Consider the following 57,671-nt stretch of genomic DNA (forward strand, 5'->3'; position numbering starts at 1 on the left):
TCTGTTTAATTTTCAAAGACCAAGTTTTCTTTACTGCCTTTCGACAGCTTAGTTATTGTATCAACTTTAAGTTGTTTTGTCAACGACTTTTTTTTAGTTGAAATTGTTTTTTCTTCGCTCTCTCGAAGCGACAAGGAACATCTTATCATAACTACTTTTGAATAAAACTCCAATAAAGCTTATATTTTTTAATAAAATACTTATTGCTTCTATTTTCTCTTTATATCACCAAAATAAATATAGTGACACACAAGGATATGTATTCTTCAGCCCTTTCCACTATATAATTTTAGTTAAAGAGTTTTATTAAATATAAGTTTTCTCCCACTTCTAACCCTTTCTTTTTTTACAATTTCATCACAAATATATCATAGATTAAACAAGTCTTATCATTATAATAAGACTATAATAATTTTTAAAAAGGAGATTATATTAATGAAAAACAAGAAATTTAAATTTAGAAATTGGGTTCAGATATTTTTCTTCATACTTATTGCTTTTATTGCAATCAATCATACCCTTATTGAAAATGGAAGCGGTATATATTTACTCTCCAGCGCTTCACTTCATGCCATATGTCCATTAGGTGGCGTTGTAACTATTTATCAATACTTTAGTGATGGAACTTTTATAAAAAAAATTCATGAATCCTCATTCATTCTAATGATAATCGGATTTATTCTTGCCATGGGCTTTGGTCCTTTATTTTGCGGATGGATATGTCCCTTTGGAACTTTCCAAGAATGGATAGGGAAAATAGGAAAAAAACTTTTCAATAAAAAATATAACAACTTTATACCATATAAATACGATAAATATTTAAGATTTATAAGATATATACTTTTAGCTACTGTGCTTTATATGACTGCAATATCAGCTAAAATAGTTTTCTCGGATGTGGATCCATACTTTGCTCTATTTAATTTCTGGACAAGTGAAGTTTCAATAGCTAGTATAGTTATTCTACTAATAATAATAATTTCTTCAATGTTCATCGAAAGACCTTGGTGTAAATATGCTTGTCCTTATGGTGCTGTGCTTGGAATAACTAACCTATTTAGAATCTTTAAAATTAGAAAAAACAAGAATACATGTATATCCTGCAAAACTTGTGACAATGTTTGTCCAATGAATATTAAAGTATCGGAATATCAAGTTATACGTAACCATCAATGTATTTCATGTATGCAATGTACTTCTGAGTATGCTTGCCCTATAGGTGATACAGTAAATTTATCTACAAATGGAGGTAAATAAGTTATGAAGATAAAATCTCATGCTTTACCCTTAGTAATTATTGTTATATTATTTGGTGGAATAGGAGTAAGCAAGGGTCTTGGATTATGGAAAACAGAATCCACAAAAGTTCCTGCCACTATAACTTCCGGAAAAGCTGTTGGTAAATATAATCCTGCTGACATTAGAGGTTCCTATACATTTAAGGATATTAGTGTCTCTTTTAATATTCCTGTAGAGATACTTGGGCAAGCTTTTGCTATTAAATCTTCAAATTTATCCATTCTCAAGGTAAAAGACCTAGAAACAATTTATGGGAGTTTGAAAAATTCTGGCACAGAAATAGGTACATCCTCTGTAAGAATGTTCGTTGCTTATTATTTAAAACTTCCCTACGAGATTACTGAAGAATCCTACCTTCCTAAAGCTGCAGTAGATATTCTAAAATCAAAAGCAAAGCTCAGCGATGAAGATCTAAAATATTTAGATAGTCACTCTATAGATGTAAAATAAATAATATTAAATAATAAAAAAACACTAAGCAAATAAGAGGCTACTGAAAAAGCTTCGCTTTTTCAGTAGCCATCAAATTAATAGAATTATAACTAACTTTATATAAATTTGCCCTTTAAATCAAGAACTTATTTTTCTGCTCTCTGAACTCTAACTTTCTTTCCTTTTATCGTTACATTTTGAAGCTGTTCAAGCACAAACTTACCTTTTTTATCTAATATATCAACATAAGTAAAATTATCTTGTACATTTATGATTCCAATATCATCTGCTGTAATTCCTTCAATACTTATAATTGCACCAACAACATCTCCCGGTCTAATTTTTTTCTTTTTTCCTGCGTTTAAATGCAATTTCATTATCTCTTTATTTAATTCATTACTCTTATCTTTTTTAACCTTAGGTTTTATCTTTATTTTTTCCTTGAAAATTTTCTTTCCCTGTTCTACTTCTTCTTCTGTAGGAAGTTCTTCTTTAGGTATTTTATATCCTATATATTCTTCAATTCTACCTAAAGAATATAACTCTCTTTGACTCACAAAAGTAATAGCCTTTCCTTTATTCCCAGCACGTCCTGTTCTACCTATTCTATGAACATAGCTTTCCATTTCTTTTGATATATCGTAATTTATAACATGAGTTATATCTTCTATATGAATTCCCCTAGCCGCAACATCAGTAGCAATTAAAAATTGAGTTGCTCCTCTTTTAAATTGTGCCATAGTATCTAACCTATCCTTTTGTTCCATGCCTCCATGTATAGCTAAAGCAGAATATCCTTTTTCTTTCATTTTTCTAAATACATTATCTACTTCTTCTTTTGTAGCACAAAATATAATACAGCTATCTGGTCTCTCTATATAAATTACTTTATTAAGTAAGGAAAACTTTTTCTCCTCCTCAATTTCATAATAAACTTGTTGTATTTTTTCAATAGCAAGTTCTTCTGACTTAATCTCTATATTTATAGGACTCATCATATATTTATTACATATGTTTTCAATTTCTTCACTCATTGTTGCTGAAAATAGCATAGTAATTCTATCTCTTGGCAATTTTTTTATAATATCTTTAACTTGATCTATGAAACCCATATTTAGCATTTTATCTGCTTCATCAATAACTAAATATTTCAATTTTGAAAAATCTACATTTTCTCGCTCTATATGATCCATAGTTCTTCCTGGTGTACCAACTACTACATGTACTCTCTGTTTGAGTTCTATCTTTTGCTCTTCCATAGGTTGCTTCCCAAAAACCGCAATACTTCTTATTTTTTTAAATCTTCCTATATTAGAGATATCTTCTTTAACTTGAAGCGCTAATTCTCTCGTTGGTGTTAAAACTAACGCTATAGGTTTTCTTTCCTCTATCTCTGCTTTTTCACATATAGGAATTCCAAAGGCTGCTGTTTTCCCACTACCTGTTTTTGATTTTACTACAATATCTTTACCTTCAAAAACAAATGGAATAGCTTTTTCTTGTACCTCTGATGGATTTTCATAACCTAATTTTTCTAAAGCTTTTAATATTTCCTCACTCAATCCTAACTCTCTAAAACTTATTCTTTTCATAGTATATTACCCTCATTAGTTCCTTAAATATTTTTTATATTATATATATTCTGCTCTTATCACTCTAATATTATATTACTATATTCAACTCTATTTCTTCCTTTTCTCTTTGCCACATAAAGAGCTTTGTCAGTTTCTTCTACAAAATCTTTATATGTACTCAAAATAGAAGGTGTTATGGATGCAACTCCTATACTTATAGTTACATGACTAATAGGCTTTGCATTGATATTAGGGAGAACAATAGCAAATTCTTCACCACCATATCTAGTAATAAGATCATTTGGTAGCTTTACTGTTTCTTTTAATGTATTTGCAATAATCTTTAAACATTCCTTCCATCTACATCCTTTAATACAACTCCAACTCCTACATTTTTAAATATAGCTAATAATCTTTTATTAACAATTCTTAATTCTTCTTCGATTCTTTTACGCGAAGTAATATCTCTTGAAACACTTACAATCTCCTTTATGTTTCCACATTTATCTCTTACACTCTTTGATGATGTCTCTAACCATATATTATGTGCTTTTTAAGTCTCGATATATTAAATAAGCCTATCACAGAACATTCAATAGCACAAATAATTATGGCTACTGTTCCACAATATATTGCAGCTATAATAATAGCTAAGTGTCTTAAATCTATTATCATATTATTTTCTAGTGGAATAGAGTATATCATTAAAATTGTACCCGTAATGCCAGCAGCCAGACCCACATACATCTTGCTTCGCAGTGATATATCCCCATCTATAGGATTGTTTTTAACAATTTGTCCTCCTAAAAACAATGAAAATCTAATGATAAATAAGTTTATTAAAAGATTGTAGTACATCGGAGTATCCCCCTAGAATTTTTGGAAAATAATAATACTAGTTTAAATTATACTATACCTATCACTCTTACTCAATTTCAAAAAATAAATTAGTGTGATGGAATAGTCAATTATGCTAAAATAGACTGCTCATCACACTTCTGTATAATCTCATTTTTATTTTAAAATATATTCCGATAATACACTTAGTTTATTCTTTTACATGCTTAAACATCTATTTATTAAGAACTTAAGTCTTTTCTAATCAGTAAGTAGCTAGTCTTCTAATAAATCTTCTATTTCCTTAACACTTTCTAGCTTTAAAACTTTATCTGCTAGTCTTCTCATATCTTCAAGTCTCAATGAATTTATAAGCTTTCTTGCTGGAAGTATAGATATTGGGCTCATACTAAACTCATCAAGTCCCATTCCAAGTAGTATTGGTATCATTCTCTTATCTCCTGCTGACTCTCCACACATTCCTACCCACTTTCCTTCCTTATGAGCATTATCAATTACTAGCTTAATCATCCTTAGAACTGCTGGATTAAATTGATTATATAAGTGGTGTATTTTCTCATTCATTCTATCTACAGCACAGGTATATTGTATTAAATCGTTAGTACCTATACTAAAGAAGTCCACATGTTTTGCAAGTATATCTGAAATCATAGCTGCTGATGGAACTTCTATCATCATTCCTACTTGTATTTTCTTTGAATAAGTAACACCTTCTGAATTTAGTTCCTTTTTAACTTCTTCTAGTATCTCTTTTGCAGCTAAAAGTTCTTCTAAGCTAGATATCATAGGGAACATTATTTTTAAATTTCCATACATGCTAGCTCTTAACATGGCCCTTAGCTGAGTTTTAAATATGTCCACTCTATCTAAACAAAGTCTTATTGCTCTATAACCTAAGAATGGATTCATTTCTTTATCCATTTGTAGATATGGAAGTTCTTTGTCTCCACCTATATCTAGAGTTCTAATTACTATTGGCTTTGGTGCCATAGCTTCAAGAACCTTTTTATAAGCTTCAAATTGCTCTTCTTCACTTGGAAGGGTGCCTCTATTCATATATAGGAATTCAGTTCTATAAAGTCCTACACCTTCTGCATCATTTCTTAAGAGGCCGTTAATATCATTTGGTGTCCCTATATTTCCTGATAGCTCTACAATATGACCATCTATAGTTTTTGATTCTGTTCCTACTAATAGCTTTAATTCATTTCGTTTTTTCTCAGCTTCTTCTTTTAATTTAATATATTTATTTTTAGTTTCTTCCTCTGGATTTATAATAACTTCTCCACTTTCACCATCTAAAATTACAAAATCACCATTTTTAATTTTAGAAGTTATATCTTTTAATCCTACAACGGCTGGTATCTCTAAGCTTCTAGCCATTATCGCACTATGAGATGTTCTTCCTCCAATGTTACTTAAGAAAGCTAGAACCTTATCCTTTGCCATAGTAGCCGTGTCTGAGGGTGTTAAATCATGACATACTAATACAACTTCATTCTGTAGGTTAGATAAGTCAATGCTCTCTTCACCTAGTATATTTCTTATAATTCTATCTGTTACGTCCTTTATATCCCCTGCTCTTTCTCTCATATACTCATCGTCTATAGACTGAAATATATCAATAAAAGAGTTTCTAATTTCATATAAAGCATACTCAGAATTTACTTTTTCATTTTTTATTTTTTCTAAAGTTCTATCCACTAGCTCTGGATCTTCAAGTACCATTAAATGAGCCTCAAATATTTTTGCCTTTTCTTCTCCTAGCTCTTTTAATGCTATATTCTTAATCTCTGTAAGCTCTTTTCTTGATCTTTCTATGGCATCTTTAAACTTTTGTTCTTCTTGCAATATATTACTTATGTTTTTACTCTCTATCTTTAACTCCTTATGTTCTAATATCAATGCTTTTCCTAATGCAATTCCTGGTGAAGCATTTGTTCCTTTTATCATATTAAGTCCCTCCTTATTTTTTTATGCAGAAATCCTCGATCTTAAGATCGAGGATTTCTAATTAGTTTTCCCCAAAGTTACTCTCAAATAACTTTGTAAATTCTTCTATTACTTCTGCTTCGTCTCCTCCATTTGCTATTATAGTAACTTCACTTCCCTTAATAAGTCCTAAGCCCATAACTGATAATAATGACTTAGCATTAGCTTTTTTATCTTTATACTGAATTTCAACATGTGAACTAAACTTATTGGCAATTTTAACCATTAACCCTGCAGGTCTTGCGTGAACTCCGCTTTCATTTTTTACCAATAATATCTTTTCCATATAAATTCCTCCAATTAACTCTTTACACCAAGAGTCTTATATTATTATTTTCTATCTACTGTTTTTTTAAGCACATTTAATAATAATGCCGTTACAACCGCTCCAGCAAAAATTGAAACTAAGTACATTAGCCAGTTGTTAACTAATGGAAATACGAAAATTCCTCCATGAGGTGCTGGTGATGATGCCCCAAATATCATTGATAAAGCTCCTGCAATTGCTGAACCTGCAATTGCTGAAGGTAATACTGCTTTAGGATCTGCAGCTGCAAATGGTATAGCTCCTTCTGTTATAAATGACAATCCCATTACATAGTTGGCTTTACCAGCCTCTTGCTCTGACTTTGTAAACTTACTTTTAAAGAAAGTAGTTGCTAAAGCAATTCCAAGTGGTGGTACCATTCCGCCAGCCATTACTGCAGCCATTATATGTCCATTTCCTTCTGCGATTGAAGCAACCCCAAATACATAAGCTGCTTTATTTATAGGACCACCCATATCAATAGCCATCATTCCACCAAGAATCAATCCTAAAAATACTTTATTAGAACCACTTAAACTTGATAACCAAGCATTCATTGCATTATTTATAGCTGCTACTGGTGGATTGATACCAAACTTCATAACTATCCCTACAAGTAATACTCCAAATAGAGGAAACAATAGTACAGGTTTAATTCCTTCTAAAGATTGTGGTAAACCACTAAATAACTTTTTAAGTCCAAGTACTATATATCCTGCAATAAATCCAGCAACTAAAGCCCCTAAGAAACCTGACCCACCTGCTGATGCTAAAGCCCCTCCTACAAACCCTGGTGCAAGTCCTGGTCTATCAGCAATAGCTGAAGCTATAAATCCAGCAAGTACTGGGAGCATAAATCCAAAAGCCACTCCTCCAAGATCCATAAAGAACTTAGCTATTGGTGCACCTGATCCATAATTAGGCGCACCAGCATTGTTAAAATCTAATAGGAAAGCAAGAGCAATTAGTATCCCTCCACCAACAACAAAGGGAAGCATGTTAGAAACTCCATTCATTAAATACTTATAAACTCTTCTTCCACCTTTTTCTTCAATTCTTGCTTCTTCTTTTCCATTAGCTTTAAATACTTTTCCTTCTTTATTTAAAGCCTTATTTATAAGTTCTGATGGCTTTTTCATAGCTTCAGCAACTGGAACTTGAATAACAACTTTTCCATCAAAACGATTCATTTCAACTTCCTTATCAGCAGCAACTATAATTGCAGTAGCCTCTTTAATCTCTTCATCTGTAAGTCTATTTTTAACTCCAGTTGAACCATTAGTTTCAACCTTAATATCTATATTCATTTCCTTTCCTTTATTTTTAAGAGCTTCCGCTGCCATATAAGTATGGGCAATACCTGTTGGACAAGCAGTTACAGCAAGTACTTTTCCTTTTATTTCAATAGCTTCTTGCTTTTCTTCTCCTGAAACTTCCTTTTCCTTTTCGTCTATAAGATTTAATATTTCATCTTCAGTCCTAGCTTTTGAAATTTTCTCCCTAAAATCTGAATCCATAAGTAGTGTTGAAAGCTTTGATAAGGTTTCCAAATGCTCATTATGAGCACCTTCACTTGCAGCTATCATAAACACTAGATGTGCCGGCTCTCCATCTAGAGAATCATAGTCTATTCCTTTTATTGACCTTCCAAAAGCTATAGCAGGTATTTTAACTGCCTCAGTTTTTGCATGGGGTATTGCTATTCCTTCCCCAATCCCAGTTGTACTTTGTTCTTCTCTTTTTAATATAGCTTTTATATACTTTTCTTTATCATTCAACTTTCCAGACTTATGAAGCTTATCTGCAAGTTCATTAAGAACTTCCTCTTTATTTGATGATTTTAAATTTAAAATTATAGTATCTTTCTTGATTAAATCTGTTATATTCATATTAATCCCCCCATAATTTTATTTAAATTTGTAATAACTACCTGATTTAATAGCTTTTCAACATTTTCTTTTGTACATAAATCCAAAGAGAAAGCCGTAGAGCTTCCAGCTGCAACTCCCCATTTAAATGCCTCTAATACATCTAAACTTCTCGAATATTCTCCAAGGAATCCACTTATAAGAGAGTCTCCCGCTCCCACAGAATTTTTAACTACTCCTTTTGGTGCTTCTGCATAGTAAACTCCTGATTTACATATTAGGATTGCCCCTTCTCCTCCCATAGATATAATTACATTTTCTGCTCCTAAATCTATAAGCTTTCTTCCGTAACTTACTACATCTTCCTTATTTTTTATTTTAACTCCAAAAATTTCCTCTAGCTCATAAATATTAGGTTTAATCAAGAATGGTTCATTTTTTAGAGTTGATGTTAAAGCCTCTCCTGTTGTGTCTATAACAATTTTTATACCACTTTTACTACAGTTTTCCTGAATTTCAGAATAAATATTTCGTGGTAGTGAACTTTGTACATTTCCTGCAAGAACTAAAAAGTCTTTTGAAGTTAAATTAGATATCTTATCAAATAGTCCTTTCAACTCTTTTTTATCTATTCTGGGACCTTCCCCATTTACTTCTGTTTCTTCATTTGATTTAATCTTAACGTTTATCCTTGTATCTTCTTTTACATTAATAAAATCTGTATCAATACCTTCGTCCCTTAAATATTTTTCAATAAACTCTCCTGTAAATCCTCCTACAAACCCTAAGGCCATACTCTCTATTCCTAATCTGTTAAGAACCCTTGATACATTGATTCCCTTACCACCTGGATATTTATAATTAGCTTTTGCTCTATTAACCTTACCTTGTTCAAAGTCATCCACTTGAAGAAAATAATCAATGGATGGATTAAATGTTACCGTATATATCATATTTAAATCACAACCTTTATCTCTGTTTTTATTTCATATTTTTCGTAATCTTCAGCTTTATTATTTGTAATAATTTTAGCTGCATCTAAATCTGCAACCTTAACAAAAGTAATCTCTCCAAATTTACTCTCATCTGCTAAAATATATGTTTCCTTTGAAAGCTGGATTGCACTTTCTTTTAAAATAGCTTCTTCAGAGTCCGGTGTTGTAAATCCATATTCTAAATGGATACCATTAATACCAAGAAAGGCTTTATCAAATCTAAATCTTTTTAAATTCATTAGGGCATCTGAGCCTGCAACTACCTTTGTTTTCCCCTTAATTTTTCCACCAAGTATATATGCATCTATATTTTTTCGTACAAGTTCATCTACATGCTTAAGTCCATTAGTAACTACAATAATATCTTTTTTGTTAATGAAATTGATTATTTCAAATGTAGTAGTACCTCCATCTAAATAAATACAATCTCCTTCTTCTATTAACGTTGTTGCATATTTAGCTATTTTGGACTTTTCATTACTATTTTGTACTAGCTTTTCTTCATAATTTAGTTCATTATAGCTTCTTTTGAGTAAAGTAGCTCCTCCATGAACTCTTTTGAGTGCTTTTTTACCTTCTAATACAGAAAGGTCTCTTCTTATGGTTGATTCTGATGTTTTTGTCCATTCAACAAGGTCAGTCACCTTGATTACTCCATCCCTTTTTAAGATGGTCAATATTAATTCGTGCCTTTCTTCTGTTAGCATTACATCACCCTCTCCATACTTTTATTATACTGTATACATTTACACAAATCAATTATTTTCAATCAAAAAACTTCATTTGCAATCAACTTTTTTATGTCTTCTTAACTATTATTTACTAAAACTCTAAATCCACTCATAGAATTTACCTCAAAACAAAAATAGACATAAAAGATGAAGGCATCTTTTATGTCTATTTTATACTTCATATATATCTAAATCTTAATTAAATCCAACTATTCAATAGTACTTTTAAAATAATTTATAAATTGCTTAGCACTTCTTCCTGAACGACCATTTTGATTAAGTTCCCATTTCAAAGCTTCTTGATGAAGAGTATCAGCTGCAACCTCTAATCCATTATTGCTAGCAATACCTTTAACTATCTCTAGATACTCTCTTTGGTTTGGAGATGAATACATAATAGTAATTCCAAATCTATCTGATAATGACATTTTTTCATTTACTGTATCTGAAGCATGAATTTCCTCACCATAAATATCTTTATTATCACTCCATACTTCTTTTATTAGATGTCTTCTATTAGAAGTAGCATAAATTAAAACGTTACTTGGCTTCTCTTCTATTCCACCATCTAATACAGATTTCATTTGCTTATACTCAATCTCATCTTCTTCAAAAGAAAGATCATCTATAAAAATTATAAATCGCTTTCCCTTATCTCTTAATTTTTCTAAAATATCATTTAAATAAATAAGCTGTTCTTTCTTTACTTCAACTAATCTTAGTCCTCTTTTAGAGTATTCATTTATAAGTGCTTTTACAGAAGAAGATTTTCCAGTTCCCCTTGCACCTACAAGTAAAACATTATTTGCTTCAAATCCATTAATGAAAGCCTCTGTGTTTTTCATCAACAGCTCTTTTTGAGGTTTATATCCAATAATGCTATCCATACTTATAGAATCATAGTTTCTTACTCCTACAAGTCCCTTTTCATTATTCCATCTAAATGTAATATAGTTTGCACTTTCTCCAGCACCAACAGAATAATAGTATTTAATTATCTCACTAAGCATTTCCTTAACAGACTCTACTTCCATAATTCTTTTTTTATAATCTTCAAATTCAGTCATAGAGTCTTTATTTAATGTAGGAATATATTCTTCTATATCATTATCATCTAACCCTATTATCTTTTTTAAATAAGATATATCTAGATTTATTAATTCCTTTAAAATAACCATGTCCTTAATTGCAACATTGTATATGCTCTGCTCTATATTTACATTATATTTTTCACAAACTAAGCTAAAAACATTTTCATCCTTTAATATAGAATATAATACATAAGACTCTATTAAATTTCCTCTTAAGCCCAAACTTTCGGCTCTGTTTATAAGCTTAAAGTTCAGATTATAATATAAATTCTCTACTTCACTTATATCATTTTTCTCTTTGCTTAACATATTGATTAATGACTTTAAGTCATGGATAATATCATCCTTAAAAATATTTCTATAAACTACTATCTTATTTAACTTTATTGATAAATCCTTATAATATTCTTTGCCCCTATTTTCTAACAATTTAACCCCACCTTTTAATCTTTTTGAATCATACAAAGAACTGCCTTAATACTCATATAACTTACATCCTCTGGAAGCTCTTCTTTTATAGTTTTAAGCTTTTCTGCTCCTACTCTTTTAATTACATTATAGATTTGTTCTTTATGCTCCTCTGGAATAAAGTCATTTAAATCAACATCTAGTCCTTCAAGTGAAGCCTTCATAATATGCTCTTGGACTGTGAGGATTTTCAAATCTCTTTCTTTACATATTTCCTCAAGAGATTTACCCTCTTTATACATGTTAAAAGTCACTATATGACTTGGATCTTTTTCAGTAACAGTTTTATTTTCTGAGCTTATTTCAATCTTATTATCCTCAATGTATTTTCTTATAGCATCTAAAAACTCTTCCCCGTATCTTTTTAGTTTTGATTCTCCCACACCTTTAATTTGAAGTAGTGCATATTCATTCTGTGGCAAATATTCACTCATCTCTCTAAGAGTAACATCTGGAAAAATAATATATGGAGGAACCTTTTCTCTTTCAGATATACTTTTACGAACTTCTTTAAGGATATTAAATAATGAATTATCCGTCTGTTTCTTCTGTACTTTTCTTTGCATTTTCTTAAATACTTGTTCATTTCCCTTAAGTACAGCAAGAGCTTTTTCTGTTAGCCTAACTACTGGATATTCACTCTCTGTAAGGCACATATATCCTTCAGCAATTAAAACATTAATTATATTTTTAATTTCCTTTTCACTATACTGTTTCATAATTCCATATGTAGATAATTTATCAAATCCTAGCTCTACAACTTTTTTATTTTTAGATCCTTTAAGTACTAATGCTATAAGCGTTGTTCCATATCTCTGATTCATTCTAAATACACATGAAAATATCTTTTGCGCCTCTATTGTAATATCTGTAATTTCAGTATCATCTTTACAAGTGCTACAATTATCACACTTTTCTTCATATTCACGTTCTCCAAAGTATCCTAATATATATCCTCTAAGACATCTCTCCGTATGACAGTAATCAGCCATCATTTGAATTTTCCTATATTCTCTTACTTTTCTCTCAGGAGAGTTTAGGTTTTGGTCAGCTAAATACTTTTGTAATACCACATCTTGTTCTCCAAATATAAGAATACATTCACTAGGCTCCCCGTCTCTTCCTGCACGACCAGCTTCTTGATAATAGGCTTCCATAGTCTTTGGCATATTATAATGAAGAACATATCTTACATTGGATTTATCAATTCCCATTCCGAAAGCATTAGTTGCTACTATTATGCTAATGTCATCATATATAAACGCTTCCTGATTATCTTTTCTTTCATTTTCACTTAATCCTGCATGATATTTACCTACTTTAAATCCTTTTTTATAAAGCATTTCATAAATAACTTCTACTTCTCTTCTAGTAGCTGCATATATAATTCCAACCTTATCCTTATTATTATCCACATAATCTAATATAAAATCTTTTTTATCAACACCTTTTACCACAGATAGATATAAATTATCTCTATCAAACCCAGTTACATATACTTCTGGATTTTGAAGTTCTAGAAGTCTTACAACGTCTTCCTTAACTTCTTCAGTTGCAGTTGCTGTAAAAGCTGCTACAATGGGTCTACTTGGCATTCCTTTTATAAATCTTGATATCTGTCTATAGCTTGGTCTAAAATCATGCCCCCATTGTGATACACAGTGAGCCTCATCTATAGCTACTAAAGATATGTTAATACATCTTAGAGTTTGACAGAATACTTCTGACTCAAGTCTTTCAGGGGCTACATATAATAAATCATACTGTCCATATTGAGCCTTTAATATCCTATCCTCTACTTCCGTTGCACTTAATGTGCTATTTATATATGCAGCTTTTACGCCTATACTATTTAAAGCATCTACTTGGTCTTTCATTAAAGATATAAGTGGAGATATTACTAAAGTTAATCCATCTAAAATAAGTGATGGTATCTGATAGCAGATAGACTTACCTGCTCCTGTAGGCATTATTGCAAAGGTATCTCTTTTATTTAAAATATTTACTATACTCTTTTCCTGACCTACCCTAAACTCTGAGTATCCATAGTATCTTTTTAGTATTTCTTTAGCTTTCTCTAGCAAAATAATTTACTCCCTTTTCTTGGTTTATGCCTTTATTATTTTAATTAAAACTATATATATAATATCATTATATATAATATCATAAAAGAATTCACTCTGTCGATTTAGTTATAGCTTTATTATTTTATTTCCGTATAATAAAAATCATCCCCTGATTCCTTTTAAAATTTACTATTTTTTAAAAGTAGAGGATGATTATATATGAGTCTATTCTTGCTTCCTTAGAGCATCTCTACCCTCTTCACCTGTTCTTATACGTATAACATTAGCAACATCATAAACAAAAATTTTGCCATCTCCAATTTCTCCCGTATTAAGTACTTCTCTTGCTGTTTCTACAACTAACTCTACTGGAACTTCACAAACTACAATTTCTACTTTAATTTTAGCAAGTAAATTAATATCAATAGGAACACCACGATAATACTTGGTATAACCTTTCTGCATTCCGCAGCCTAGTACATTAGAAACAGTCATCCCTGTAATTCCTATTTCCTGCAATTTCCCCTTTAAATCTTCAAACTTTTCCGGACGCGTTATGATTTCAATTTTAGATATTTTTGTATTCATATATATGCCCCCTTAAATATTTGATAAATCTTCCATATACCTATATAAGTGTATAGTATCATATACTTATATCAAAATCCATACTATCTTATTTCATTTCTAATTAAATACATACTAGTAATCTTTCATCTAAATATAAATTATATACTGATTATAGGAAATTAAAATTTATATAGCACAAATCACTTTTTTGTCTTACAATATTGTAAATACTTTTTTTATATTTATACAAATAAAAGCAATAAAGGGGCGATTGTATGTTTTCTAAAAAAATAATAAATAACCTAACAAACTCTTCCTGGATAAGATTGATGTTTGAAGAAGGTACAAGACTTGCAGATAAGTATGGAGCAGATAATGTTTATGATTATAGCCTTGGAAACCCTTATGCCGAGCCTCCTGTAGAAGTTCTTGAATCATTAAAGAAACATATACTTAATGGAGAACAAGGATTACATAGATATATGAATAATGCTGGTTATCCTGAGGTAAGAGAAAAAATATCTAATTTATTACAAAGAGAGAGTGGAATTCCACTTTCATCAGATAACATTATAATGACAGTTGGGGCAGCTGGCGGATTAAATGTTGTTTTAAAATCAATTTTAAATCCAGATGATGATATTATCGTATTTGCACCCTACTTTGTAGAATATAGTTTCTATGCTGATAATCATGGAGGTAAGACAGTAGTTGTACCACCAGATACTAGTACCTTTGAGCCGAACTTAGAAGCTTTTAAGAACAGTATTACTCCTAAAACAAAAGCCATAATAATCAATAATCCAAATAATCCAAGTGGTATCATATACAGTGAAGAAACTCTTAGATCTATTGCAAATATATTAAAAGAGAAAGAAAAAGAATATAACGCAACTATTTTTGTTATATCCGATGAACCTTACAAAGAAATAATTTACGATAATATTAAGCTCTCTAGCATGCTATCTATTTTTGAAAATGCTATTATAGTAAATTCCTTTAGTAAATCCCTTGGTCTTGCTGGTGAGAGAATAGGGTATATAGCTGCCAGCAGTAGAATTAAAGAGGTAAATACCCTTATAGCTGCTCTAAGCTTCTGTAACCGTACTCTTGGCTTTGTTAATGCTCCGGGATTATTTCAAAAGGTTATTGGAGATGCTTTAGAATCTAAAGTTGATATCTCTGAATATGAAAAAAGAAGAAACTTCTTATACGACAATCTTACAAAACTTGGATTTGAATGTATAAAACCTCAAGGCGCTTTTTACCTTTTCCCTAAATCACTAATAGATGATGATGTAGAATTTGTAAAAAGAGCTATGAAATATAATCTTTTACTAGTACCAGGCAGTGGTTTTGGGTGTCCTGGATATTTTAGAATGTCTTACTGTGTAAAATTTGATATGATTGAAAGATCTATTTCTGCTTTTGAAAAACTAGCTAAGGAGTTTAATAACTTTACTGTTTAAAATCATTAAACTCTCTAATCACTAGTCTCTAATGGGTATAACCATTAGGAACTAGTGATTAAAAAATTCTTAAGGATATGTTAATATTATTTATGAATTTTTCCATAAATATTTGCCAAACTCTAATGGATTTAAAAACACTCCTCTTACCCCAGCATCATCACTGGACAAATGTACTATCTCTTTTCCTGGTTTTGCATTAAATTTTACAAACCATAATTTCCACTCTTTATCTATTGCAAAGTCTATTCCTATTTCTCCAAATTCTCCATATGCCTCTTCTATGCACTTAAAAGTAGTTATTAAGAATTCACTAATTTGATTTTTAATTTCACTTATTTCTACTCTTGAATAGTTATAAAATTCCTTTAAAAAATTATCCATAGTATAAACTGAGGAGCCTGACCTTATACTTGTAATAGGGCATTCTTCTTTTCCCATTCTTACTAAGAAAGCTCTAACCCCTAGATTACCACTTCCATCTTTTTGAATTATAGCTGTCATATCTACATTACCTCTTTTTATTTCAAGTACATTGATAGCACTTTGCATTATAACTCTCTCACTTTGAAATATCCCGTCAATCTTTTCTACAACTTCTTCTATAGACTTCAAATTATACTTAAGTGTTTCATTAAAAAAATAACTTAACTCATAATCATCATCTGAAACCTTGTCTAGCCTTGCCACTCTTATACCATTATTGCTCAAACAGTCTTTTATATATATTTTTGGGGATATATTTAACATTTTAATTAAGCCTTCCGTACTAGAATATAGAATAGTTTGTGGTAAAGAAAATACTATTTTTTATATTTTAAAAGTTTCTCATGTATCTCCCACTTATCAAAGGAATAATTTGAATTAATCTTCATTAACTTACCACTTAGTGAAAGTTCCTTCCTTATATAGTCTGATATTGTTTTTTGAGTCTTTACCTTTCCCCCTCCTCTATCATACAATACATCTGGATAGGGAAAGTATTTTTGTTCCCACAAATTATCTTCTTCATTAAAATAAGACCCACTTATTTTGTTTTGAGTAAAATCTACATCCTTCACTGAAAAAAAGTATACTATCGCATTAACCTCTTTATTCGCCTTCATTGTTTCTATCCATCTAAAATTAGGATTTTGTAAATTGGCTTTTTCTACTTCTCCGTTACTTACGAAAATTCCTATAACTGGCCCAATGCAAATTTTCTCTTCCTTTATCATTAAATTGACTACTTTATTTGCAACTAATCCTAGATGCTCTAAAAGTTTATTTGGAAGTTCAATATGATCACTTGTGTTATTAACATAACACTGCACTTTCTTTTCTATCATACCTACTTTTAATGTTATCTTAAAATCTTCTTTTACTTGTCTATATATTTCAAAAGGCAAAGTTATAATATCATCTCTTCCACAATTACTCTTAAAGGCCTTTTAAGTTAAATTAACTATACTTTTAATCATTATTCCCTTCTCCTTAACTTAAAATAAGTGGGTTTAAGACTTATTTACCATTGTTTCATTTCCCTTTCATAATATTCGAGAAAAAGTTCTTTGGTGAAGAAATACTCTTTAATATAATTTTACTTGTTACCATATATTTTGAAAAACATATTATATTAGTGATACTCTTAATTTCACCTAATTAGTAGCAGGAGGTAATTTATGCATAATAATGATGATAAACGAAAAGTCTCCTTGGCACGGGCTAAGGAATTTAAAAATAGAATATCAGATTATCTTATTGTAAAAGAAAAAATACCAAGAGGTATGTCTGATAAGCAAGAAGAAAAAATAAGAGCTAAGAAAGAAAAAATCCTCTCTATATTACATGCCAATGAGGATGATTGGAATAACTGGGAGTGGCAAATTAGAAATAGGATATGTAATGTAGAATTGTTATCACAGATAATAAATTTAAGTGCTTCAGAAATAGAAAATATTAAAAAGGTTGAAAAAAACTATAGATGGGGTATCTCTCCATACTACTGCGCTTTGATTGATAATGAAGATAAATATAATCCAGTAAAGCTCCAATCTATTCCTACAATATTTGAGCTTAATGAGATTGGTTCTTCAGATCCTATGGCAGAAGAGTATACCAATCCTGCCGGGGCAATAACTAGAAGATATCCAGATAGACTTATTATTAATGTAACCAATATATGTCCCTCTTTCTGTAGACATTGTCAAAGAAGAAGAAATATTAAAACTAATGATATAGATACCTCTCAGTGTGCTTTAAAAGAATCTATTGAGTATATTAGAAATAACCCCGAAATACGAGATGTCTTAATAACCGGTGGAGATGCGTTAATGTTATCTGATGCTACTCTTGATTGGCTTATTGGAGAGATATATAATATTCCTACAGTTGATTATATTAGACTGGGGACAAGAGTGCCCGTCACCTTGCCACAACGAATTACAGAAAATCTCCTTAATATATTAAAGAAATACCAACCTATCTACATTAATACACAGTTTAATCATCCACTTGAAGTAACGAGAATGTAAATTATTTTGTGTAAATTAATAAAGATAAGATTTTTATAGTTGGAAATTACTGCTGAGATTATTCTTAGTAGTAATTTTTATTTCTTTTGGGTATTACTAATACTGGGATAGTGTAGCTATTTCTAATCTTATTATTTGTAAAAATGTTAATATTATTCATAATTATTAAAAAAGGACAAGTTTTTGTTTTACATTTTAGAGTTCTACTCTATCATCAAGCATTATAGTTAACTGAGCTAATGTGCTAGACCAATTTTGAACTGGTGAAATCCACTTCTTCATAATTTGCTCTGTAGCTAAATATAAAGATTTTCTTAAAGAATCTTCCGTAGGAAACATGGTTTTAGTTTTTGTAAATTTTCTAAGTTGCCTATTAAATCCTTCCAGAGCATTTGTAGTATAAATTATCCTTCGGATTTCAGGTGAAAAATCAAAGTATGTGGATAAATTCTCCCAATTGTTTTTCCATGACTTAATAACAATATAATACTTATCGCCCATGTATCTTCTAATCTATCTAATTCTCTTAATGCTACTTCTTCTGTAGATGCTTTATAAACACATTTGAGATCTTTCATAAATGCTTTAGTATCTTTTGATGCTATATATTTCATTGAATTTCTGATTTGGTGTATTATGCAATTTTGGATATTAACATTTGGAAATACAGTTTTAATAGCCTCCGGCAAACCTTTTAGTCCATCCATGCATGCTATTAATATATCTTTTACACCTCGATTTTTTAGATCATTACATACAGATAGCCAGAACTTAGCTCCCTCCTGTTCACCTATCCATATGCCTAGAATATCCTTATAACCTCTCATATCTAACTACATACATATATAAGCTGCCTTAGATACAATTTTAGATTCTTCTTTTACACGATAGTGTATCGCATCCATATACACTATTGGATAAAGAGGATCTAAATCTCTATTCTGCCAGGATACCGCCGTATCTATTATCTTATCCGTAATCTTTGAAATCATAGCAGGGGATACATCTATTCCATAAAGCTCTTCGAGCTCAGATTGGATGTCTCTTGTATACATTCCACGGGCATATAGTCCTATAATCTTTTTATCAAGTTCATTACAGACAGTTTTATGCTTCTTTATAATATGTGGTTCAAACTCTGCATTTCTATCTCTTGGTATATCAATATCTACATCTCCGAAGCTTATTTTAACAGTTTTCTTACTATGACCATTTCTATAATTCTTAGTTGAATTTTCAGTTCTTTCATATTTATTTCTTTGTAAGTGTTCATCCATTTCTACTTCTAAAAACTGTTGAATTACATTTCCAAATATTCTTTGCATTAATCCATTCTTTCCTATAAGATCCTCCATATTTTTGCATTTTGATAGTTCTTTATTTAAGTCTATATCTGGCATTTGTATTTCTCTCATTTTTTTATTCCTTTCTAAAAAATATTTTATAGTTATTATTTCCATAAATACCAGCTGCACATACAAAAAGAGTGTAAATAGATTTGAATTTACACAAATCTATTTACACTCTCGATATTAATTTTTCTGTAAGCGCACCAGTTTCTCCAATAAGGGGATGTTGTTTCCCTGTAAATTCTCATTCATGTTGTAACACCATAACTCCCGTAAATGAAGTTATAGGTCATGCTTGTTGCCCTACTCCTTGTCCTAAAGAGTTACCTTGCGTAGATTGGAATTTTGCATTTTTTATAGTTCGTAAAATAGAAGATTCATGTGGCTCATACTTGCAAGTAAATATAGGTCTATCCTTAGAATATACTGGTGTTTGTGAATGTGACGCCGAATAATACATTAATGATTATTTAGTCTTTATATAGTAAAAAAGGAAGTTGTCTGCAACTTCCTTTTTTATCTATGCGCTTATAGTTCCATAGGCTTCTTCTGCATGTTCAGAAACATCTAATCCTATATGTTCATCTTCCTCACTTACTCTTATCTTCATAAACATACTTATTAATTTTATAATAATAAATGTCATTACAGCTGCAAATGCTATAGTAACTACTATCGAAACTATCTGAACTCCTAATAATTTTATATTTCCATATAATAATCCATCAGCTCCGTCTGGATTTATAGCCTTTGAAGCAAATATTCCAGTAGCTATTCCACCCCATATTCCCCCAACTCCATGACATCCAAAAGCATCTAATGCATCATCATATTTAAATTTCTTCTTCATAACTGTTACCGAGAAGAAACATATAGCTCCTCCAGAAAGTCCTATTAATATAGCTGATAGTGGACTTACAAAACCTGCTCCTGGAGTTATCGATACAAGTCCCGCTATAACTCCACTAACAATACCTAAAGAAGTTATTTTTTTTCTTTCATGCAATTCACACAAACTCCACCCTATAGCTCCTGCCGCTGCTGAAGTATTAGTTGTTATAAATGCAGTTAATGTTATGTCATTTATACCTAATGCACTTCCAGCATTAAATCCAAACCATCCAAACCACAATAATCCTGCTCCTAACACTGTCATAGGTAGACTATGAGGTGTCACCTCTCCCATATCTTTTCTCTTACCTAACATCAATGCAATTACAAGTCCAGATATACCAGAGGTAATATGAATAACATTTCCTCCTGCAAAGTCTAAAGCTCCTAATTCTCTTATCCAACCACCAATACCCCATACCCAGTGAGCAACTGGATCATAAACTAAGGTTGTCCAAAGTAAAATGAAAATTACAAATGGAATGAATTTCATTCTCTCTGCTATAGCTCCTGATATTAAAGCTGGTGTTATTATTGCAAACATAAGCTGAAATAGCATAAAAAGTTGGTGTGGAATAGTAGCTGCATACTCTGGATTGGCTGCAAATCCTACTCCATCTAAACCTAAAAACTTAAGATTTCCTATAAATCCTCCAATATCAGTTCCAAAACATAAAGTATATCCAATTAATATCCATTGGATTGATACTATTGCCATAGCTGCGTAACTATGCATAGTAGTACTTAATACATTCTTTTTTCTAACCATTCCACCATAAAATAATGACAATGCTGGTGTCATTAGCATAACTGACGCTACTGCAAAAATCATAAATGCAGTATCTGCTCCGTTTATTCCCTTCATAAATAATACCCCCATTTTGAATGTTAAAATTAATTTAGTATTATATTTTTAAGAAACTTAAAAATTATTGAATAATACTGAAATAATTTTAACATATTAATAACATTTGTCAATATACTTTATTTTTTTATTAAAAATTACCATTCTCTTAACTACTACATTACTTATGCAACTTAGTATTCATATAGTGTAACTTAATTCTCTAGCTATTTACTTAATAAATACTAAGGCTTATATTGTTATTATAGTAAGCTTTTATAGGAGGTATGGAAGTGAAAATAACTATAGATGAGTCTCCTAATCAAATAGAAACTGAAATAATAATTAAATGTAATCCAGATAATAAAGACGTTCAAAAATTGATTTCTATGCTTAAGGGACCCGAAGAAAAGTTTCATGGAATACTAAATGGAACTACTCACATTATAGACATAGTTGATATTTTTTATTTTGATAGTGTTGATAAAAAAACTTTTATTTATACAAAATCTAAAGTATTTAAAACACATTTAAAATTATACGAAGTAGAAGAAAAACTAGCTAAATATGATTTCTTTAGAGCAAGTAAGTCAACAGTAATTAATATATCAAAAATTAAAAGATTATCTCCAAAATTCAACGGTAGATTAGAAGTACTTCTAGAAAATGATGAAAAACTAATTGTTTCAAGACAATATGTACCTGTTCTCAAAGAAATTTTAGGATTGTAATGGAGGAATTTATATGAAAAAACATATTGAATTAATTGTCCAATTTAAATTTGTATGGGGATTAATTTTTACCGCAGCAATTCTTTTATATACCATAGTAAATATGATTCTTGGTAATAGTTCTATGGAGTTTATTATTATATGGCAGTTTGTATTAATAACTATATTACTTACTTTCATTTACTATTTAACTTTTGGAGAATTCATATTTACTAAATTTTCCTCAAAATCAAAATTAGTTCTCAACTTTTTATTATGTTATATAACACTATTTATATCAGCATATATGCTAAAGTGGATTAGTATTTCAAAGCCTCATACTTTATTAGTATTTACCCTTGCTTATATATTTTTATATTTATCCATAAGCTTTTCATTATATGTTTATTATAAAATTACTGGTGAACAGTTAAATAATAAGTTGAAAATATACAAACAAAGAAAAAATATTAACTAACATTATTAAACTCATTTTAGGAAAATAGTAATTTAATTTTTAAACTTTGAGTTATATAGGAGGTAAAAAAATGAGCGTTATTGAAATAAAAAATCTTACAAAATCTTATGGAAAAAACCGTGGAATAGAAAATGTAAATCTTAGCGTTAATAAAGGAGAAATCTTTGGCTTTATCGGTCCAAATGGAGCTGGAAAGTCAACAACTATAAAAGTTCTATTAAATCTTATTTTTCCAAACTCTGGAGATGCACGAATCTTTGATTTAGATTGTGTTACTGAACCTATTAAAATCAAGAAAGATATTGGATACGTTCCAAGTGAAGTAAAATATTATGATACTATGCAAGTTAAAGAACTTATAAATTATGCTATGTCTTTTCGTGAAAATATTGATAAAAGCTATGTTGATGAACTATGTAAAACCTTTGGTGTGGAGCTTGAAAAAAACATTTCTGAGTTATCTCTTGGAAATAAAAAGAAGGTAGCCATTGTTCAAGCCCTTATCCATAAGCCTAAATTACTAATTCTTGATGAACCAACTAATGGCCTAGATCCCCTAATTCAGCAGAAGCTTTTTAATACCCTACTTCACTTAAAGCAAGAAGGAGCAACTATATTTTTATCAAGTCATAATCTTACAGAAGTAGAAGAATTCTGTGATAGAGTAGCAATAATTAGAGAAGGAAAAATTATTGATGTAAGAAACATTTCAGATTTTATTAATAAAAAGATTAAGAAAGTTACTCTAATTCTGGGTAAAAATATCCAAGAAGAACTTATTTCTATAGGTGCTGAGAATTTAGAAACTACTGAAAATAAAATTTCTTTCAATTACAGCCGAGATATAAATACGCTTCTTTTACTACTTAGCAAATATAAGCTAGATGATTTGATAATAGAAGAAAAGAAATTATCTGAAGCTTTTATGAGCTATTATAATATGGAGGGTAAATAGATGAATATTTTTAAAATGGAAGTTAGAAAAGGTCTAAAATCTTTATCTATATGGAGTATTATCTGCATTTTACTTACTATTCTATTTATGTCAATGTTTCCTTCCATGAAAGATAGTGGAATGCAAGAATTAGTAAATACAAAAATGGATGCTATGCCTCCAGCACTACTTGAAGCCTTCAACTTAAAAGATGTTCCTGACTTTTCGAAACTAAATCAATACTTTTCCTATGTTTTTCAGTATATTGTTATTGCTGGCTATATATATGCAGGAATGCTAGGAGCTAAGTCTCTTATTAAAGAAGAAAGTGAAGGAACAATAGAATTCCTTTATGCTCAACCAGTAAGCAGAACTAAGATTGTTACAATGAAAATCTTATCTTCTGTAGCTTTATTCTATCTATTTGTTATGATAATGGGTATTGCATCAATTATAATCTCTTTAATAGTAAAACCAGCAGATCTAGAAATATATACTTTGCTCCTAGATATTAAATTATTATTTTCTGGCTTCTTGTTAGTTGGTCTTACATTTATGGCTATAGGCTTTTTAATATCTGTTTTAGTTCCTCATTTAAGACTTGCAATGCCTGCATCTATTGGGATTTTCTTTGTAACTTATCTACTAGGAATTTTCTCTGGTATGATAGATGTACTTAAATTTTTAAAATACTTCTCACCATTTTATTATGCTGTTCCAGCTGATATTATAAAAAGCGGTTTTGATATAACTAATATACCGTTGTCTATAATAATAATAGCAATATGTACTATGTTTACTTACTTTATTTATAGAAAAAAAGATTTTAGAATATAACTTCAAAATCTAAAACTTACAATAAAAAGCGAGATAATCATGTATTATGATCATCTCGCTTTTTAGTTATTAACTATTTATCAAAGCTTTCTAGCCACTGTTCTAACACCTTAGCCAACTCTGGATGCATGGGCTTTGATATCTCTTCTTTATATTGTTTCATTAGGTTTAAGACTGTCTTTTCTCCTGTAAATTCCTTTAACATATGATCCATATTTTCTATAACTACACATTCGATATTATCTTTTTCTAGTTTTTGAAGCCTTTTTAAATCCTTTGCATTAGCTTGCACATCTTTATCTCCGGTAATAGCTAGTATTGGACACTTAGAATTACTTAAAAGCGTTAACACTTCTTCAGTGCTATATTTAAAGTGCTCTCTAAACCACTTTGCAGGCATCTTTTTCCCTTTATATCTTACTGTATCTCCTTTAGAATTAACCATTTTGTCAAATAAATTCTGTTGTTGCTTCTTAATCTTATTTTCCTTTAACGCTAATCTTAATAAGAAGCCTTTTAATCCCCTCATTGTTTTTATTTCTTCTAAGATTTGAGCATTTTGATATTTTATTGGTTCCCATATATTAGTCCCTGCACCAGCTAGCAGAACTAATCCTCCTACTAGGTTCATATTACTAGCAATAGTAGCTAAAATGCATCCTTCACTGTGACCTACTAGTATAATTTTGTCCTTATCTACCCTTGGGTGATTCTGTAGAAATTTTATATTACTATTAATATCATTCACTAAATCCATCATCCCTAAAGTAAGAGGATCTCCTTCACTTTCCCCTACAGCTCTTTTATCATATCTAAGAGTGATAAGCCCAAGCCTTGTAACGAAATGGGCTAGATCCTTATAAATATTTGCATTCATTGCTGGCTTTTTCATATTCCCATCTCTGTCTGCACTCCCTGAACCATTAATAATTAGAACTGCTGGTAATTTGTCATCTTCAATGCTTGGTATAGCCATTATTCCTTTTAATACTGCATCTCCATTTATAGTTACTTGCTCTTCAATAAAGTCTATACTCATAATTAGGTTCTCCTTTATAATATTATTATTGATAATGATAATATCTTTTATTTACTCTTCTACACCAGGTATGATTATTGTTGAAATTTTTCTTAGATTTCGATCTGGTGATGGTCCATTATCTAATATCTTCTCAAAGGCTTTTACTAAGTCTCCTAAAAATTCACTATATTCTTCATCATTTGCATATACTGCCGCACTTCTAAAACTTACTCCATCTTTTCTTAAATCTGCTCCTTCTATATCTATATATCTTTGGGAATCACCTAGTAAAACCATTAAAAAATTATAAAAAAGATTTAAGTGTTCTTCCTTACTATTCTTATCTAAATTCTTTGTTACAGTTTCAAAAGGATTTGTACCGATACCGTATACTCTTTCAAGTACTCCCCTAACTTTATTTTCCTGAATCACAATTATTGCATTAGCCTTTACAAGTCTATTTAGATGTCTATATAAAGTTGCTTGTGGAACATCAGGTAGATCTTGAGCAATTTGTTGCACAGTCATACTCTTATTTTTAATCAATGCAACTTTATGTTATACTGTTTTTAAAATAGTATATGGATAAATAAAAATAATGGAGTAAAATAAAATGAATTATATTATTGAAACCCTTATAAACTACGGTATACTTGGAATTATTATAGTTGCTTTTTCTGAAGCTATTTTTCTACCCATACCTATGGAATTTATTTCTATACCAATTTTTTTACTAAATCCTTCTAAGGCATTTCTCTATTCATTTATATTAATATTGTTTTCTACTTTAGGATCAATTGTTGGATACTATGTAGGTAAAACTTTTGGAAGCCAGCTATTAAATAAATTTATTTCACAAGAGAATCTTGATAAACTTAATAAGTTATATAGTAAAAACTTATTTATTACAGTTTTAACATCATCATTTACTCCAATACCTTATGAGGCATATGTATTATCTTCTGGAATATTTAACATAGGATTTAGAAAATTTATCTTAGCTGCAATTATTAGCAGAGTTATAAGACATTTGCCACAAGGTATTTTAATAACCTTATATGGCGATGCTCTTTTAATACATTTTAAAAAATATACGCTAATTATTGCTTTAACTGCATTTATTTTTATAGTAATATTAAAGCATTTATTTATCCTTTTAAATAAAGAATAGTAATCTAACAGTAAGAATTAAATATCTTTAAATTTACTATTTAAAGGTACTTCTATATACTACTATCTTGTACTGTATTTCTTATATAATAAATAAAAGATCTGATAACTTAATATCAGATCTTTTATTTGTTTAAGCGTCAATACCCTCATTTTTATTGCCTTGAATTGTAACCACGATTTTATTAGGAATGCATACGATACTTTGATAACCTGAATCTATCCATCCTGTATCTGAACAAACAGTATTAGGACAAATTTCCTTGTTCATTTCAAGCATTCTTACTCTTCCATTTAGAATTTCTATATATCCTATATTTTTACCAAAACTAAACTCATAAATTTCACTTTTTTCTTCATAATTTAATAAAATACTTTTCTCAACTTTATTATCCACTTCAATAACAATCTGACTATTTTCCTTATTAGGTTCTTTTAACATTAAAGTTCCTGCTGGGAAAATACTTAGTAGTAACAAAAATACTATAATTATCTTATCCCATTTTGTTATTCCTAATTTTTTTATTGGTTTCATTACGAAGCTCTTTTCTAGATTATAATACTTCTATTCCTACTACATCATATCCTGCATCTTCAACAGCAAATTTTATCTCTTCATCTTTTACATCTACACTTGTTTCGATTACTGCTGACTTAGAATCTAAATTTACTTCTACATTAGTTACTCCATTAAGTTCAGTTAATGCCTCCTTAACATGATTAACACAATGTCCACAACTCATTCCTTCAACTAATATCTTCTTTTTCATCATTATTACCTCCATATAATTTATATTTAATTATTTTACTCAACTAACTTAGCACTCTGTGTAAGCGATTCACACCAAATTAGCACTCTGTGTAAGTGACTCGCACCAAATCAGAGATTTGGGCAATCTGCTTATCTTGCTGGTTTAAATCTTTTTAATCTTAGAGCATTTAACAATACCGATACTGAACTAAAGCTCATAGCCGCTGCTGCTATAATTGGATTTAAGAGTGGTCCTCCAAAGATATATAATATCCCCATAGCTACAGGTATACCTAAAGTATTATATCCAAATGCCCAAAATAAATTTTCTTTTATATTTAATATAGTTTTCTTACTTAATTGTATTGCAGTTGGTACATCCATAAGATCACTTCTCATAAGAACTATATCTGCTGATTCCATGGCAACGTCTGTACCTGAACCTATAGCAATACCTATATCTGCTTGTGCTAGAGCTGGAGCATCATTTATACCATCACCAACCATAGCTACTTTCTTACCTTCTGCTTGAAGCTTTTTAACTTCATTTGCTTTATCTTGTGGAAGAACTTCAGCTAAAATTCTATCTATTCCAACTTGCTTTGCTATAGCTTCCGCAGTTCTTTTATTATCCCCAGTAATCATTGCAACTTCAATGCCCATTTTATGAAGCTGTTCTATAGCCTTCTTACTATTTTCTTTTACTGTATCAGCAACAGCTATAATTCCTGCTAGCTCCCCTTCAATAGATATATACATTGGAGTCTTACCCTCTCCAGCAAGCTCATGTGAAGTTTCCTCTAAACTTTCTAGAGATATATTACTCTCAACCATAAGCTTTCTATTTCCTAATAAAATAGTTTTACCATCTATTTTAACTTCAATACCATGACCAGGTATAGCTTTAAAGAAATCAACTTTCTTAAACTCTAATTCCTTTTCCTCAGCACCTTTTACAATAGCTTCTCCAAGTGGATGCTCTGATCCTTTTTCTGCTGATGCAGCTAATTGTAATAAGTATTCCTCTGTTATACCATTAGTAACAACTACATCTGTAACCTTTGGTTTTCCTTCAGTAATAGTACCTGTTTTATCAAATACTATAGTCTTTATTTTATAAGCAGTTTCTAGAGCAACTCCACTCTTTATTAGAACACCATATTCTGCTCCTTTACCTGTACCAACCATAATTGCAGTTGGTGTTGCAAGACCCAAGGCACAAGGACAAGCAATAACAAGGACAGAAATAAATATTGTTAGAGCAAATACTCCAGTTTCACCTGACATATACCAAGCAAGGGATGAAAGAATAGCAATTGCTATAACTACTGGAACAAAATATCCTGAAATTATATCTGCCATTTTTGCAATTGGAGCCTTAGAACCTTGAGCGTCTTCTACTAGCTTTATGATTTGAGCTAAAGCTGTATCTTTACCAACTTTAGTAGCCTTATACTTTATAGAACCATTTTTATTGATACTGGCACCTATTATTTTATCTCCAATATTCTTTTCTACTGGCATACTCTCTCCTGTAAGCATTGATTCATCTACAGAGGTTATACCTTCCACTACTTCTCCATCTACAGGCATTTTCTCACCTGGTTTAACAAGAATTATATCTCCAACTTCAACTTCTTCAATATGAGTTTCTATTTCTTTACCATCTCTTATGATAATAGCTGTTTTAGGCGCAAGTCCCATAAGTTTTTTAATAGCTTCTGATGTTTTACCCTTTGTTACTGATTCTAAATACTTTCCTAGTAATATAAGTGTTATGATTACACCTATGGCCTCAAAGTATAACTCCATAGCATAATCTATATTTCCACTATAAATCTGCACTATAGCAAATATTCCATATAAGAATGCTGCAGAAGTACCTATAGCTATTAGAGAATCCATATTTGGACTTCTTCTAAATAATGATTTAAAACCTACTGTAAAGAACTTATATCCAGCTATCATAGCCGGTATAACAAGTACTAATTGTATTAAGGCAAAATTCTTAGCATTCATCATAGGATCTATAATCATTGGAAGTTTAAATCCAATAGGTTCCCCAAACATATGTCCCATAGTTATAATAAGAAGTGGTACCGTAAATATTGCTGATATAATAAACTTTCTCCAAAGTACACTTATTTCTTTTTCTTTTCTTTCTTTATCTGCATCTACAGTAGTTTCTTCTTCTACAGCCTTATATCCAGCCTTTTCTATAGACTTTTTAATGTCTGAAACTCTAACTTTTGAAGGATCATAGCTTATATTTAATTTCTCTGTTGCATAATTTACATTTGACTCTATAACTCCATCTAGCTTTCTTGTAGCTCTTTCTACAGATTTTGCACAAGCTGCACAAGTCATTCCTTCTATTTTTAGTGATTTTGTATTTGACTCAATAACAGCTTTATATCCTGCCTTTTCAATAGCAGCTTGAATATCTGGTAAAGATACTTTTGTATCATCAAAACTAACACTAAGTTTTTCTGTGGCATAGTTTACATTTGCCTCAGTAACACCTGGAAGTTTCTTTGAGACTCTTTCTACAGATTTTGCACAAGCCGCACAAGTCATTCCTTCTATCTTAAGACTCTTTTCCAAACTCCACACCTCTCATCCTTTATTTATCGGCTAAATTGTCCTATTTTTCTTCAGTATCTGCTTTCTTAACTTCACTATTAGACTTATTTAAATCACAGCAATCTAACTTGCCATTACCAAAAGACTTTTCATTTTCCTTTGCCATTTTCTTTATAGATTTATTAAAATAATTTTTTATAAATTTAAACATATTATATTCCCCCTAAAATTTATTTTTGAATAAGTTTTTCTAAAATACCTATTATTTCATCTATCTTTTCATCTGCATTGTCTTGTTGTACAGCATCCTTTACACAATGATGCATATGCTGCTTTAAAATTAACATATTTGCTTTTTTTAAAAGAGCTTGTGCTGCAATAATTTGATTAGATATATCAACACAATATCTTCCATCTTCTATCATTTTTATAATTCCTTCAATTTGACCTTTAGAAGTTTTTAATGATATTAGTGCCTTCCTTCTTTCTTCATTCATAAGTTAACCTCCTTACCCTCCCACCCCGGGTGGGTGGTATACTTGTATTGTAATACCTTTATAAGGAATTGTCAAGAGGACTCTTTGTAAAATCATATCCCTCCCATAAGGAGGAATATATTTATTTAGAAACATTATTTCTTTATGTCATATATTCTCACAATTTGATCTGGATTTGCACCCATTCCCATATTATCCTCACTTGCTTCCCTAAATGTCCAACCACTTCCCCCTAGCTTATTTACATCTAATCCAGCTTTCACAAGTGGCTCAGCTTTAAGTATAAATATCATATCAGTATCATTTAATCCAAGTTTTTCTGTCCACTGAACTTCATTTCCTTCTCCAAGTAATAATCTATAATGCTGTTGTTCTGCATGATATTTTATCATCTCTGTATTTGCTTTTAGTAATCTTCTCATAGAATCCTCCGATCCAGTTGAAGTTTCTTTTTTATCACTTACATTATAAGGTTTAATTAAACGATTAGGTAACTCTTCTCCCATATCATCTTTACCTGCTGGTTCATATATCCATTCATCTTTATCAAGCTTATTTACATCTAAGCCCGCTTTAACTAGTGGGTCTGCAAGCATCACCATAGCAAAATCTGCTTTATTTGCTGACATATCCTTACTCCACTCAAATTTTTCTCCTGTTGGAAGCTTAAATCCCCAATGCTGTAATGCAGCATGAAAACCTTTATTATCGGGATAAGTCTTAACAATCTCATTAAAAGCTACTAGTCCATTATCTGCCTCTTTACTTCCTGTTATCTTTCTGCCACACCCTACAAAGAATAATAATAAAAGTGAAGAAACAATTAACATTACTATCTTTTTTGTCTTTTTCATATATTTCAACTCCCTATTTAATTTTTTATCATAAGTACATAATAATGAAATCTTATGAAGATTATATGAAGAAGTAAAAAATTCCAAAAATTCTTCATTGCTTTTTTATATTTATTATCCTTTTAATTTAAGTATTTATTCCTGCACAAAACAAAAATAATTTTATTAAAATGTTAAAGATAAAGAGACAGACCTAGTCTATCTCTTTATCTTATAACCCTTCTAGCAGTTAGGTAGTCTGGTCTATTATAAGGTGATATTTTAATAACATCTCCTGTTCTTGGAGCGTGTATATACATTCCATTACCTACATAAATACCCATATGACTTGGGATTCCTCCCTTACCATAAAACACCAAATCCCCTATTTGCAGATCTTCTCTTGAGACTCCAACACCATCATATATCTGGTTTTTCGTTGTTCTTCCTACATATATTCCAAACTGCTTGTACACGTATTGAGTAAAGCCTGAGCAGTCAAATCCATCTGGTGTTGTTCCTCCCCAAAGATAAGGTGTTCCTAAAAACTTAGAGGCATAAGCAACTACTGCTTCACCCGAAACCGATGTCGTTCCCCTTGATAGTCTATTGTCTTTTTTGGTATTGTTATTTGATTTTACTTCCTTTAAAGCTTTATTAATTTCACTCTGTGAAGCTTCTATGGAAACTGCATATAATCTTTCTTGTCTTTCAGCTTCTTCTATCAATTTACTCTGTTCTTTTTTATCAGTTTTAAATTTATTTAACTTTTTATTATTCTCATTATTTAATATTACTAATCTATTATGTTGTTTATTTAACTCTTGTTTTTTATTATTTAAGCTTTCTTGTTTATCTCTCAACTCTTTAACTATTTTTTTATCTAGCTCAGTTATTTTTTTAACTGCTTCTACTTTTTCAAATAAATCACTTAAATCTTCTGCTCCAAGAATTACATCTAAATATCCAACAGAGCCATTCATATACATAACTCTCATTCTCTCATTGTATAGCTCTTGTTCAATTTTCATATCTTCTTCTGCCTTACTTAACTCTTTTTCCGCTAATTTAATATTTTTCTCTATATTATCCATTTGCTTTTTATCTTCTTCTATTTTATCTATTACCTCTTCAATTTGCATATCTAAACTTTCTATCTTCTGCTCTATTTCAAATCTTTGATTCTGTCGTTGTTCTGCTGTAGGATTGGCAAAAACTGGTTTATGTATAGAAACTACTATTATGTAGATTAATGTAAAGTACATTAATACCCTTTTCATTAGTTTACTTTTCATCACTTTCCTCCTCATATAAAAAAATACTACTTCTTGTTTCTGAAGTTAGTATTTTTTTATCTTAATAATATAAATAGATCTTATAATATAAATAGATGTTCATTCATAAACACATCTTTATTTAAGAACAAAATATATTAATATTGCTACTATACCAATTAATAATACTGGTATTATTCTTCTATCATTATCTTTCCTCTGTTCACCTTTCTCTTCATGATTATGTTTATTATAGTTATATCCGCCTCCACAGCATCCCATTATAACACCTCCCATATTTTTTTATGAATTAAAAAGGAGGAAACTCTTTAATATCGATATTTCTCTCCTTCTTTGCTATTTTAACTTAACTATACCTGCTATCTACTGCCTACTTAATTTTAATACAACATTACTCTATAGACTTATCTAATTCAGTGATTTATTATTGCCATTCGTTCCATCATCACAGCAACTTGACTTTTTTTTGCCACTAAACATTGTAACCATCATTATAACCATCATAATGGGACATATAAATGGTGCTATTATTCCTAGTATTCCAGCTGCCCATGGGCTAACTCTTCCTATGAATGGAAGTAACCCTATAATAACTATAGGTAATCCACAGCAAAGAACCATATGTAGCATATGCTTTAATGGACTATGCTTATGAGTACCTTTTTTTCCATTGTTATCTCCATGACAATTCATATATAACCCTCCAATGTGCTTTCCTTAACTTAGAAAGCCAATATACTTTAAGTTCATTATATATTGCTAATATAAAGAAGATATGAAGAAATAGTAAGTATATTAATTAAATTCACAATAAACTTTCATCATTAATTTGTTGACCACATTAATTAGAAAAAATCAGAAAGAGCTCACATAAAATTTATGTAAGCTCTCATATATACACATCATTCAATTCCATACTGTCCATGTCCTTCCTCTCTATTTTTAGACTTTCTGGAAACATATAAATTTTTATTGCCATCTAACCCTGCATAAAAAACCTCTGAAATATCTCTAATATCTTGATTGTTAAGCTGAGCGTATACCCACTCTTTATCTAGTCCTGTACCAGTTAGATTTTCTTCCATTAAATTGCCATCTATTATTATATCCCTTGTAAGCCCTGTACTTGTTGTTTGTATATTCATATTGGAAGGGGTAAGTGGCTTTTTATCTGCTTTTGGTAATACAGACACTTGCCCATCTGTTTCCATTATTGCAAATTCTACATCTGCCAAATTAAAAGCATTCTTTTCTCTTAACTTCATCATCAATTCATCAATTGTAAGTCTAATTTTTTTCATATTTTCCTCTACAATACTTCCATTATCAACCAAGGTTACTGGCTCAGAATTAACTAATTTTCTTCCACTAAAGCTTTTGATATGAATATATGCGATTGCAATAGTCAACATTGATATCACTGTTAGTGCTGAAATAGAAGATAGAGGGGTACTTCCAGGTCCTATCATTGCATTTGCAGCTAGTGATCCCATAGAAACTCCTACAACAAAATCAAAAAATGTAATTTGTGCTATAAGCTTTCTTCCCATAAGCCGTGTTAACACTAATGCTAAAATATAAACGCCTACACTTCTTATACTTGTATTAACTATTGTACTTCCCATATAAATTATTTCCTCCCGTCACTATATCGTTATATATTTACTCTTATTATTCCGATAGTTTAGGGAATTATTAATAGATAGTTGTAACATTTAGTAAATCTATTAATAATTTACTTTATGAATACAAAACATGCAGTAAGCTTTGCCTACTGCATGTTTTGTATTATTATCTAATCTATAACTTTATATATTGTCCCTTGTTATCTTCCATACCACTCCTGTATTCGCCTGAAATCCATGATGACCTTCTGATCCTAGCCCAAAGTCAACTATATACATATCTTCCTTAGGTCCAAAGATAACATCAATAGGTCGTTCAAATCCACCTCCATTTGTATAAGATGCTGCATATCCTGATTCATTTATAGCAAATGTATATATTAAACCTGTATTCATATCAATTCTTGAAACTCTATGTCCAACACCTGGTAAAGGCTTTCCACCAGTTGTCCTTGGTGCTTCGCTGCCGAATTCTGCAATATAAACATCTCCAAAATTCTTAAACTTACTAGTATAGTTAAAGTCAAATCCCATAATAGCAGCATGTGGTGTGAATATAGAAAAAGGTCTCGGTGGTATCATAGGATGCCTAGAAATTAAAAATTCAGTCCTTGCTTTATTTTCTACTGTAAATACTGGTAAAGTAACAGGCAATCCTCCAGTATAATCTGGCCATCCATACCAAATCCTAGGGTGAATTAAGTGAAATTCATCTGGAGAGTTTGCAATAGGTCTACTGCCTCTTATATCCATCCCATGATTAGTTGAAAATAACTGATTATTCCTGTTGAACTTTAATCTAAATGGATTTCTTAATCCCCATGCTACTAGTTCAAGGTTAGATCCATCAATATTGGCTCTAAGTATACTTCCACTTGCTCTAATTACACCTTTTACTAACTCTCCAACTCTAGCTTGAACGCCAAAGGCTGAGTATGCGCCTGTATAAGCCTTATCATCCTCTGCTGCAGTAAGAAAGTTATCTGTCTTAAAATTATAACCATTAAGTATTACACCACCACCTGGATAATCATGAAAAAAAGGATAATTTTCAACCCACTCTTTATTGTCTTCTCCTACTATTCCTGAGTTTGTTGCCGTCCCTTGTCCAAAATACATTTTTCCATCAATTCCAAAAACAACTTGATTATTATGATGGTCTCCAAAGCTTGGAAGTCCTGATATAATATCTATTTTACTTCCATCTGGCTTAATTGCAGTTATTTTCCCTCTGTGAGAAACATATATATTTGCGTCAAGGTAATTAATACCAGTTAGTGGAGGGTTGAAACCATCTGCAATCATTTTATTAAAAACAAACAAATTATTATATCCATATCTTCAATTATATTAACCTGTACCTTAAGTATTCTAAATTTCATTATATATATTCCCATTTTCGGCACTCAAATTCCAGGTAATCTTATAGTTCAAATTGTAATTATTCTTATTTTTTCTTTTGTTTATAACATCATATATTTGTATTTTAGTAAATTTATTTTTAAAAAGTTAACTAAATTTATTATTTAAAACTCAATTACATTTGTAGTTTAAATATTATTTATACTATGTATGTAATTAATCTTTTTACACACAATATAGTTTGTAAAAAAAAATTAATAGGAGTGATAGTAATGGGCGTAGTAACTATGGTAACAAATAATTATCAATCATGTATCGATGCGTGCAATAGATGTGCACAAGCATGTTATGAATGTTTTGAAGCATGCATTAATGAACCTGATTTAAATGCAAGAAGAAGTTGTGTAAAGTTACTTGTTGAATGTGCAAAAATGTGTGAAATGTCTGCAGGACTTATGTCTATGAATGCACAGTTTGCAAAAGAACATTGTAAGATGTGTGCAACTATTTGTGATGCATGTGCACAAGAATGCTCTATGTTCAAAGATGATCATTGTCAAAAATGTGCAGATGAATGCCGTAAATGTGCAGATGAATGTAGAAGAATGGCTAATATGTAATAATGCTTCAAGAACAGTTAGTGATGTATATATTACTAACTGTTCTTTTTATTATAGACTATTAATTAAATTTCTTACTAGATTATTTGTAAGAGTATAACTAGCAATATTAATAAGCATAAAAATTAAGGAGGTTTAATATTTTGATCTGGTTGTCATTAATCCCTGCAGCAATTACAATAGTATTAACTTTTAAAACAAAAAAGCTTATTCCCTCTTTATTTTTAGGAGTCCTAACTGGTACATTTATAAAAGAAGGTTTATTGGGTGCATTAAGTTCTGCACAGTTTAGTGTTTCAATATTTTCAGATATAATGTTTACTCTTACAGCAACTACCATTGCTTATATCGGTATAGGTTTCTTTATATAATTAAAAACACCCCACTAAATAGTTTTCTCTCTACATAGTAGGGTGATTTAATTAAGTAATTTACAGTTACCTACATAAATAACCTCAATAACGTACTATTTATTTTATCTATTTCTCTATAGAATCTCTCATTTTTTTATATTGATTTTCATCTATTTCCCCTCTTGCATATCTCTTCTTTAGTATTTCTATAGAATCATCATTAATTGTAATATTTGCATTTCCTCTTCCGCTTGTAGTAATTTTATATACAGCTACACCAATTACTATTATCAAAACTAAAAGTACTAGCCAAAATAAACTGCCCCATGCCATCATATTATATCCATATCTCATCATAAGTATATCACCCTTACTTTCACTTTATTTCTAGAATTAGTTTTACCTTTTTTCTATAAAATATTATTTGGAAGTCAAGAAACATTGTATGAAATATAATTTTATATTTAATCATTCTTACTTTCGCAGATAAACTCATATTCCTCAAGTTCACTAATACTTGGATTTTCCCCACACAAAGCGCAGCTTTTATTTTTATTCAAATTAATCATTGTAAACTCTAAATCAAGAGCATCAAAGTAAAGTAATTTATTTTTTAAAATATTCCCTTTGCCTATGGCTAGTTTTATAGCTTCAGCGGCTTGTATAAATCCCATGACGCCTGGTAGTGAACCTAAAACACCTGCTTCTGAACAAGAGGGAGTACTACCTACCTTAGGTTTACTCGGAAATGCACATCGATAACAATGACCTTCACCTGGAATAATAGTAGTATTTAATCCAGTAAACCTTAATACTCCAGCCTCTATCATAGTTTTTTTCAAAAAGAAACAAGCATCATTTAAAAGATACCGAGTTGGGAAATTATCAACTCCGTCTATTATAATATCATAATTACTTATAATCTCCATAGCATTGCTCTTATTAAAAACTACATCATGGGTTACAATCTCTACATTTGGATTAGTACTTTTTAAAAAGGCTTTTGCAGATTCCACTTTAGCCATCCCTATACGAGATGTGGAATGAATTATTTGACGGTTTAAATTACTAATTTCAACCCTATCATGATCAACGAGGCCAATAGTACCAACTCCAACCATTGATAAAGCAAATGCTACAGGAGACCCTAGTCCTCCAGTACCAACAATTAACACCTTACATTTAGATAGATCTTTTTCAACACCATAATCAGAAACAGTGTCATTATAATTATCCTCTAAGAACTTATCTATAGAAAAATTTATCTTACTGTATTCTACCTTACTAAACTCCATTGAGAAAAAATCAAAATATAGTGATTCCTTATACACTTCTCCAAGATTTAGACAGATTTTAGTTCCTTCAATAGAAACTAACGTACCTAAAATTGATGTTATAATTTTGCTTTCATCAAAATCTTTTGAAATAATTTCATCTGTGTCTACTTTATGACTTGAGGATTTATCCACTAATATGTCTATAAATGATTTGAATTCATCATATCTATGAAATGTCTGTAGTATTCCTTTCCATTGATTTTTTAAAGCTATTATTGTTGGAAGAAACCTACTCTCATTTTCAGTATTTATAAGACTGTCACTAATTCTTTTAATAAAAGCACAGTTACCAAGAAAAACTCTAAAGATAGACTTAGAATTATTATTTTGCACTAAGTCTTCTTTTTTAAATAATGATTCCTTATTAATAAGTTCAATTAAAATATCAGTATTTAAGTCCTTAATGTTGTAAAATAATTTCTCATAACCACTCTCATTTTCACAATAACAAGAAATCTTGCCTATTCCTAATGCAGCAAGATAATAAACTAGCACAGAGATATCTTTAACAGTCTCTCCATATATAAAAGCATTAGATTCTAATAACTTTTTTTGTCCTGGACCACTTATTTCTGGCATTATAATATGCCTCATATATCGATTTATCTGTTCCTTTGACAGTATCATATAATCACCTCTTTAATCTCTGTAGTTACTTATTGCCTCGTGTAGAGCATCAGCTGCTATATTAGAACATTTTAATTTTTGTGGTGGTAACCCTCCTAAAGCTTCTGCAACATCTTCATTTGTTATCTGAATCGCCTCATCTAAAGTTTTACCCTTAGCCATTACAGTTACCATACTACTTGCCGCAATTGCAGCTCCACATCCAAAAGTTTTAAACTTTACATCCGTTAATATATCATTATCTACTTTAATATAAATAGTTATCTTGTCCCCATCTATGGGATTCCCAACCTGTCCTACTCCGTCTGGATTAGGTATTGATCCAACATTTCTAGGGTCAGAAAAATGGTCTAACACTATATCATTATACAAAATCCTAACCTCCCTTTATGAGAATATCCATAATTATATTATATAATCAATATATGTAAATTAAAAGGTTTACATTCAATATATAATGCTATACTATAACTAATAATATAGATTAAACGCTAATGATTACTCTGTAATTATATGATCTAAAAAAAGTAGACTGCTCTTTAATTGCAGTCTACTTTATCTTAAAATTGATTTAATAAGTTTGCCATTTCTATTGCTGTAACAGCTGCTTCATATCCTTTGTTGCCAGCTTTTGTTCCCGCTCTTTCAATTGCCTGTTCTATTGAATCTGTAGTAAGCACTCCAAATATTACTGGAACTTCTGTTTCTAAAGATACGTGTGCTACTCCTTTTGTTACTTCACTTGATACATATTCGAAATGTGGTGTAGCACCTCTTATAACTGCACCTAAACATATTACTCCATCATACTTTTTAGTTTTTGCCATTTTCTTTGCAGCAAGAGGTATTTCAAAAGCACCTGGAACCCATGCAATTTCTATATCTTCTTCATTAACACCATGTCTTTTTAATCCATCTATTGCTCCGGATAAAAGCTTACCTCCTATAAACTCATTAAATCTTCCAACTATAATTCCAAACTTCTGACCTTGTGCAATTAAATTTCCTTCGTAAACTCTCATTTTATAATTCCTCCTCTTAAAGTATGTGACCCATTTTTTCTTTTTTAGTTTGTAGATAGAATTCATTTTTTTCATTATGATTCATCTTTATTGGTACTCTATCAACAATTTCTATACCATATCCTGAAATTCCTGATATTTTTTTAGGATTGTTTGTCATAAGCTTAACTTTTTTTACTCCTAAATCATAAAGTATTTGAGCTCCTATACCATAATCTCTTAAATCCTCTGGAAAACCTAAAGCTATATTAGCCTCTACAGTATCCATTCCTTGGTCTTGAAGCTTATAAGCTTTAATTTTATTAATAAGTCCTATACCACGTCCTTCTTGACGCATATATAGAAGTATTCCTCTTCCTTCTTCTTCAATCTTTTTCACAGCTTCAGCATATTGTTCTCCACAATCACATCTAAGTGACCCAAAAGCATCTCCTGTAAGACATTCTGAATGAACTCTTACTAGCACTGGGTCTCCATTTGCTACATCTCCCTTTACTAAGGCAACATGGTGTTCACCATTAAGTTTATTAATATATCCAACCATTTGGAAATCCCCATATTTTGTTGGCAGATGAGCATCTGCAACTCTTTCTACTAATAATTCATTTTGTCTTCTATATGCTATTAAATCTGCTATTGTTATTATTTTTAGATTATGTTCTTTAACATATTCCATTAACTCAGGTACTCTAGCCATAGTTCCATCGTCATTCATAATTTCACAGATTATTCCTGCTGGATATAGTCCTGCAAGCCTTGCTAAATCAACTGCTGCTTCTGTGTGTCCTGCTCTTTTTAATACTCCACCTTCTTTACATGCTAATGGAAAAACATGTCCTGGTCTTGTGAAGTTCTTTGGAGTAGACTTGCTATCTACTAATTGTAATATAGTTTCTGCTCTTTCTCCTGCTGATATTCCTGTTGTGGTATTTGATGCATCAACTGAAACAGTAAAAGCAGTTTCTTTTGGATCTGTATTATTTGATACCATAGGAAAAATGTCTAGTTCATTTAATCTTTCTCTAGTCATAGGGGTACATATTAGCCCTCTACCATATTTAGCCATAAAATTTATAGCCTCTTGACTAGCTTTTTCTGCAGCCATTAAAAGGTCGCCCTCATTTTCTCTATCTTCATCATCTACAACAACTATAATCTTACCAGCCTTTATATCTTCTATTGCCTCTTCGATACTATTAAACTTCATTATTGCACACCCCTTTAGTTAATATTAAAAGAATTTTAAGTCGTAAAATTCTTTTATTACGCAAATCCATTATCTCTTAAAAAATCCATACCTATTGATTTCTTTGGTTTTTCTTCCTGCTTGAACATTGTAAGTCTTTCAATATATTTACCCACCATATCGCACTCTAGATTCACTTCTTCTCCAACCTTTTTAGTTAAAAGAGTAGTCTCATCTCTAGTAAGGGGAATAATTGAAACCTTAAAAGTTGTATTATCTACATAAGCTACTGTTAAACTTGTTCCATCAATAGCAATAGATCCTTTTTCAATGATATACTTCAAAATCTCTCCAGATGATTCTATAGTTACCCAAGTAGCATTGTCTTCTTCTTCAACTGACTTTATAAATCCTACTCCATCAATATGTCCTGAAACAATATGTCCCCCAAGTCTATCTCCAAGTCTAAGTGCTCTTTCTAAATTCACACTACTTCCATGCTTCAAGTTTTTTAAATTACTTCTTCTCATAGTCTCTGGCATTACATCTACTGTAAATGAGCTCTTCGTGAAACTTACTACTGTAAGACAAACACCATTGGTACTTATACTATCTCCTAACTTAGCATCTTCTAAAACCTTATTTGCACTAATAGTAATTTGTGCTGATTTTGCACCTTTTATAACATTTTCTACTTTTCCTATCTCTTCAACTAATCCAGTAAACATTAATCTATTCTTCCTTTCTCAAATAACCTTCTATCATAATATCCTCATTAAATCTTGTAATCTGAATATTATCTAAAAGAATAGCATCTTTAACATACTTTATTCCTTCTCCACCTACTGGAGTCTTTGCCAGCTCTCCTCCAATAATTTTAGGTGCAATAAATGAAATAACTTTATCTATAATACCTTCCTCTAAAGCACTATAATTTAGAGTTGAACCTCCCTCTACTAAAACACTATCAATTCCACTCTCTCCAAGCTTTTTCATAAGAAAATTTAAATCTATTCTATTGTTTCTTAAAGGAGTTATTATTATTTCAGCTCCTTTTGCTTTCATATTTTCAATAATTTCAGTATTTGCTTTTTCAGTAGTTGCTATAATAGTCCTAGCCTTTGAACTAATATCTAGTACATTAGAATCTAAAGGAGTTTTACCAGTTGTATCCACAATAATTCTTGTTGGATTTTTACCTTCTTTATTATGTAATCTAGTAGTTAGTTTTGGGTTATCCGCTAATACAGTACCTACCCCAACCATTATCCCTGATACTCTATGTCTTATTTCATGAACATAGTTTCTTGAAACTTCATTAGTTATCCACATTGAATTGCCTGTTGAAGTTGCAATTTTCCCATCTAAAGTCATTGCAGTTTTTAATATACAAAATGGACGTTTAGTGGTTATATATTTAATAAATATCTCATTTAATTTTCTTACTTCTTCTTCTAAAATCCCTGTAATAACTTCAATTCCATTTTCCTCTAATATTTTTATTCCTCTTCCTGCCACTATAGGATTAGGATCCATCATCCCTATTACAACCTTAGATATTTTTCTTTCTACAATAGCTTTGGCACAAGGTGGAGTTTTTCCATAGTGAGAGCAGGGTTCTAATGTTACATACATGGTTGCACCTTCAACATCTTCTTCTGCATTTTTAAAAGCATTTACTTCTGCATGTGGTCCCCCATAAATCTCATGATACCCTTCTCCTATAATCCTATTATTCTTTACAATAACTGCTCCAACAAGGGGATTAGGACTAGTATACCCTATGCCTTTTTGTGCCAATTCAATGGCTCTTTTCATATAGCTAATATCCACTAAAATATCACCTCCATCATAAAAAAAGTTCTTAACCTCAATATGATTTTTTTAATAAACAGAGTTCTTAGACTCATTATGATCTTTCAAATAAATATTTATTATATATTATTCTCAATTTTTTGCAAAATAAAAGCCCTGAAGAAATATATCTTCAGAGCAAAATTACTAGACAATACAACATTAAAATAATAAATATAAATATGCATGTAACAAAAATATACATATAAATATAACTATAACGTAATATATGACTTTCCTTCTTTCATCCAGACTATACTGTCGGTCTTGGAGTTTCACCAAGTCAACCACAAAATGGTTCGCGGACTTTACCGCCGATCGGGAATTTCACCCTGCCCTGAAGGTTTTATTTAGTTTTAATTTATATTTAAATTACCATATTTATTTTTGTGTGTCAACATTTAAATCTAATTTTTAGTGAAATTAATTCTAAATGTGGTCCCATTTCCCTCTTCACTTTCTACATCAATAGTTGCTGAATGAAGCTTTAAGATACTCTTTACTATAGTAAGTCCTATCCCATTACCTTCTATTTTATTTCTGCTTTTATCTCCTCTGTAAAGCCTTTCAAATATAAATTGTAAATCTTCTTTATTAATTCCTATACCATTATCTTTAATTTCTACTACAACATTTTCTTTGTCATTGTAAAGCTTAATTAATATCTCTTCACTACCCTCTGTAAACTTTACAGCATTAGATATTAAATTAATGAATACCTGCTTTAATTTATCTTTATCTCCAATAATATTATAGTTTTCCCTTGGCTTTATTTCATATTTTAGCTTTATACCTTTACTTTCTGCTGCAACTGAAAAATCACTATAAATACTTTCTATAAGCTCATCTAAAGCTATTGTTTGTAAATCTAATCCTATACTTTCTCCTTCAAATTCTTTTAGTATATCTAAATTGCTTAGTAATCTTCCAAACCGTATAACTTCTTCATTTAGACTTACTAATCGCTCTTCATTAACAGGAAAAACTCCATCTATCATAGCCTCTAAATTATTTTGGAGTACATTCAAAGGTGTTCTGATTTCATGAGATATATCTGATACTAAGCGCTTTCTAAGCATTTCTTGATGATTCAATTTTTCTGCTAGTATATTTATACTCATTCTTAAATTTTCTAATTCTTCTATATTGCTTTTAGTTTTAGAACGAAAGTCAAACTTACCTCTTGACAAATTTACGGACATATTGGAAATTTCTTTAATTGGTACTGAGAACTGCTTAGAAAAATACAAACTAATACTAATAATTATAATTAATGTCACAATGCTGCTTGCAAAAATACTTTTATTTATAGCTGCTTTAAAATTAACATCTTCTTCTGTAAGCAAAACTGATGAGTACTGCCCTATATCAATATATCCAACTATATTCCCTTCTCTTTTTATTTCAAAAGTCTTTGATGTATATACACCAGTTTCTTTTACAATCATGCTATTAAAATGTGATTTATATCTTATATCTTCGGGGTCCATTCCCCATATAACTTTTTTATTATTATCTCTAAGTGTTAAACAGTAATTTCCCATATAAGCTTCATGCATTAATTCTGATCCTGAATTCCCACTCCATCTTCCATCTCTTTTATATATCTCCTCAAAATGACCTACTATTCTCTCATACCTCTTATTTTGAATATCAATCATATATTTATTAAACTTATCATTTACAGTTATATTTACAAAAAGTGTTATAAGTAATATTGCTACAATAGAGCACATTACTAGTAAAAAACTTAATCTTCTTCTAATTGATTGCATCTAGTTTTCACCACCAAATTTATATCCTACTCTCATAACTGTTACAATATATCTAGGATTTTTAGTATCCTCCTCTAGTTTCTTTCGAATATTTTTAATGTGTACATCAATAGTTCTATCAAAACCATTAAAATCAATACCAAAAATTTTCTCTATGAGTTGTTCTCTTGTTAAAACTATTCCTTTATTCATAGCAAGAGTATATAAAATATCGAATTCATTTGGAGTAAAAGATACTTCTTTATCATTGATCTTAACCATTCTTTTCTCATAATCAATAATCAAACTTCCATTATCAAAAGAAAGAATTGAAGCATTATTAGATACATTTAATCTTCTAAATAGCGCATTTACTCTTGCCGTTAATTCTCTAGGACTAAAAGGTTTAACTAAATATTCATCAGCTCCAATATTTAACCCATCAATTCTATCAGTTAAAGTCCCTTTGGCAGTTAGCATAAATATATATGTATCTGAAGTTTTTCTTATAATTTTGCACACTTCTTCTCCACTTATATCTGGAAGCATTAAATCAAGAATTATAAGCTTAAATTCAATAGTTTTAAATAACTCAATTCCTTCTAAACCTTTTGTAGTACAGTATACATTATATCCCTCTTTATCTAAATAGGCCTTTAATACCTCTGCTACTTTTTCCTCATCCTCTATAATTAAAATATTATTCATTTCTCTAGCCTCCGTTATTTAGGAATTTTACGACGTAAAATTCTTCCTTCTAGAATTCAATATCTATTAAAACTATACTACTTCATTTTGAAGATTTTATGAAGATTTTTATTTAAAATTAACAAAAGGTTGCATCTAAAGTATTACTCTCTAGATACAACCTTATCTTTCACAGATATTATAAAATCATCTAACAACTTCTCATCAATAGAAACTGCCTTTACTTTAATGCAGTCTTCTTCAATATCTAGTATTACATAGTGATAAACATCTTTAGGTGATATTATAACTCCTCTTTTATCTTTATACTTTTCTTTTAATTTTTCTCCTGCTCCCCCTGAAATAATTTGAGTAATACTATTGCAATATAAATTATTAGGAGTACTTAAATTAAAGTTAATTGCTCTTCTTGAATAGTTATGTTCATGAGAAGAAAAAACAAGATTAATATTAGCTTCATCAACAACTCTCCAAAACTCATCTCTATTTTCTGGATGTGAATCAAGACAAGTATTTAAGTGTGCTCCGGTGGGGTAAGCTGGTGAATGTACAAAAACAATCTTAAATTTTTTATCTTCCTTAGCAACTAATTTAAACCATTCTAATTGTTCTCCTGTAATTTTGTGTATTTCACCATAGTGAAAAGCATTTAAAAATATCATTCTTACATTAGAAAAATCTTTATAATACACTGTTTTATGATATCCTTCTAAATAATCACTAATTTCTAAATCTTTATAATAAATTTCAAGAACCTCTTCTGCTGTACTCTCCAAAGGTGCATTATTTACTTCATGATTTCCAATAGTCGGTAAAAGTATATTCCTTGGGAAATAACAGTTAATGAGTTTATGAAGTTCATCTAACTGCATCTTTAATATTTCTGTATCGCTACTTCCAGCTACACTATCTCCTAGATGTATTATATGTTCTGGTTGTATATCTGTTTTTTTTATCTTCTTAAGTATTTTATTTAAAACCTTTTTGTTTATTCCCTTATCTTTTCCCTTAGAATCTCCAAAGATAACAAATCTCAATTATATTCAATCCTTTACAACTTACTTAATGAAATTATAATTTCATTTTAAGCTATGCAATGAGATTTTATTGTGTTACAAGATATCAGTATTATCCTTTGGTATTATAAAGTAAAATTCAGTTCCCTCATCTTTAGAACTTGTAACGCCATAATGGAATCCATGCATATTCAATATCTCTCTACAAATTGGAAGTCCTAACCCCATTCCTCCACTTTGAGAATTTTTATAATACTTATACCATACATCTTCTAATAAATACTCTTCTATACCTATACCAAAGTCTCTTATAGCTACTTTCAAACCTTCTTTTTCATAGTAACTTAATATTTCAATTTTACTATTTTTTTCGCTAAACTTAATAGCATTATCAATAAAGTTATATAGTACTCTTTCAATGTATTTTTTGTCTGCGTATATTTTTACAGCCCTAATAGAAGTTATTATATCTATTTGCTTTTTCTCCACAATAGGATTAAACTTCTTAACACATTCCTCTATGAGTTTAGATAAACAAATATACTCTTTATTAAGTAAATTCCCTCCATCCTGAAGCTTTGAGAGGTGAAGTAAATCCACGACTAAGTTGTTTAATCTATCTACCTCATTTATTATCTCACCTGAATATTCCGTTATAGTTCTTTCACTCACTAATCCATCATATATGACTTCACTATAGCTTCTAATTACACTCAAAGGCGTTCTAAAATCATGAGATACATTAGCAATAAACTCTCTTTGAAACTTATATTTCTTCTTTAAATCTATAGCCATTTGAGCTAAGCTTTTAGATAGTGTTTCAATTTCATCATTAGTACTAACACTACAATCTACATCAAATTCTCCTTTAGATATAGCTAATGCTACCTTTTCTAATTTTAATATAGGTCTTGTAAATTTCTTTCCTATAAAGGATATTAAAGGTATAGACAATATAACTGAAAAAATAAATATAAAAAATAGACTGATATAAACTATTTTTAAGTATCCTGAAGAATAGTTATTATTTTGAAGCACCACAATATTTCCAATATCCGTTTCTAATTTATAATATAAAAATTCATCTCCCATGCCATTTTTAAAGACTCCTTGATTTTTAAAATTTATATCACTTAAAGATCTCATAAAAGGCATCATTCCCATTTTCCCATGAGTTAGTGAGATTATATTATTTCCCTTAATAAGTATTGCACTAATAGTCGTGTCATTAATAGGTTCATTGTTATTTAAAGCCTCATGTATTTGTTTTGCAGAAGCCTCTAATGTCCTATACTGATGTTTAAGATAATATTTAGATAAAAATATACTGCTTGTCGATAAAGATATAGCCACAATTAAAGTAATTATGAGCATAAAATATTTTATAAGCTTAAGTGTGATTTTATCCATAAACTTTCTCCTTACTTATTTTGTGCTATAGTTTTAATATCTAGCTTATATCCAACGCCCCATATAGTTAAAAGGTACTCTTCACAAAACTTAATTTTTTCTCTTAACTTTTTAATATGAGTGTCAATAGTTCTAGAATCTCCAATATAGTCATATCCCCACACCGTATTTAATAATTGTTCTCTATTAAATACCTGGCCCGTATTTTTACTTAAGAATATTAAAAGATCAAATTCTTTAGGTGTTAAACTTATATTTTTATCTCCTTCTATAACTTCTCTACTTTCCTCTATTATAGTTAAGTCTCCAAAGCTTAATGCTTTACTTTTAGTTGCTTTACTGTTAATTCTAAGATTTACACGAAGTACTAGCTCTCTCATGCTAATTGGTTTAACCATATAATCATCAGCACCTAGCTCTAGTCCAAAAATTCTATCATCTTCTTCTCCTCTTGCGGTAGTTAGTATAACGGGAGTGTCTCCCATTGATTTAATTTTTCTAAGCAAAGCCCAACCATCTTTTCCTGGAAGCATAACATCTAAAATTATTAAGTCATAATGATTTATGCCTATAATATCATCTGCCATTTTTCCATCACTAACACAATTTACATCATAATTATTTTTTCTTAAATATAAGCTCATTACTTCAGAAAGCTTAGTTTCATCTTCAATTATTAAAATTTTTTCACTCATAATATAACCCCTCTAAAATGTATTACTACTTATTATATCTCATTTATTTGATTAAAAATTGTGTTAAATGTGATAAATTTGTGAAAATCACTTATTTAACTTTTACAATTCCATCACAATTAGAACATTTTTTACCCAAAAATATTAGCTATTATATAAGTATATCCCAGATAGGGATGCAAAAATAATAATTTGGAGGAATGTAAAATGAAAAAAAGAAATATTATATCTGCTTTAGCACTTACTATGGCTTTAGGAATAGGGGCAACTGCCTATGCCTCATCCTCAAGTGATAACACCAATATAAATACACAAAAGCAAAGATTAGGTCTTGGAAGAATAACATCTATGCGTGGATATGATTATACTTCTAATATCCTTAAAAATAAATTAAGCTTAACAGATGAAGAAATAACAACTGCAAGAGATTCTGGAAAAACAATTTATGACTTAGCTCTTGAAAAAGGTTTAAGCCAAGAGGATATTAAATCAGCTTTACTAGAAGAAAAAGCAAAGGCTATAGATGCTGCCGTAACTAAGGGTACAATTACAAAAGAAGAAGGAGATGCTTTAAAAGCAAATCTAAGTACAAATATAGAAAATTGCACTGGAAACTTTGATCAAATGCAGAACCAAGGAAAAGGTAGAGGACAAGGAATGATGAGAAATGGTCAAGGAAGATTTAACCAAGGTGCTTGTAGTAATTTAGATTTAGAATAAAATTAAATATATTTTCCGAATAAAGAGAGCTTTTATAAAAGCTCTCTTTATTCTTTAAGAAGTATATTTTCAAAAGATTTTAATGCCTTTTTAAGCGCCATTTTAGTCTTGTCTGTATCTTTTTTAAATGAAATGCAGAGTAATTTTATTGAACTCTTCATAAATTCTTTATGTTTTTATGGTATAATTCCTTATAAATCATAGGGAGGAGTGACTTATATGCCGTCTTTATTAAATAAACTTATAAAGATTATTTTATCAATAGCTTTTACTTTAACTATTATCTCATCTATATCAAAATTCACCTTAAATTTTAAGCCCTTATATTATTTTGATATTAATTATCTCAATATAGAAGAAATCTCTAATATGAGCAAAGAAGATATAAAATCTAATTATAATTATTTGATTGATTACTTAGAAGATAGTGATGATACTTCATTCAGCCTTCCAACGCTTCCTTCTTCTCAGTCTGGTATAATACATTTTGAAGAAGTGAGGAATATATTTAAGTCTTTAGATACAATATTAATAGCCTCTTTAATTGTAATTTTTATTTGTTTACTTATAAATTATAAAAATATAAAGGTATTAATGTACGTATCTACAGTTTTGATTTCTGTTCCAACCCTGCTTTCCCTTGCCTTTGCAATAAACTTTGATAATAGTTTTACCTTATTTCATAAAATATTTTTTAGAAATGACTACTGGCTCTTTTACCCTGAGGAAGATCCTATTATAAACTTACTTCCTCAAGAGTTCTTTATGCATAGTGCATTATTAATACTATTTTTAATGTTATTTACAGGTGTAGTTATAAAATTTATATTTAGAAAAACTAATAATATATTTAAAAGGAATAACTTCAATGAAAGCTTTTAATACTTTTAAAAACTAAAATTAAAATAAATAAAACCTAACAATATTTGTTGGGCTTTATTTATTTCTTACTAGCTATATATTAAATCAAAGTTTAAACTTTCTAATAACACTAACTCTTTAGATTTTCACTTTTAAATATATATACATGAAAAAAGTACTCTCCAATAGCTACTAATAAAGCAAGTATAATTAAACTAAGTACTTCAGTATAAAACTCCATATATAGTAAGCTTATACCATAAGCTGTTAAGGCTGTCATAAAACCATCTATAATACAAGCACTTACATTTCCATATCGCGGAAGAATATATTTATCTCCAAATAAATAATTTATAACTGTTGCAGCTATTGCAAAAATAGAAATCCACCCTACTGTATTTCCATCAATATTTCCTAATGTAACCCAACCTACTACAAAATATAAAAAAAACTTCGCTAAAACTCCTGTTAAGACTCTATTCATAAGTATCCCTCCTATTAGTTATTCATTTAATATTATTGTTTAGTTTTCTCTACTTAACTAGACTTATACATCTATATATTTTTCTCTCTTCATAATCTCTACACATCTTTTTTATATAATATTAGAATAAAATCTATTATTTTATGTATTATCTGGAGGTAATTTATGAGTAAAAAAACTAAAAAAATTAAAGTTTATGGAATGACATGTACCTCATGTGAAAAAACAATTGAAAAAGCTTTATTAAAACTTGACGGAGTACTTTCTTCAAAAGCTGAATATGCGGATGAGACTGTAGAGATTGAATATAATGAAGAAGTTTGTTCTATTGAAAAAATTAAAAATGTAGTTAATAACTCTGGTTATACTACAGAAAAACCTAGTAAAGATGGTAAAGTTTTAGGGATAGTAATTATAGGACTTGCAATCTTACTTTTAGGAAAATACTCAGTTGGATTTGATATGAGTGACAAATTAACCAACGCTTCATATGTTGTATTATTTCTAGTAGGTATGCTTACTTCTATACACTGCATTGGCATGTGTGGTGGAATTATGCTCTCACAAAGCATATCTAAAGAAGATGCTTTGAAGAGTAAGTTTCAATCTATACTACCATCTATCTTATATAACGGTGGAAGAATAGTATCCTATACTATTTTAGGTGGCATAGTAGGTGCTATAGGTTCTGTATTTTCACTCTCTTTAAGTCTTAAAGCTGGACTTCAAATATTTGCTGCTGTATTCATGATAATTATGGGAGCTAATATGGCTGGTTTTTCTTTATTCAGAAAAATAAACATCAGACTACCTTGGTCAAGTTGCTCACTTAAAAGAAAAACAGCTTCACCTTTTTTAGTTGGTATCTTAAATGGATTTATGCCTTGTGGACCTCTACAAACTATGCAACTATATGCTCTTAGTACTGGTAGTGCTACAAAAGGTGCTTTATCTATGTTTATATTCGCTTTAGGAACAGTTCCTCTAATGTTAACTTTTGGGGCTATCTCTGGCTTACTAAGTAAAGGATATACAAAAAAACTTTTAAAATTCAGCGGTATTTTAGTAATTGTTTTAGGTATAATTATGGGAAATAGAGGTCTTGCCCTTGCTGGTATAAATGTACCTAGCCTAAACTCACTTGGAACTTCTAGCTCTCCCTCAGGTGGAACAGTTGATAGTACTAAAGCTATTATTAAAGATGGTAAACAAACCCTAACTATGTCTGCTAATTATAGAGGATACGTATCTAATGTACTATATGTGCAAAAGGGAATTCCAGTGAACTGGATTATTAATGGTGAAGAAATTACTTCTTGTAACAATGCCATCGTAGTTCCTTCCTTAGGAATTGAAGCTAAAATAGACAAAGGTGAAAATATAATAGAGGAATTTACTCCAACTGAGAGTGGAGATATTAACTTTAGTTGCTGGATGGGGATGATTCGTGGAGTTATACGAGTAGTAGATGATATTAGTGTAGTAGATGCTTCAAAATCTGATTCATCTCTGCCAGCTCCAAGTCAACCTTCTTGTTGTAGTGTTCCTCTTGAAGAAACTGAAAGTATATATGGTGATGATATAAGTACTGCTCCTACAGAAAGATTAGTAAAAAAAGCTACTATTACTTCATCATCTCAAGAAGCTATAATAACAGGAATTGGCTTTGAGTTTGACCCTCTTATAATGGTGGTTAATAAAGGAATAAAAGCTACTATTAATTTAGATTTAACTTCTTTTGATATCCCTGAAGGAACCTATGAAGTAATTGATGGAAATACTGGCAAAACCCTTGATACCTTTGAGGGTAAAAAAGGCATAGTTAAAGTTAATATAGATACTACGTCAAATAATGTCTATGGAGTAATTAAAAATGAACGAATTTTAGGTATAATTGAGGTAGTTGATGATTTAAATACTGTTAACTTAGAAGAAATAAAAATAAAATACTTAAATTAAGTATTTTATCATAAATATTACCACTATTATTTTTGAAATTGTTCTTATATAATATAAAATTGTGAAAACCCCTTAAAATTTGCCTAATGCTTGGGAAACAACGGAGGACTTCTTTATAAAAATGGGGTGAATCCAATAAAGGTAGGGAATCTCTCTTTCCGAACCCGTCAACTAACTTCGTAGGCATTTAGAGAGGTATTTTAATGAAAAAACATAATATTAATTACTCTATACTTTTTTTAGTATTCTTTTTTATGGGAATGCTTTTGTGGAAACATGAACGTAAAGAAGATATTAAAGCTGTGAATGTAGCTTACAGTACAATTGCTATTGATAAATCTTCTGAGGATGACTCTCCATCAGAAGAAAATACATATTCATCTGAGATTGAAACCTTAGATTGGTGGAAAGAGGCTAGATACGTATTTAAGAGAAATTCGATAGCAGAAGTTACTGATGTATCTACACAGAAAAGCTTTAAAGTAAAAAGGACAATGGGCAGCAATCACGCTGATGCAGAAGCATTAACTTTAGAAGATACTCAGATAATTAAAAATATCTGGGGAGGTTTTTCTTGGGAAAGACGTCCAGTAATTGTTGAGATTGATGGAAGAAAACTTGCCGCTTCTATGAGTGCAATGCCCCATGCAGGAATTGATTCTGCACCTGCTTTTAAGGTTATAAGTAACCGTTCGGTTGGTTATGGTAGAGGCGAGAACCTTGATGTTATTAAAGATAATGGTATGGATGGCCATTTTGATATTCACTTTTTAAATAGCACAAGACACAAAGACGGAAAAAAGGATCCTGAACATCAGACAGCAATTCATTCCGCAAATAAATAATTAAAGAATAGGATTAAATCCACAATGGATTTAATCCTATTCTTTAATTTTCTCCGATAAATAACTTTCTTTCTTCTATTAATCTCTCAAATTCCTTTGGCGGAACAGGCTTACTATATAAGTAACCTTGTATTTCATGACATCCATTAAGTTTTAAGAAATCAAGCTGAGTTATCGTTTCTACTCCTTCAGCTGTTACATTTAAATCTAAATTTGTTCCAAGACTGATTATAGCATTAACAATAGCAGTGTTTTTGTTATCACCGTTAATATCTCTAACAAAGGAAGAGTCAATTTTCAAAGTATCAATCTTAAAGTTTTTCAAATAATTAAGAGAAGAAAAACCTGTTCCAAAATCATCTAAAGATACTTTTACTCCCATTTCTTTCAATCTTTCAAGAGTATCAATTGTAAACTGAATATCTTTTATTACGATACTCTCAGTAATTTCAAGTTCTAACCAATATGGATCTAACTTTGCTTCCTCCAAAATTTCTCCTATTTTATCTAATAAGTTTGATTGAGCAAACTGAAGTGCCGATAAATTAACAGAAACTCTGAGAGGTTTATATCCTGCTTCTTGCCACAACTTATTCTGTTTACATGCAGTTCTTAAGACCCATTCCCCTATTGGTATTATTAATCCAGTTTCCTCAGCTATAGGAATGAACTGAACTGGTGATACCATCCCAAACTCTGGACTATTCCATCTAATTAGTGCCTCAACAGCCTTTATACCCTCACTCTTTGAGTCTACTCTCGGTTGATAGTATAATGTCAATTCTTCCTTTTCTAATGCTTTACGAAGATGGTTTTCCATTTTAAATCTTTGTATTCCCTGACTATCCATATCATCATTATAGAATTTATAATTACATTTGCCATTATCTTTAGCACGATACATTGCAATATCTGCTTTTTTAAGAAGAATCTCTGTTTTGTTTCCGTCTTGAGGATAAAATGAAATTCCCATGCTTGCACTTATATTAATTTCTTGTTCCTCTAATACATATCTTTCCTGAAGTATATTCAATATATCATCTGCTATTTTAGCAGCGTCTTTTTCACTCTCTATATTTGATATTAAAAAGGTGAACTCATCTCCACTCATACGACATACTACATCTTCATCTCCGATAATCGTAATTAATCGTCTAGATATTTCAATTAAAAGTTGATCTCCTGCTTTATGTCCAAAAGTATCATTTATAAGTTTAAACCTATCTAAGTCCAAAAACATGACAGCTAACTTTTTATCGTTTCTATTTGCATATTCTATAGACTTATCCAGTTTTTTATTAAAGACAAATCTATTTGTCAGCTTTGTTAGTGGGTCATGATTAGCAAGATACTCTAGTTCCCTATTTGCTTTCTGAACTTTGATAAAGTTATCATTTAGGATATTTGAAGTATTTTTAAAATTATTTATTACAGAATCTACCTCTCTAATAAAGCTCCTAGGCCATTTTATAGTCTCTTTGTCAAATATTTTTGAGGGTAACTGGTTAGTTACCTCAGCTAAATGCTCTATAGGTACAATTAAGAACTTTCTTAATAGTATTGAAATAAATGAGGCTAATATAATAGAGACTAATGTTATACTAAGACTTCTTATATAGTATAGTTGAATATTTTCACTGTACCATATTAATTCTTTTTTACTATGTGATATGCTAATAAATAAATTTGAAGCTAAAACAGCTCCTACTACAAGATTAAAAAATATTTCATTTGCTAAAATTGTTTTTTCTTTATTAAGTCCTGCGTACCATCGTCTTGTAGATATATAGAATATTATTAAGCTAGCGCAAAAGGCATTAAATATGCCGTTAACAGAGTATCTTAACATATTAAATACAGCTTCAGTTATTGTCATATTTAATATACTAGTATGAGAAATATATATAAATGGTATTCCAAGCCCTACCCAGTATAAGCAATCAATTAAAATAATATTTCTTTTTTTCTTTTAAGAAATAATCCAATAAATATTGTTTCTAATACATAAACTGCTAATCTAAAAGGATGACCTAGTAGAATAACTTTATATATATTAGATATGATAGCTGCTATAACTCCATACTTTAAACCATATGTATATAAGATTATAAGTATAGGTATACTTCCCAATTGAAAACCAAGTCCCAAAAATAATGGAATATCAAATAAATTTCCTCCAATTGATAATATAATTAGCATTATAATTATGGTAATTTTCCTAGGCAGACTACGGTATTCCATATTAAGTAAATTAATCATGAATTTATCCCCCAAATTAAATTTAAATACCTTAACGTCCACATTTAGCCAAATAAACGCATTATGCTAAAATTATATCAAATTCAATTGAAAACTACAATTTATATGTTGTAAAAATATATGTTTTTTTGTAATTATATACTTAATATAATTAACTTATTATAAAAAAAGATAGTGTAATTCAGAATGAATTACACTATCTTTTTTATAATAAATTTTACTTTACTAATTATTGTTCAACAGCAACCTTTGGAGCTACTGGTTGACGGAAATTTAGTATAGCTTTTGTTGGACACTTCTTCTCACAAAGTCCACACTGTACACACTTGCTGTAATCTATTACTGAAAGGTTATTAACCATTGTAATAGCTTCTTTTGGACATGCTTTAACACATAGTGTACATGCAATACATCCAACTGAGCAATCACCCTTAACTTCAACACCTTTAGCTTTTGAATTACATGCTACAAATACTTTTTGCTTCTTAGGAGCCATTTCTATAATAGTTTTTGGACATGACGTTACGCAAGCTCCACAAGCTACACACTTGTCTGGATTTACTTTTGCAATTCCGTCTACTATATCAATAGCATCAAATTTACAAGCCTTAACACAGCTTCCATATCCTAAACATCCATATCCACAAGCTTTAGATCCAGCACCTGGAACGTTCATAGCTTGTTGACAATCTACTAATCCATAATATTCATACTTATCTTTAGCTACATTACAACTACCTTGACATTTTACATAAGCAACCTTAGGCTCTGCAGTATCTACAGTTACTCCTAAAATTTCACCTATTTTCTCTGCACAAGCTGCTCCCCCTATAGGACAACAGTTTGGAGCTGCAACTCCACTTACTACTGCTTCAGCATAAGCATCGCATCCTGCAAATCCACAACCACCACAGTTTGCTCCTGGAAGACACTCTTTAACTAGAGGTACTTTTGGATCCACTGGTACTGCGAATTTTTTTGATGCATAACCTAAAACTAGACCAAATAGAAGTCCAAGTCCGCCTAAACTAAGTACAGGATATAATATTTGAGTCATTTTAATTCCCTCCTTATACTAGGCCTGAGAAGCCAAGGAACGCTATAGCCATTAATCCAGAAGTGATCAATGACGCAGGTAATCCCTTTACAGCCTCTGGCATTTTATCATTTGCTTCCATTCTTTCTCTTAAACCTGCAAGTATAACAATTGCAAGCATCCAACCAAGTCCTGAAGCAATACCAAATACTAATGATTCAATTAAATTTAACTTTTCATTCATGTTGATGATAACCGCACCTAATATAGCACAGTTTGTTGTGATAAGAGGTAAGAAAATTCCTAGCGCCTTATACAGTTCAGGCATTGTTTTCTTAAGAACCATCTCAACAAATTGAACTAGTGCTGCAATAACTAAAATAAATGCTATTGTATACATGTAAGTGATATCTAATGGTACAAGTATAAATTTATATACTATAAATGATATAAGTGATGCAAGTCCCATAACGAATGTAACTGCTGCACCCATTCCTTTAGCAGTTTCTATTTTTTTAGAAACTCCAAGGAAAGCACATATACCAAGGAATCTAGACAATACCATATTACTTACAAACAAAGCAGAGATTATCAATGTAAATATTCTCATTATCTATTCACCCTTCTTTCCTTCTTCTATTTTGAAGCCTTTTTAAGTTTACTTTGATTTAATATAGCCATCATTACTCCAAGAGTAATGAATGCTCCAGGTGCAAGGACGAATATTAGTGCTGGTTCAACTACTGCAGGCATGATTTGTGCACCAAACATTTTGCCTGTTCCTAATAATTCTCTTACCATACCGATAACTGCTAAAGATAAAGTAAATCCAAGTCCTTGTCCTAATCCGTCAAAAATAGAAGGTACAGGTGTATTTTTTGAAGCGTATGATTCTGCACGTCCTAAGATAACACAGTTAACAACTATAAGTGGTATGAATATACCAAGTGAAGCATTTAACGCTGGTACGAATCCTGCAAGCAAGAATTGTAGCAGTGTAACGAAGCCAGCAATAACAACTATAAACGCTGGTATACGAACCTTGTCTGGTATAATATTTCTAAGCAATGATATAACTAGGTTTGCACCTATAAGAACAACAGTTGAAGCAAGTCCCATTCCTATACCATTTATAGCACTTGAAGTTACTGCAAGTGTAGGACACATAGCAAGAACTTGTACAAATATAACATTTTCATTAACTATACCATTTTTTAATCTTTCCATTAAAACACTCATTATTTTTGACCTCCTTTTAATTCACTATTAAAGAAGTCTACTGCATCATTTACACCAGCAGTTACTGCCTTTGATGTAATTGTTGCTCCTGTTAACGCTTGAACTTCATTTCCCCCTGATGGAGGAGCTTTTACTACTGTAATAGGTTTGTCAATTGACTTTCCTGTATATTGTCCTGAGAACTCTGGATTTGGTGCATTTGCTCCAAGACCTGGAGTTTCTGAATGGTTCAGTATTTTTATTCCTTCTACTTTGCCTTCATTTGAAATTCCA

Annotated in this window: 63 protein-coding genes, 1 pseudogene and 2 riboswitches (1 of these 66 running past the window's edge); of the genes and pseudogenes, 15 read left to right on the plus strand and 49 right to left on the minus strand. The window is 30.3% G+C overall.

Annotated elements, in window-relative coordinates; all coding sequences use genetic code 11:
* The first annotated feature begins 435 nt into the window (after positions 1-435).
* Positions 436-1,257 carry a 4Fe-4S binding protein gene (locus ACX0KU_RS00005; protein ID WP_472990903.1) on the plus strand — a complete coding sequence of 274 codons (822 nt, stop codon included), beginning with the start codon at positions 436-438 and terminating at the stop codon, positions 1,255-1,257.
* 3 nt (positions 1,258-1,260) lie between these two features.
* Positions 1,261-1,749 (plus strand): hypothetical protein, encoded by a 489-nt coding sequence (locus ACX0KU_RS00010; protein WP_472990904.1) that lies wholly within the window; start codon positions 1,261-1,263, stop codon positions 1,747-1,749.
* 128 nt (positions 1,750-1,877) lie between these two features.
* Here the strand turns inward: ACX0KU_RS00010 and ACX0KU_RS00015 are convergent, their stop codons facing one another.
* From ACX0KU_RS00015 to ACX0KU_RS00070, 12 genes are all read right to left on the minus strand, one after another.
* Entirely contained in the window at positions 1,878-3,323 is a 1,446-nt protein-coding gene (locus ACX0KU_RS00015) for a DEAD/DEAH box helicase (protein ID WP_472990905.1), read from the minus strand.
* A 59-nt stretch (positions 3,324-3,382) separates the two neighbouring features.
* Entirely contained in the window at positions 3,383-3,679 is a 297-nt protein-coding gene (locus tag ACX0KU_RS00020) for a GGDEF domain-containing protein (protein ID WP_472992475.1), read from the minus strand.
* On the minus strand, positions 3,649-3,846 hold the full coding sequence (locus tag ACX0KU_RS00025) for a PAS domain S-box protein (protein ID WP_472992477.1): 198 nt from the start codon (positions 3,844-3,846) through the stop codon (positions 3,649-3,651). Before ACX0KU_RS00025 ends, ACX0KU_RS00020 begins: the two co-directional genes overlap by 31 nt.
* Entirely contained in the window at positions 3,837-4,163 is a 327-nt protein-coding gene (locus tag ACX0KU_RS00030; RefSeq protein WP_472990906.1) for a LytS/YhcK type 5TM receptor domain-containing protein, read from the minus strand. The genes ACX0KU_RS00025 and ACX0KU_RS00030 overlap by 10 nt, the downstream gene beginning before the upstream one ends.
* 255 nt (positions 4,164-4,418) lie before the next feature.
* The gene (gene ptsP / locus ACX0KU_RS00035; protein WP_472990907.1) at positions 4,419-6,116 is read right to left on the minus strand and encodes a phosphoenolpyruvate--protein phosphotransferase; all 1,698 of its coding nucleotides are present in this window, start codon (positions 6,114-6,116) and stop codon (positions 4,419-4,421) included.
* A 61-nt stretch (positions 6,117-6,177) separates the two neighbouring features.
* Positions 6,178-6,441, minus strand: a complete 264-nt coding sequence (locus tag ACX0KU_RS00040; protein WP_472990908.1) for an HPr family phosphocarrier protein — start codon at positions 6,439-6,441, stop codon at positions 6,178-6,180.
* A 44-nt stretch (positions 6,442-6,485) separates the two neighbouring features.
* Positions 6,486-8,351 (minus strand): PTS fructose transporter subunit IIABC, encoded by a 1,866-nt coding sequence (locus ACX0KU_RS00045; RefSeq protein ID WP_472990909.1) that lies wholly within the window; start codon positions 8,349-8,351, stop codon positions 6,486-6,488.
* The gene (gene pfkB, locus ACX0KU_RS00050) at positions 8,348-9,283 is read right to left on the minus strand and encodes a 1-phosphofructokinase (protein ID WP_472990910.1); all 936 of its coding nucleotides are present in this window, start codon (positions 9,281-9,283) and stop codon (positions 8,348-8,350) included. The genes ACX0KU_RS00045 and pfkB overlap by 4 nt, the downstream gene beginning before the upstream one ends.
* 2 nt (positions 9,284-9,285) lie before the next feature.
* Positions 9,286-10,032: a DeoR/GlpR family DNA-binding transcription regulator gene (locus ACX0KU_RS00055; RefSeq protein WP_472990911.1), complete on the minus strand. Its 747-nt coding sequence runs from the start codon at positions 10,030-10,032 to the stop codon at positions 9,286-9,288.
* 233 nt (positions 10,033-10,265) lie between these two features.
* Positions 10,266-11,576 carry an ATP-binding protein gene (locus ACX0KU_RS00060; RefSeq protein WP_472990912.1) on the minus strand — a complete coding sequence of 437 codons (1,311 nt, stop codon included), beginning with the start codon at positions 11,574-11,576 and terminating at the stop codon, positions 10,266-10,268.
* A gap of 14 nt (positions 11,577-11,590) precedes the next feature.
* Complete coding sequence (gene recQ / locus ACX0KU_RS00065; RefSeq protein ID WP_472990913.1) at positions 11,591-13,699, minus strand: DNA helicase RecQ; 2,109 nt, start codon at positions 13,697-13,699, stop codon at positions 11,591-11,593.
* Between the two features lie 207 nt (positions 13,700-13,906).
* Positions 13,907-14,269, minus strand: coding sequence for a P-II family nitrogen regulator (locus ACX0KU_RS00070; RefSeq protein WP_472990914.1), 363 nt, complete (start codon positions 14,267-14,269; stop codon positions 13,907-13,909).
* Positions 14,270-14,526: 257 nt separating this feature from the next.
* Between ACX0KU_RS00070 and ACX0KU_RS00075 the strand changes: the two genes are divergently transcribed.
* On the plus strand, positions 14,527-15,720 hold the full coding sequence (locus ACX0KU_RS00075) for a pyridoxal phosphate-dependent aminotransferase (RefSeq protein WP_472990915.1): 1,194 nt from the start codon (positions 14,527-14,529) through the stop codon (positions 15,718-15,720).
* 90 nt (positions 15,721-15,810) lie between these two features.
* Here the strand turns inward: ACX0KU_RS00075 and ACX0KU_RS00080 are convergent, their stop codons facing one another.
* Positions 15,811-16,527: a YheC/YheD family protein gene (locus ACX0KU_RS00080; RefSeq protein ID WP_472992478.1), complete on the minus strand. Its 717-nt coding sequence runs from the start codon at positions 16,525-16,527 to the stop codon at positions 15,811-15,813.
* Positions 16,524-17,108, minus strand: a complete 585-nt coding sequence (locus ACX0KU_RS00085; RefSeq protein ID WP_472990916.1) for a hypothetical protein — start codon at positions 17,106-17,108, stop codon at positions 16,524-16,526. Before ACX0KU_RS00085 ends, ACX0KU_RS00080 begins: the two co-directional genes overlap by 4 nt.
* A 273-nt stretch (positions 17,109-17,381) precedes the next feature.
* Here ACX0KU_RS00085 and ACX0KU_RS00090 point away from each other — a divergent pair, with 273 nt between their 5' ends.
* Positions 17,382-18,233, plus strand: coding sequence for a KamA family radical SAM protein (locus ACX0KU_RS00090; protein ID WP_472990917.1), 852 nt, complete (start codon positions 17,382-17,384; stop codon positions 18,231-18,233).
* 195 nt (positions 18,234-18,428) lie between these two features.
* Here the strand turns inward: ACX0KU_RS00090 and ACX0KU_RS00095 are convergent.
* Positions 18,429-19,648, minus strand: a pseudogene (locus ACX0KU_RS00095) (IS256 family transposase).
* 83 nt (positions 19,649-19,731) lie between these two features.
* On the opposite strand from ACX0KU_RS00095, the gene ACX0KU_RS00100 reads away from it, so the two are divergent.
* Complete coding sequence (locus ACX0KU_RS00100) at positions 19,732-20,037, plus strand: hypothetical protein (RefSeq protein WP_472990918.1); 306 nt, start codon at positions 19,732-19,734, stop codon at positions 20,035-20,037.
* Positions 20,038-20,102: 65 nt separating this feature from the next.
* Here ACX0KU_RS00100 and ACX0KU_RS00105 read toward each other — a convergent pair whose 3' ends face one another.
* Positions 20,103-21,338: an ammonium transporter gene (locus tag ACX0KU_RS00105; protein ID WP_472990919.1), complete on the minus strand. Its 1,236-nt coding sequence runs from the start codon at positions 21,336-21,338 to the stop codon at positions 20,103-20,105.
* 266 nt (positions 21,339-21,604) lie between these two features.
* Here ACX0KU_RS00105 and ACX0KU_RS00110 point away from each other — a divergent pair, with 266 nt between their 5' ends.
* From ACX0KU_RS00110 to ACX0KU_RS00125, 4 genes are all read left to right on the plus strand, one after another.
* The gene (locus ACX0KU_RS00110) at positions 21,605-22,048 is read left to right on the plus strand and encodes a LytTR family DNA-binding domain-containing protein (protein WP_472990920.1); all 444 of its coding nucleotides are present in this window, start codon (positions 21,605-21,607) and stop codon (positions 22,046-22,048) included.
* A gap of 13 nt (positions 22,049-22,061) precedes the next feature.
* Positions 22,062-22,505 (plus strand): DUF3021 family protein, encoded by a 444-nt coding sequence (locus ACX0KU_RS00115; RefSeq protein ID WP_472990921.1) that lies wholly within the window; start codon positions 22,062-22,064, stop codon positions 22,503-22,505.
* A gap of 70 nt (positions 22,506-22,575) precedes the next feature.
* Entirely contained in the window at positions 22,576-23,460 is an 885-nt protein-coding gene (locus tag ACX0KU_RS00120) for an ABC transporter ATP-binding protein (protein ID WP_472990922.1), read from the plus strand.
* A complete protein-coding gene (locus ACX0KU_RS00125) occupies positions 23,461-24,276 on the plus strand; it encodes an ABC transporter permease subunit (RefSeq protein ID WP_472990923.1) in 816 nt (271 codons plus the stop codon).
* A gap of 73 nt (positions 24,277-24,349) precedes the next feature.
* Here the strand turns inward: ACX0KU_RS00125 and ACX0KU_RS00130 are convergent, their stop codons facing one another.
* Positions 24,350-25,315 carry an alpha/beta hydrolase gene (locus ACX0KU_RS00130; RefSeq protein WP_472990924.1) on the minus strand — a complete coding sequence of 322 codons (966 nt, stop codon included), beginning with the start codon at positions 25,313-25,315 and terminating at the stop codon, positions 24,350-24,352.
* A 51-nt stretch (positions 25,316-25,366) separates the two neighbouring features.
* Positions 25,367-25,843 carry a helix-turn-helix domain-containing protein gene (locus ACX0KU_RS00135; RefSeq protein ID WP_472990925.1) on the minus strand — a complete coding sequence of 159 codons (477 nt, stop codon included), beginning with the start codon at positions 25,841-25,843 and terminating at the stop codon, positions 25,367-25,369.
* A gap of 67 nt (positions 25,844-25,910) precedes the next feature.
* Here ACX0KU_RS00135 and ACX0KU_RS00140 point away from each other — a divergent pair, with 67 nt between their 5' ends.
* The gene (locus ACX0KU_RS00140) at positions 25,911-26,468 is read left to right on the plus strand and encodes a YqaA family protein (protein WP_472990926.1); all 558 of its coding nucleotides are present in this window, start codon (positions 25,911-25,913) and stop codon (positions 26,466-26,468) included.
* A gap of 132 nt (positions 26,469-26,600) precedes the next feature.
* Here the strand turns inward: ACX0KU_RS00140 and ACX0KU_RS00145 are convergent, their stop codons facing one another.
* From ACX0KU_RS00145 to ACX0KU_RS00195, 11 genes are all read right to left on the minus strand, one after another.
* Positions 26,601-27,002, minus strand: a complete 402-nt coding sequence (locus tag ACX0KU_RS00145) for a NusG domain II-containing protein (RefSeq protein ID WP_472990927.1) — start codon at positions 27,000-27,002, stop codon at positions 26,601-26,603.
* Between the two features lie 19 nt (positions 27,003-27,021).
* Positions 27,022-27,237: a heavy-metal-associated domain-containing protein gene (locus tag ACX0KU_RS00150; RefSeq protein ID WP_472990928.1), complete on the minus strand. Its 216-nt coding sequence runs from the start codon at positions 27,235-27,237 to the stop codon at positions 27,022-27,024.
* Between the two features lie 131 nt (positions 27,238-27,368).
* Positions 27,369-29,822, minus strand: a complete 2,454-nt coding sequence (locus tag ACX0KU_RS00155) for a heavy metal translocating P-type ATPase (protein WP_472990929.1) — start codon at positions 29,820-29,822, stop codon at positions 27,369-27,371.
* A gap of 40 nt (positions 29,823-29,862) precedes the next feature.
* Positions 29,863-30,012 (minus strand): LDCC motif putative metal-binding protein, encoded by a 150-nt coding sequence (locus ACX0KU_RS00160; protein WP_472990930.1) that lies wholly within the window; start codon positions 30,010-30,012, stop codon positions 29,863-29,865.
* 19 nt (positions 30,013-30,031) lie between these two features.
* Complete coding sequence (locus ACX0KU_RS00165) at positions 30,032-30,298, minus strand: metal-sensing transcriptional repressor (RefSeq protein ID WP_472990931.1); 267 nt, start codon at positions 30,296-30,298, stop codon at positions 30,032-30,034.
* Between the two features lie 134 nt (positions 30,299-30,432).
* Entirely contained in the window at positions 30,433-31,152 is a 720-nt protein-coding gene (locus tag ACX0KU_RS00170; RefSeq protein WP_472990932.1) for a hypothetical protein, read from the minus strand.
* A 206-nt stretch (positions 31,153-31,358) separates the two neighbouring features.
* Complete coding sequence (locus tag ACX0KU_RS00175) at positions 31,359-32,426, minus strand: C40 family peptidase (protein WP_472990933.1); 1,068 nt, start codon at positions 32,424-32,426, stop codon at positions 31,359-31,361.
* Between the two features lie 117 nt (positions 32,427-32,543).
* On the minus strand, positions 32,544-32,687 hold the full coding sequence (locus ACX0KU_RS00180; RefSeq protein WP_472990934.1) for a hypothetical protein: 144 nt from the start codon (positions 32,685-32,687) through the stop codon (positions 32,544-32,546).
* A gap of 147 nt (positions 32,688-32,834) precedes the next feature.
* A complete protein-coding gene (locus tag ACX0KU_RS00185; protein WP_472990935.1) occupies positions 32,835-33,119 on the minus strand; it encodes a hypothetical protein in 285 nt (94 codons plus the stop codon).
* Positions 33,120-33,328: 209 nt separating this feature from the next.
* Positions 33,329-34,051 (minus strand): DUF421 domain-containing protein, encoded by a 723-nt coding sequence (locus tag ACX0KU_RS00190; protein WP_472990936.1) that lies wholly within the window; start codon positions 34,049-34,051, stop codon positions 33,329-33,331.
* 183 nt (positions 34,052-34,234) lie between these two features.
* Positions 34,235-35,356 (minus strand): PQQ-dependent sugar dehydrogenase, encoded by a 1,122-nt coding sequence (locus ACX0KU_RS00195; RefSeq protein WP_472990937.1) that lies wholly within the window; start codon positions 35,354-35,356, stop codon positions 34,235-34,237.
* Between the two features lie 329 nt (positions 35,357-35,685).
* On the opposite strand from ACX0KU_RS00195, the gene ACX0KU_RS00200 reads away from it, so the two are divergent.
* A complete protein-coding gene (locus ACX0KU_RS00200; RefSeq protein WP_472990938.1) occupies positions 35,686-36,033 on the plus strand; it encodes a four-helix bundle copper-binding protein in 348 nt (115 codons plus the stop codon).
* A 109-nt stretch (positions 36,034-36,142) separates the two neighbouring features.
* On the opposite strand, the gene ACX0KU_RS00205 is transcribed toward ACX0KU_RS00200, so the two are convergent.
* The 13 genes from ACX0KU_RS00205 to ACX0KU_RS00265 form a co-directional block, all read right to left on the minus strand.
* Positions 36,143-36,373, minus strand: coding sequence for a hypothetical protein (locus ACX0KU_RS00205; protein ID WP_472990939.1), 231 nt, complete (start codon positions 36,371-36,373; stop codon positions 36,143-36,145).
* 139 nt (positions 36,374-36,512) lie between these two features.
* On the minus strand, positions 36,513-36,743 hold the full coding sequence (locus ACX0KU_RS00210) for an SHOCT domain-containing protein (protein WP_472990940.1): 231 nt from the start codon (positions 36,741-36,743) through the stop codon (positions 36,513-36,515).
* A 107-nt stretch (positions 36,744-36,850) separates the two neighbouring features.
* The gene (locus ACX0KU_RS00215; protein WP_472990941.1) at positions 36,851-38,350 is read right to left on the minus strand and encodes a HesA/MoeB/ThiF family protein; all 1,500 of its coding nucleotides are present in this window, start codon (positions 38,348-38,350) and stop codon (positions 36,851-36,853) included.
* 12 nt (positions 38,351-38,362) lie between these two features.
* On the minus strand, positions 38,363-38,722 hold the full coding sequence (gene nifU, locus ACX0KU_RS00220) for a Fe-S cluster assembly scaffold protein NifU (protein ID WP_472990942.1): 360 nt from the start codon (positions 38,720-38,722) through the stop codon (positions 38,363-38,365).
* Positions 38,723-38,910: 188 nt separating this feature from the next.
* Positions 38,911-39,372, minus strand: a complete 462-nt coding sequence (gene ribH, locus ACX0KU_RS00225) for a 6,7-dimethyl-8-ribityllumazine synthase (protein WP_472990943.1) — start codon at positions 39,370-39,372, stop codon at positions 38,911-38,913.
* A 16-nt stretch (positions 39,373-39,388) separates the two neighbouring features.
* On the minus strand, positions 39,389-40,579 hold the full coding sequence (locus tag ACX0KU_RS00230; protein ID WP_472990944.1) for a bifunctional 3,4-dihydroxy-2-butanone-4-phosphate synthase/GTP cyclohydrolase II: 1,191 nt from the start codon (positions 40,577-40,579) through the stop codon (positions 39,389-39,391).
* A 56-nt stretch (positions 40,580-40,635) separates the two neighbouring features.
* On the minus strand, positions 40,636-41,286 hold the full coding sequence (locus ACX0KU_RS00235; RefSeq protein ID WP_472990945.1) for a riboflavin synthase: 651 nt from the start codon (positions 41,284-41,286) through the stop codon (positions 40,636-40,638).
* A 4-nt stretch (positions 41,287-41,290) separates the two neighbouring features.
* The gene (gene ribD, locus ACX0KU_RS00240; RefSeq protein ID WP_472990946.1) at positions 41,291-42,376 is read right to left on the minus strand and encodes a bifunctional diaminohydroxyphosphoribosylaminopyrimidine deaminase/5-amino-6-(5-phosphoribosylamino)uracil reductase RibD; all 1,086 of its coding nucleotides are present in this window, start codon (positions 42,374-42,376) and stop codon (positions 41,291-41,293) included.
* A gap of 268 nt (positions 42,377-42,644) precedes the next feature.
* Positions 42,645-42,761: riboswitch (FMN riboswitch) on the minus strand.
* A gap of 58 nt (positions 42,762-42,819) precedes the next feature.
* On the minus strand, positions 42,820-44,187 hold the full coding sequence (locus tag ACX0KU_RS00245; protein WP_472990947.1) for a sensor histidine kinase: 1,368 nt from the start codon (positions 44,185-44,187) through the stop codon (positions 42,820-42,822).
* The gene (locus ACX0KU_RS00250; protein ID WP_472990948.1) at positions 44,188-44,874 is read right to left on the minus strand and encodes a response regulator transcription factor; all 687 of its coding nucleotides are present in this window, start codon (positions 44,872-44,874) and stop codon (positions 44,188-44,190) included.
* Positions 44,875-45,017: 143 nt separating this feature from the next.
* Positions 45,018-45,911 carry a metallophosphoesterase family protein gene (locus ACX0KU_RS00255; RefSeq protein WP_472990949.1) on the minus strand — a complete coding sequence of 298 codons (894 nt, stop codon included), beginning with the start codon at positions 45,909-45,911 and terminating at the stop codon, positions 45,018-45,020.
* Positions 45,912-45,986: 75 nt separating this feature from the next.
* Positions 45,987-47,300 (minus strand): ATP-binding protein, encoded by a 1,314-nt coding sequence (locus ACX0KU_RS00260; protein WP_472990950.1) that lies wholly within the window; start codon positions 47,298-47,300, stop codon positions 45,987-45,989.
* Between the two features lie 11 nt (positions 47,301-47,311).
* Positions 47,312-47,995 (minus strand): response regulator transcription factor, encoded by a 684-nt coding sequence (locus ACX0KU_RS00265; RefSeq protein WP_472990951.1) that lies wholly within the window; start codon positions 47,993-47,995, stop codon positions 47,312-47,314.
* A 207-nt stretch (positions 47,996-48,202) separates the two neighbouring features.
* On the opposite strand from ACX0KU_RS00265, the gene ACX0KU_RS00270 reads away from it, so the two are divergent.
* Complete coding sequence (locus ACX0KU_RS00270; protein WP_472990952.1) at positions 48,203-48,715, plus strand: hypothetical protein; 513 nt, start codon at positions 48,203-48,205, stop codon at positions 48,713-48,715.
* A 219-nt stretch (positions 48,716-48,934) separates the two neighbouring features.
* Positions 48,935-49,597: a TIGR01906 family membrane protein gene (locus ACX0KU_RS00275; RefSeq protein WP_472990953.1), complete on the plus strand. Its 663-nt coding sequence runs from the start codon at positions 48,935-48,937 to the stop codon at positions 49,595-49,597.
* Between the two features lie 109 nt (positions 49,598-49,706).
* Here the strand turns inward: ACX0KU_RS00275 and ACX0KU_RS00280 are convergent, their stop codons facing one another.
* Complete coding sequence (locus ACX0KU_RS00280) at positions 49,707-50,060, minus strand: DUF2512 family protein (protein WP_472990954.1); 354 nt, start codon at positions 50,058-50,060, stop codon at positions 49,707-49,709.
* 165 nt (positions 50,061-50,225) lie between these two features.
* On the opposite strand from ACX0KU_RS00280, the gene ACX0KU_RS00285 reads away from it, so the two are divergent.
* Both ACX0KU_RS00285 and ACX0KU_RS00290 read left to right on the plus strand, forming a co-directional pair.
* On the plus strand, positions 50,226-52,019 hold the full coding sequence (locus tag ACX0KU_RS00285) for an urease accessory protein UreH domain-containing protein (RefSeq protein ID WP_472990955.1): 1,794 nt from the start codon (positions 50,226-50,228) through the stop codon (positions 52,017-52,019).
* Positions 52,020-52,089: 70 nt separating this feature from the next.
* Positions 52,090-52,219: riboswitch (cyclic di-AMP (ydaO/yuaA leader) on the plus strand.
* A gap of 3 nt (positions 52,220-52,222) precedes the next feature.
* Entirely contained in the window at positions 52,223-52,864 is a 642-nt protein-coding gene (locus ACX0KU_RS00290; RefSeq protein ID WP_472990956.1) for a hypothetical protein, read from the plus strand.
* A 43-nt stretch (positions 52,865-52,907) separates the two neighbouring features.
* Here ACX0KU_RS00290 and ACX0KU_RS00295 read toward each other — a convergent pair whose 3' ends face one another.
* The 6 genes from ACX0KU_RS00295 to ACX0KU_RS00320 form a co-directional block, all read right to left on the minus strand.
* Positions 52,908-54,740, minus strand: a complete 1,833-nt coding sequence (locus ACX0KU_RS00295; RefSeq protein WP_472990957.1) for a putative bifunctional diguanylate cyclase/phosphodiesterase — start codon at positions 54,738-54,740, stop codon at positions 52,908-52,910.
* Between the two features lie 68 nt (positions 54,741-54,808).
* A complete protein-coding gene (locus tag ACX0KU_RS00300) occupies positions 54,809-55,123 on the minus strand; it encodes a hypothetical protein (protein WP_472990958.1) in 315 nt (104 codons plus the stop codon).
* 229 nt (positions 55,124-55,352) lie between these two features.
* Positions 55,353-56,180 (minus strand): RnfABCDGE type electron transport complex subunit B, encoded by an 828-nt coding sequence (locus ACX0KU_RS00305; protein ID WP_472990959.1) that lies wholly within the window; start codon positions 56,178-56,180, stop codon positions 55,353-55,355.
* A 13-nt stretch (positions 56,181-56,193) separates the two neighbouring features.
* Positions 56,194-56,769, minus strand: coding sequence for an electron transport complex protein RnfA (locus tag ACX0KU_RS00310; RefSeq protein ID WP_472990960.1), 576 nt, complete (start codon positions 56,767-56,769; stop codon positions 56,194-56,196).
* Positions 56,770-56,795: 26 nt separating this feature from the next.
* Entirely contained in the window at positions 56,796-57,398 is a 603-nt protein-coding gene (locus tag ACX0KU_RS00315) for an RnfABCDGE type electron transport complex subunit E (protein WP_472990961.1), read from the minus strand.
* Positions 57,398-57,671, minus strand: partial view of an RnfABCDGE type electron transport complex subunit G gene (locus ACX0KU_RS00320; RefSeq protein ID WP_472990962.1) — the 3' end only. The gene runs 350 nt beyond the window's last position; the window shows 274 of its 624 coding nt (coding positions 351-624); the start codon falls outside the window, past its right edge; the stop codon is at positions 57,398-57,400. Before ACX0KU_RS00320 ends, ACX0KU_RS00315 begins: the two co-directional genes overlap by 1 nt.

The organism is Clostridium sp. X (assembly GCF_055755365.1).

Excerpts from the sequence above, each read along its gene's own strand:
- ACX0KU_RS00005 (WP_472990903.1), top strand. The coding sequence starts at position 436 with ATGAAAAACAAGAAATTTAAATTTAGAAATTGGGTTCAGATATTTTTC.
- ACX0KU_RS00010 (WP_472990904.1), top strand. The coding sequence starts at position 1,261 with ATGAAGATAAAATCTCATGCTTTACCCTTAGTAATTATTGTTATATTA.
- ACX0KU_RS00015 (WP_472990905.1), bottom strand. The coding sequence starts at position 3,323 with ATGAAAAGAATAAGTTTTAGAGAGTTAGGATTGAGTGAGGAAATATTA.
- ACX0KU_RS00030 (WP_472990906.1), bottom strand. The coding sequence starts at position 4,163 with ATGTACTACAATCTTTTAATAAACTTATTTATCATTAGATTTTCATTG.
- ptsP (WP_472990907.1), bottom strand. The coding sequence starts at position 6,116 with ATGATAAAAGGAACAAATGCTTCACCAGGAATTGCATTAGGAAAAGCA.
- ACX0KU_RS00040 (WP_472990908.1), bottom strand. The coding sequence starts at position 6,441 with ATGGAAAAGATATTATTGGTAAAAAATGAAAGCGGAGTTCACGCAAGA.
- ACX0KU_RS00045 (WP_472990909.1), bottom strand. The coding sequence starts at position 8,351 with ATGAATATAACAGATTTAATCAAGAAAGATACTATAATTTTAAATTTA.
- pfkB (WP_472990910.1), bottom strand. The coding sequence starts at position 9,283 with ATGATATATACGGTAACATTTAATCCATCCATTGATTATTTTCTTCAA.
- ACX0KU_RS00055 (WP_472990911.1), bottom strand. The coding sequence starts at position 10,032 with ATGCTAACAGAAGAAAGGCACGAATTAATATTGACCATCTTAAAAAGG.
- ACX0KU_RS00070 (WP_472990914.1), bottom strand. The coding sequence starts at position 14,269 with ATGAATACAAAAATATCTAAAATTGAAATCATAACGCGTCCGGAAAAG.
- ACX0KU_RS00075 (WP_472990915.1), top strand. The coding sequence starts at position 14,527 with ATGTTTTCTAAAAAAATAATAAATAACCTAACAAACTCTTCCTGGATA.
- ACX0KU_RS00090 (WP_472990917.1), top strand. The coding sequence starts at position 17,382 with ATGCATAATAATGATGATAAACGAAAAGTCTCCTTGGCACGGGCTAAG.
- ACX0KU_RS00105 (WP_472990919.1), bottom strand. The coding sequence starts at position 21,338 with ATGAAGGGAATAAACGGAGCAGATACTGCATTTATGATTTTTGCAGTA.
- ACX0KU_RS00110 (WP_472990920.1), top strand. The coding sequence starts at position 21,605 with ATGGAAGTGAAAATAACTATAGATGAGTCTCCTAATCAAATAGAAACT.
- ACX0KU_RS00115 (WP_472990921.1), top strand. The coding sequence starts at position 22,062 with ATGAAAAAACATATTGAATTAATTGTCCAATTTAAATTTGTATGGGGA.
- ACX0KU_RS00120 (WP_472990922.1), top strand. The coding sequence starts at position 22,576 with ATGAGCGTTATTGAAATAAAAAATCTTACAAAATCTTATGGAAAAAAC.
- ACX0KU_RS00125 (WP_472990923.1), top strand. The coding sequence starts at position 23,461 with ATGAATATTTTTAAAATGGAAGTTAGAAAAGGTCTAAAATCTTTATCT.
- ACX0KU_RS00130 (WP_472990924.1), bottom strand. The coding sequence starts at position 25,315 with ATGAGTATAGACTTTATTGAAGAGCAAGTAACTATAAATGGAGATGCA.
- ACX0KU_RS00140 (WP_472990926.1), top strand. The coding sequence starts at position 25,911 with ATGAATTATATTATTGAAACCCTTATAAACTACGGTATACTTGGAATT.
- ACX0KU_RS00145 (WP_472990927.1), bottom strand. The coding sequence starts at position 27,002 with ATGAAACCAATAAAAAAATTAGGAATAACAAAATGGGATAAGATAATT.
- ACX0KU_RS00150 (WP_472990928.1), bottom strand. The coding sequence starts at position 27,237 with ATGAAAAAGAAGATATTAGTTGAAGGAATGAGTTGTGGACATTGTGTT.
- ACX0KU_RS00160 (WP_472990930.1), bottom strand. The coding sequence starts at position 30,012 with ATGTTTAAATTTATAAAAAATTATTTTAATAAATCTATAAAGAAAATG.
- ACX0KU_RS00165 (WP_472990931.1), bottom strand. The coding sequence starts at position 30,298 with ATGAATGAAGAAAGAAGGAAGGCACTAATATCATTAAAAACTTCTAAA.
- ACX0KU_RS00170 (WP_472990932.1), bottom strand. The coding sequence starts at position 31,152 with ATGAAAAAGACAAAAAAGATAGTAATGTTAATTGTTTCTTCACTTTTA.
- ACX0KU_RS00175 (WP_472990933.1), bottom strand. The coding sequence starts at position 32,426 with ATGAAAAGTAAACTAATGAAAAGGGTATTAATGTACTTTACATTAATC.
- ACX0KU_RS00180 (WP_472990934.1), bottom strand. The coding sequence starts at position 32,687 with ATGGGATGCTGTGGAGGCGGATATAACTATAATAAACATAATCATGAA.
- ACX0KU_RS00185 (WP_472990935.1), bottom strand. The coding sequence starts at position 33,119 with ATGAATTGTCATGGAGATAACAATGGAAAAAAAGGTACTCATAAGCAT.
- ACX0KU_RS00190 (WP_472990936.1), bottom strand. The coding sequence starts at position 34,051 with ATGGGAAGTACAATAGTTAATACAAGTATAAGAAGTGTAGGCGTTTAT.
- ACX0KU_RS00195 (WP_472990937.1), bottom strand. The coding sequence starts at position 35,356 with ATGATTGCAGATGGTTTCAACCCTCCACTAACTGGTATTAATTACCTT.
- ACX0KU_RS00200 (WP_472990938.1), top strand. The coding sequence starts at position 35,686 with ATGGGCGTAGTAACTATGGTAACAAATAATTATCAATCATGTATCGAT.
- ACX0KU_RS00205 (WP_472990939.1), bottom strand. The coding sequence starts at position 36,373 with ATGGTAGTTGCTGTAAGAGTAAACATTATATCTGAAAATATTGAAACA.
- ACX0KU_RS00210 (WP_472990940.1), bottom strand. The coding sequence starts at position 36,743 with ATGATGAGATATGGATATAATATGATGGCATGGGGCAGTTTATTTTGG.
- ACX0KU_RS00215 (WP_472990941.1), bottom strand. The coding sequence starts at position 38,350 with ATGATACTGTCAAAGGAACAGATAAATCGATATATGAGGCATATTATA.
- ribH (WP_472990943.1), bottom strand. The coding sequence starts at position 39,372 with ATGAGAGTTTACGAAGGAAATTTAATTGCACAAGGTCAGAAGTTTGGA.
- ACX0KU_RS00230 (WP_472990944.1), bottom strand. The coding sequence starts at position 40,579 with ATGAAGTTTAATAGTATCGAAGAGGCAATAGAAGATATAAAGGCTGGT.
- ACX0KU_RS00235 (WP_472990945.1), bottom strand. The coding sequence starts at position 41,286 with ATGTTTACTGGATTAGTTGAAGAGATAGGAAAAGTAGAAAATGTTATA.
- ribD (WP_472990946.1), bottom strand. The coding sequence starts at position 42,376 with ATGAAAAGAGCCATTGAATTGGCACAAAAAGGCATAGGGTATACTAGT.
- ACX0KU_RS00245 (WP_472990947.1), bottom strand. The coding sequence starts at position 44,187 with ATGCAATCAATTAGAAGAAGATTAAGTTTTTTACTAGTAATGTGCTCT.
- ACX0KU_RS00250 (WP_472990948.1), bottom strand. The coding sequence starts at position 44,874 with ATGAATAATATTTTAATTATAGAGGATGAGGAAAAAGTAGCAGAGGTA.
- ACX0KU_RS00260 (WP_472990950.1), bottom strand. The coding sequence starts at position 47,300 with ATGGATAAAATCACACTTAAGCTTATAAAATATTTTATGCTCATAATT.
- ACX0KU_RS00265 (WP_472990951.1), bottom strand. The coding sequence starts at position 47,995 with ATGAGTGAAAAAATTTTAATAATTGAAGATGAAACTAAGCTTTCTGAA.
- ACX0KU_RS00270 (WP_472990952.1), top strand. The coding sequence starts at position 48,203 with ATGAAAAAAAGAAATATTATATCTGCTTTAGCACTTACTATGGCTTTA.
- ACX0KU_RS00275 (WP_472990953.1), top strand. The coding sequence starts at position 48,935 with ATGCCGTCTTTATTAAATAAACTTATAAAGATTATTTTATCAATAGCT.
- ACX0KU_RS00280 (WP_472990954.1), bottom strand. The coding sequence starts at position 50,060 with ATGAATAGAGTCTTAACAGGAGTTTTAGCGAAGTTTTTTTTATATTTT.
- ACX0KU_RS00285 (WP_472990955.1), top strand. The coding sequence starts at position 50,226 with ATGAGTAAAAAAACTAAAAAAATTAAAGTTTATGGAATGACATGTACC.
- ACX0KU_RS00290 (WP_472990956.1), top strand. The coding sequence starts at position 52,223 with ATGAAAAAACATAATATTAATTACTCTATACTTTTTTTAGTATTCTTT.
- ACX0KU_RS00295 (WP_472990957.1), bottom strand. The coding sequence starts at position 54,740 with ATGACAATAACTGAAGCTGTATTTAATATGTTAAGATACTCTGTTAAC.
- ACX0KU_RS00300 (WP_472990958.1), bottom strand. The coding sequence starts at position 55,123 with ATGATTAATTTACTTAATATGGAATACCGTAGTCTGCCTAGGAAAATT.
- ACX0KU_RS00305 (WP_472990959.1), bottom strand. The coding sequence starts at position 56,180 with ATGACTCAAATATTATATCCTGTACTTAGTTTAGGCGGACTTGGACTT.
- ACX0KU_RS00310 (WP_472990960.1), bottom strand. The coding sequence starts at position 56,769 with ATGAGAATATTTACATTGATAATCTCTGCTTTGTTTGTAAGTAATATG.
- ACX0KU_RS00315 (WP_472990961.1), bottom strand. The coding sequence starts at position 57,398 with ATGAGTGTTTTAATGGAAAGATTAAAAAATGGTATAGTTAATGAAAAT.